The 57,671-nt window shown below is 38.1% G+C and carries 54 protein-coding genes, 1 other RNA gene and 2 riboswitches (1 of these 57 only partly in view); of the genes, 14 read left to right on the top strand and 41 right to left on the bottom strand.

Features of this window, described 5'->3' with window-relative positions; translation table 11 throughout:
* The 5 genes from BKP57_RS18525 to BKP57_RS18505 form a co-directional block, all read right to left on the bottom strand.
* Positions 1 to 1,334: the 5' portion of an acyl-CoA dehydrogenase family protein gene (locus BKP57_RS18525; RefSeq protein ID WP_050352414.1), read on the bottom strand. 451 nt of this gene lie to the left of the window's left edge; only the first 1,334 of its 1,785 coding nucleotides appear in the window; the start codon lies at positions 1,332 to 1,334; its stop codon lies off the left edge, out of view.
* Between the two features lie 124 nt (positions 1,335 to 1,458).
* Positions 1,459 to 2,634, bottom strand: coding sequence for an acetyl-CoA C-acetyltransferase (locus BKP57_RS18520; protein ID WP_072742146.1), 1,176 nt, complete (start codon positions 2,632 to 2,634; stop codon positions 1,459 to 1,461).
* Positions 2,635 to 2,651: 17 nt separating this feature from the next.
* Positions 2,652 to 5,051: a 3-hydroxyacyl-CoA dehydrogenase/enoyl-CoA hydratase family protein gene (locus BKP57_RS18515; RefSeq protein WP_072742145.1), complete on the bottom strand. Its 2,400-nt coding sequence runs from the start codon at positions 5,049 to 5,051 to the stop codon at positions 2,652 to 2,654.
* A 752-nt stretch (positions 5,052 to 5,803) separates the two neighbouring features.
* Positions 5,804 to 6,370 (bottom strand): NADPH-dependent FMN reductase, encoded by a 567-nt coding sequence (locus tag BKP57_RS18510; RefSeq protein WP_072742144.1) that lies wholly within the window; start codon positions 6,368 to 6,370, stop codon positions 5,804 to 5,806.
* Positions 6,371 to 6,381: 11 nt separating this feature from the next.
* Complete coding sequence (locus BKP57_RS18505) at positions 6,382 to 7,440, bottom strand: LLM class flavin-dependent oxidoreductase (protein ID WP_072742143.1); 1,059 nt, start codon at positions 7,438 to 7,440, stop codon at positions 6,382 to 6,384.
* A gap of 368 nt (positions 7,441 to 7,808) precedes the next feature.
* Between BKP57_RS18505 and BKP57_RS18500 the strand changes: the two genes are divergently transcribed.
* The 6 genes from BKP57_RS18500 to crcB (BKP57_RS18475) all read left to right on the top strand — a co-directional run bounded on the left by BKP57_RS18500 (position 7,809) and on the right by crcB (BKP57_RS18475) (position 11,731).
* On the top strand, positions 7,809 to 8,840 hold the full coding sequence (locus tag BKP57_RS18500; protein ID WP_072742142.1) for a metal ABC transporter solute-binding protein, Zn/Mn family: 1,032 nt from the start codon (positions 7,809 to 7,811) through the stop codon (positions 8,838 to 8,840).
* A gap of 38 nt (positions 8,841 to 8,878) precedes the next feature.
* Positions 8,879 to 9,634 (top strand): metal ABC transporter ATP-binding protein, encoded by a 756-nt coding sequence (locus BKP57_RS18495; protein WP_072742141.1) that lies wholly within the window; start codon positions 8,879 to 8,881, stop codon positions 9,632 to 9,634.
* Positions 9,635 to 9,649: 15 nt separating this feature from the next.
* Positions 9,650 to 10,483 carry a metal ABC transporter permease gene (locus BKP57_RS18490; RefSeq protein ID WP_050352407.1) on the top strand — a complete coding sequence of 278 codons (834 nt, stop codon included), beginning with the start codon at positions 9,650 to 9,652 and terminating at the stop codon, positions 10,481 to 10,483.
* Positions 10,484 to 10,596: 113 nt separating this feature from the next.
* A complete protein-coding gene (locus tag BKP57_RS18485; protein WP_050352406.1) occupies positions 10,597 to 11,016 on the top strand; it encodes a Fur family transcriptional regulator in 420 nt (139 codons plus the stop codon).
* The gene (gene crcB / locus BKP57_RS18480; protein ID WP_232231235.1) at positions 10,995 to 11,393 is read left to right on the top strand and encodes a fluoride efflux transporter CrcB; all 399 of its coding nucleotides are present in this window, start codon (positions 10,995 to 10,997) and stop codon (positions 11,391 to 11,393) included. The genes BKP57_RS18485 and crcB (BKP57_RS18480) overlap by 22 nt, the downstream gene beginning before the upstream one ends.
* Positions 11,390 to 11,731 (top strand): fluoride efflux transporter CrcB, encoded by a 342-nt coding sequence (crcB, locus tag BKP57_RS18475; RefSeq protein WP_050352405.1) that lies wholly within the window; start codon positions 11,390 to 11,392, stop codon positions 11,729 to 11,731. Before crcB (BKP57_RS18480) ends, crcB (BKP57_RS18475) begins: the two co-directional genes overlap by 4 nt.
* 65 nt (positions 11,732 to 11,796) lie before the next feature.
* Here the strand turns inward: crcB (BKP57_RS18475) and BKP57_RS18470 are convergent, their stop codons facing one another.
* The 4 genes from BKP57_RS18470 to BKP57_RS18455 form a co-directional block, all read right to left on the bottom strand.
* Complete coding sequence (locus tag BKP57_RS18470) at positions 11,797 to 12,579, bottom strand: VLRF1 family aeRF1-type release factor (protein WP_050352404.1); 783 nt, start codon at positions 12,577 to 12,579, stop codon at positions 11,797 to 11,799.
* A gap of 104 nt (positions 12,580 to 12,683) precedes the next feature.
* Complete coding sequence (locus tag BKP57_RS18465; RefSeq protein WP_050352403.1) at positions 12,684 to 12,998, bottom strand: DMT family transporter; 315 nt, start codon at positions 12,996 to 12,998, stop codon at positions 12,684 to 12,686.
* The gene (locus tag BKP57_RS18460; RefSeq protein WP_050352402.1) at positions 12,998 to 13,336 is read right to left on the bottom strand and encodes a DMT family transporter; all 339 of its coding nucleotides are present in this window, start codon (positions 13,334 to 13,336) and stop codon (positions 12,998 to 13,000) included. The genes BKP57_RS18465 and BKP57_RS18460 overlap by 1 nt, the downstream gene beginning before the upstream one ends.
* Positions 13,337 to 13,833: 497 nt before the next feature.
* Positions 13,834 to 13,943, bottom strand: a riboswitch (guanidine-I (ykkC/yxkD leader).
* 808 nt (positions 13,944 to 14,751) lie between these two features.
* Positions 14,752 to 16,257: a BCCT family transporter gene (locus tag BKP57_RS18455; protein WP_050352401.1), complete on the bottom strand. Its 1,506-nt coding sequence runs from the start codon at positions 16,255 to 16,257 to the stop codon at positions 14,752 to 14,754.
* Between the two features lie 499 nt (positions 16,258 to 16,756).
* On the opposite strand from BKP57_RS18455, the gene BKP57_RS23185 reads away from it, so the two are divergent.
* Together BKP57_RS23185 and BKP57_RS23475 are read left to right on the top strand one after the other, a co-directional pair.
* A complete protein-coding gene (locus BKP57_RS23185; RefSeq protein ID WP_257786691.1) occupies positions 16,757 to 16,885 on the top strand; it encodes a hypothetical protein in 129 nt (42 codons plus the stop codon).
* Between the two features lie 10 nt (positions 16,886 to 16,895).
* Positions 16,896 to 17,261 carry a transposase gene (locus BKP57_RS23475; RefSeq protein WP_072742140.1) on the top strand — a complete coding sequence of 122 codons (366 nt, stop codon included), beginning with the start codon at positions 16,896 to 16,898 and terminating at the stop codon, positions 17,259 to 17,261.
* A gap of 69 nt (positions 17,262 to 17,330) precedes the next feature.
* Here BKP57_RS23475 and BKP57_RS18445 read toward each other — a convergent pair whose 3' ends face one another.
* Positions 17,331 to 18,638: a C40 family peptidase gene (locus tag BKP57_RS18445; protein WP_072742139.1), complete on the bottom strand. Its 1,308-nt coding sequence runs from the start codon at positions 18,636 to 18,638 to the stop codon at positions 17,331 to 17,333.
* A 325-nt stretch (positions 18,639 to 18,963) separates the two neighbouring features.
* Entirely contained in the window at positions 18,964 to 20,241 is a 1,278-nt protein-coding gene (gene aceA / locus BKP57_RS18440) for an isocitrate lyase (protein ID WP_072742138.1), read from the bottom strand.
* Positions 20,242 to 20,627: 386 nt separating this feature from the next.
* On the opposite strand from aceA, the gene BKP57_RS18435 reads away from it, so the two are divergent.
* Complete coding sequence (locus BKP57_RS18435; protein ID WP_050352398.1) at positions 20,628 to 21,674, top strand: aromatic acid exporter family protein; 1,047 nt, start codon at positions 20,628 to 20,630, stop codon at positions 21,672 to 21,674.
* 118 nt (positions 21,675 to 21,792) lie between these two features.
* On the opposite strand, the gene BKP57_RS18430 is transcribed toward BKP57_RS18435, so the two are convergent.
* From BKP57_RS18430 to BKP57_RS18410, 5 genes are all read right to left on the bottom strand, one after another.
* Positions 21,793 to 22,422, bottom strand: a complete 630-nt coding sequence (locus BKP57_RS18430) for a response regulator (RefSeq protein ID WP_050352397.1) — start codon at positions 22,420 to 22,422, stop codon at positions 21,793 to 21,795.
* On the bottom strand, positions 22,419 to 23,456 hold the full coding sequence (locus tag BKP57_RS18425; protein ID WP_050352396.1) for a sensor histidine kinase: 1,038 nt from the start codon (positions 23,454 to 23,456) through the stop codon (positions 22,419 to 22,421). The genes BKP57_RS18430 and BKP57_RS18425 overlap by 4 nt, the downstream gene beginning before the upstream one ends.
* The gene (gene liaF / locus BKP57_RS18420; RefSeq protein ID WP_050352395.1) at positions 23,453 to 24,187 is read right to left on the bottom strand and encodes a cell wall-active antibiotics response protein LiaF; all 735 of its coding nucleotides are present in this window, start codon (positions 24,185 to 24,187) and stop codon (positions 23,453 to 23,455) included. Before liaF ends, BKP57_RS18425 begins: the two co-directional genes overlap by 4 nt.
* A 686-nt stretch (positions 24,188 to 24,873) precedes the next feature.
* Positions 24,874 to 25,506, bottom strand: coding sequence for a PspA/IM30 family protein (locus tag BKP57_RS18415; protein ID WP_050352394.1), 633 nt, complete (start codon positions 25,504 to 25,506; stop codon positions 24,874 to 24,876).
* A gap of 24 nt (positions 25,507 to 25,530) precedes the next feature.
* Entirely contained in the window at positions 25,531 to 25,884 is a 354-nt protein-coding gene (locus tag BKP57_RS18410) for a lmo0954 family membrane protein (RefSeq protein WP_072742137.1), read from the bottom strand.
* A 375-nt stretch (positions 25,885 to 26,259) separates the two neighbouring features.
* Between BKP57_RS18410 and BKP57_RS18405 the strand changes: the two genes are divergently transcribed.
* A complete protein-coding gene (locus BKP57_RS18405; protein WP_072742136.1) occupies positions 26,260 to 26,712 on the top strand; it encodes a hypothetical protein in 453 nt (150 codons plus the stop codon).
* 172 nt (positions 26,713 to 26,884) lie between these two features.
* Here BKP57_RS18405 and BKP57_RS18400 read toward each other — a convergent pair whose 3' ends face one another.
* The 3 genes from BKP57_RS18400 to BKP57_RS18390 are packed head-to-tail and all read right to left on the bottom strand — an operon-like array spanning position 26,885 to position 29,147.
* Positions 26,885 to 27,493 (bottom strand): DedA family protein, encoded by a 609-nt coding sequence (locus BKP57_RS18400; RefSeq protein WP_072742135.1) that lies wholly within the window; start codon positions 27,491 to 27,493, stop codon positions 26,885 to 26,887.
* A 27-nt stretch (positions 27,494 to 27,520) separates the two neighbouring features.
* On the bottom strand, positions 27,521 to 28,486 hold the full coding sequence (locus tag BKP57_RS18395; RefSeq protein WP_072742134.1) for an MsnO8 family LLM class oxidoreductase: 966 nt from the start codon (positions 28,484 to 28,486) through the stop codon (positions 27,521 to 27,523).
* 55 nt (positions 28,487 to 28,541) lie between these two features.
* Positions 28,542 to 29,147, bottom strand: a complete 606-nt coding sequence (locus BKP57_RS18390) for a DUF1836 domain-containing protein (RefSeq protein ID WP_232231234.1) — start codon at positions 29,145 to 29,147, stop codon at positions 28,542 to 28,544.
* 126 nt (positions 29,148 to 29,273) lie between these two features.
* Between BKP57_RS18390 and trhA the strand changes: the two genes are divergently transcribed.
* Positions 29,274 to 29,921, top strand: a complete 648-nt coding sequence (gene trhA, locus BKP57_RS18385) for a PAQR family membrane homeostasis protein TrhA (RefSeq protein WP_050352389.1) — start codon at positions 29,274 to 29,276, stop codon at positions 29,919 to 29,921.
* A 61-nt stretch (positions 29,922 to 29,982) separates the two neighbouring features.
* Here trhA and BKP57_RS18380 read toward each other — a convergent pair whose 3' ends face one another.
* The 8 genes from BKP57_RS18380 to secG form a co-directional block, all read right to left on the bottom strand.
* A complete protein-coding gene (locus BKP57_RS18380; RefSeq protein ID WP_050352388.1) occupies positions 29,983 to 30,420 on the bottom strand; it encodes a CBS domain-containing protein in 438 nt (145 codons plus the stop codon).
* 307 nt (positions 30,421 to 30,727) lie between these two features.
* Positions 30,728 to 30,982 (bottom strand): YppG family protein, encoded by a 255-nt coding sequence (locus BKP57_RS18375; protein WP_050352387.1) that lies wholly within the window; start codon positions 30,980 to 30,982, stop codon positions 30,728 to 30,730.
* Positions 30,983 to 31,138: 156 nt separating this feature from the next.
* Positions 31,139 to 32,494 (bottom strand): Ger(x)C family spore germination protein, encoded by a 1,356-nt coding sequence (locus BKP57_RS18370; RefSeq protein ID WP_128743462.1) that lies wholly within the window; start codon positions 32,492 to 32,494, stop codon positions 31,139 to 31,141.
* 611 nt (positions 32,495 to 33,105) lie between these two features.
* Positions 33,106 to 33,469: a transfer-messenger RNA gene (ssrA, locus tag BKP57_RS18365) on the bottom strand.
* A 111-nt stretch (positions 33,470 to 33,580) separates the two neighbouring features.
* Positions 33,581 to 34,045 carry an SsrA-binding protein SmpB gene (smpB, locus tag BKP57_RS18360; protein ID WP_050352385.1) on the bottom strand — a complete coding sequence of 155 codons (465 nt, stop codon included), beginning with the start codon at positions 34,043 to 34,045 and terminating at the stop codon, positions 33,581 to 33,583.
* A gap of 271 nt (positions 34,046 to 34,316) precedes the next feature.
* Positions 34,317 to 36,485: a ribonuclease R gene (gene rnr, locus BKP57_RS18355; RefSeq protein ID WP_050352384.1), complete on the bottom strand. Its 2,169-nt coding sequence runs from the start codon at positions 36,483 to 36,485 to the stop codon at positions 34,317 to 34,319.
* A 51-nt stretch (positions 36,486 to 36,536) separates the two neighbouring features.
* Complete coding sequence (locus tag BKP57_RS18350; RefSeq protein ID WP_072742133.1) at positions 36,537 to 37,283, bottom strand: alpha/beta hydrolase; 747 nt, start codon at positions 37,281 to 37,283, stop codon at positions 36,537 to 36,539.
* 452 nt (positions 37,284 to 37,735) lie between these two features.
* The gene (gene secG, locus BKP57_RS18345; RefSeq protein ID WP_050352382.1) at positions 37,736 to 37,969 is read right to left on the bottom strand and encodes a preprotein translocase subunit SecG; all 234 of its coding nucleotides are present in this window, start codon (positions 37,967 to 37,969) and stop codon (positions 37,736 to 37,738) included.
* 186 nt (positions 37,970 to 38,155) lie between these two features.
* Here secG and BKP57_RS18340 point away from each other — a divergent pair, with 186 nt between their 5' ends.
* Both BKP57_RS18340 and ptsP read left to right on the top strand, forming a co-directional pair.
* A complete protein-coding gene (locus BKP57_RS18340; protein ID WP_232231233.1) occupies positions 38,156 to 39,070 on the top strand; it encodes an alpha/beta fold hydrolase in 915 nt (304 codons plus the stop codon).
* Positions 39,071 to 39,514: 444 nt separating this feature from the next.
* Positions 39,515 to 41,227, top strand: a complete 1,713-nt coding sequence (gene ptsP / locus BKP57_RS18335; protein ID WP_050353512.1) for a phosphoenolpyruvate--protein phosphotransferase — start codon at positions 39,515 to 39,517, stop codon at positions 41,225 to 41,227.
* Between the two features lie 189 nt (positions 41,228 to 41,416).
* Here ptsP and BKP57_RS18330 read toward each other — a convergent pair whose 3' ends face one another.
* From BKP57_RS18330 to BKP57_RS23470, 7 genes are all read right to left on the bottom strand, one after another.
* Positions 41,417 to 42,397, bottom strand: a complete 981-nt coding sequence (locus tag BKP57_RS18330) for a nucleoside hydrolase (protein WP_072742132.1) — start codon at positions 42,395 to 42,397, stop codon at positions 41,417 to 41,419.
* 576 nt (positions 42,398 to 42,973) lie between these two features.
* The gene (locus BKP57_RS18325; protein ID WP_050352379.1) at positions 42,974 to 43,750 is read right to left on the bottom strand and encodes a TatD family hydrolase; all 777 of its coding nucleotides are present in this window, start codon (positions 43,748 to 43,750) and stop codon (positions 42,974 to 42,976) included.
* A gap of 2 nt (positions 43,751 to 43,752) precedes the next feature.
* Positions 43,753 to 44,487: an ABC transporter ATP-binding protein gene (locus BKP57_RS18320; protein ID WP_072742131.1), complete on the bottom strand. Its 735-nt coding sequence runs from the start codon at positions 44,485 to 44,487 to the stop codon at positions 43,753 to 43,755.
* A gap of 67 nt (positions 44,488 to 44,554) precedes the next feature.
* The gene (locus tag BKP57_RS18315) at positions 44,555 to 45,319 is read right to left on the bottom strand and encodes an ABC transporter permease (protein ID WP_072742130.1); all 765 of its coding nucleotides are present in this window, start codon (positions 45,317 to 45,319) and stop codon (positions 44,555 to 44,557) included.
* Entirely contained in the window at positions 45,319 to 45,609 is a 291-nt protein-coding gene (locus BKP57_RS18310) for a thiamine-binding protein (RefSeq protein WP_072742129.1), read from the bottom strand. Before BKP57_RS18310 ends, BKP57_RS18315 begins: the two co-directional genes overlap by 1 nt.
* A 91-nt stretch (positions 45,610 to 45,700) precedes the next feature.
* Positions 45,701 to 46,702, bottom strand: coding sequence for an ABC transporter substrate-binding protein (locus BKP57_RS18305; protein ID WP_050352375.1), 1,002 nt, complete (start codon positions 46,700 to 46,702; stop codon positions 45,701 to 45,703).
* Between the two features lie 246 nt (positions 46,703 to 46,948).
* Positions 46,949 to 47,058, bottom strand: a riboswitch (TPP riboswitch).
* A gap of 534 nt (positions 47,059 to 47,592) precedes the next feature.
* Complete coding sequence (locus tag BKP57_RS23470) at positions 47,593 to 47,886, bottom strand: helix-turn-helix domain-containing protein (RefSeq protein ID WP_072742128.1); 294 nt, start codon at positions 47,884 to 47,886, stop codon at positions 47,593 to 47,595.
* Between the two features lie 568 nt (positions 47,887 to 48,454).
* Between BKP57_RS23470 and BKP57_RS18295 the strand changes: the two genes are divergently transcribed.
* Positions 48,455 to 49,171, top strand: coding sequence for a hypothetical protein (locus tag BKP57_RS18295; protein WP_072742127.1), 717 nt, complete (start codon positions 48,455 to 48,457; stop codon positions 49,169 to 49,171).
* Positions 49,172 to 49,567: 396 nt separating this feature from the next.
* Here the strand turns inward: BKP57_RS18295 and BKP57_RS18285 are convergent, their stop codons facing one another.
* From BKP57_RS18285 to BKP57_RS18255, 7 genes are all read right to left on the bottom strand, one after another.
* On the bottom strand, positions 49,568 to 49,897 hold the full coding sequence (locus BKP57_RS18285) for an ATP-binding protein (protein WP_269466275.1): 330 nt from the start codon (positions 49,895 to 49,897) through the stop codon (positions 49,568 to 49,570).
* A gap of 307 nt (positions 49,898 to 50,204) precedes the next feature.
* On the bottom strand, positions 50,205 to 51,491 hold the full coding sequence (eno, locus tag BKP57_RS18280) for a phosphopyruvate hydratase (RefSeq protein ID WP_072742126.1): 1,287 nt from the start codon (positions 51,489 to 51,491) through the stop codon (positions 50,205 to 50,207).
* A 31-nt stretch (positions 51,492 to 51,522) separates the two neighbouring features.
* The gene (gpmI, locus tag BKP57_RS18275; protein ID WP_050352370.1) at positions 51,523 to 53,061 is read right to left on the bottom strand and encodes a 2,3-bisphosphoglycerate-independent phosphoglycerate mutase; all 1,539 of its coding nucleotides are present in this window, start codon (positions 53,059 to 53,061) and stop codon (positions 51,523 to 51,525) included.
* Entirely contained in the window at positions 53,058 to 53,816 is a 759-nt protein-coding gene (gene tpiA, locus BKP57_RS18270) for a triose-phosphate isomerase (RefSeq protein ID WP_050352369.1), read from the bottom strand. Before tpiA ends, gpmI begins: the two co-directional genes overlap by 4 nt.
* Positions 53,817 to 53,835: 19 nt before the next feature.
* Positions 53,836 to 55,017 (bottom strand): phosphoglycerate kinase, encoded by a 1,182-nt coding sequence (locus tag BKP57_RS18265; protein ID WP_050352368.1) that lies wholly within the window; start codon positions 55,015 to 55,017, stop codon positions 53,836 to 53,838.
* 349 nt (positions 55,018 to 55,366) lie between these two features.
* Positions 55,367 to 56,374, bottom strand: coding sequence for a type I glyceraldehyde-3-phosphate dehydrogenase (gene gap, locus BKP57_RS18260; RefSeq protein WP_050352367.1), 1,008 nt, complete (start codon positions 56,372 to 56,374; stop codon positions 55,367 to 55,369).
* Between the two features lie 36 nt (positions 56,375 to 56,410).
* Positions 56,411 to 57,442 (bottom strand): sugar-binding transcriptional regulator, encoded by a 1,032-nt coding sequence (locus tag BKP57_RS18255; RefSeq protein WP_050352366.1) that lies wholly within the window; start codon positions 57,440 to 57,442, stop codon positions 56,411 to 56,413.
* Positions 57,443 to 57,671 lie beyond the last annotated feature (229 nt).

The raw sequence follows: 57,671 nt of genomic DNA, 5'->3' as shown, positions 1-57,671 counted from the left end.
ATTAGCATCATTAGTTCTTCTTGAAGGGATTGGGCTTTTTGCAGTAGTGGAAGTTCACCTTTCATTGCTTTTTTCAACAGCGTTCCAGGAACTAACAAACGGTTAATTTCATTCGTTCCTTCAAAAATGCGGTTGATGCGTGAATCACGATACATCCGCTCTACCTCGTATTCTTGCATGAAGCCATAGCCACCATGTAATTGAACAGCTTCATCTGCTACGAAATCCAAAAGTTCTGTGCACATATACTTATTCATAGAACACTCAATCTGATATTCTGCAATCGCTCTAGCAACTTCTCTACCATCATTTAATTGCTCATCCGTAAGTGCTCCCATCCGTTGTTCAAATAATCCAACAGTACGATATACTGCACTTTCATTTGCATATGTTTCTGCTGCCATCGTCGCTAGCTTCTCTTTTGTTAGTGAAAAGCTTGAAATTGGCTTGTTAAACTGTTTTCGTTCATTTACATATTTCACAGCTAATTCAATGCCCCGTTTAGCCCCACCAACACCACCAATTGCCAGCTTATAACGTCCAACATTTAAAATATTAAAAGCAATAATATGACCGCGACCTTTTTCTCCTAATAAGTTTTCCACTGGTACTTCCGCATCCTCCAATATTAATGTACGAGTAGAGGAGCTTTTGATTCCCATTTTCTTTTCTTCAGGTCCAGTTGATACTCCAGGGAATTCACGTTCCACGATAAATGCAGAGAAGTGTTCGCCATCGATCTTGGCATAAACAATAAACACATCAGCAAAAGCTGAATTGGTAATCCATTGCTTTTCCCCATTTAAAATATAATGTGTTCCTGCTTCATTTAACACCGCTGTAGCTTTTGCACCTAAAGCGTCAGACCCTGAGCTTGGTTCTGTTAAAGCATATGCAGCTAACAATTCTCCAGTAGCCAGTTTGGGTAAATACTTCTCCTTTTGTGCGTTATTTCCGAAAAATACAATCGGTAATGAACCTATCCCTACGTGCGCACCGTGGGTGACCGAAAAGCCACCAGCAAGAGCAAATTTTTCCGTAATCAATGACGAACTAATTTTGTCCAATGCTAAACCGCCATATTCTTCTGGAATATCTGCCCCTAACAGACCAAGCTCCCCAGCCTTCTTCAATAATTCTACTGAATGTTCGAATTCATGATTTTCTAGATGGTCGACTTTTGGAATGACTTCACCAACTACAAATTCTTCCGTTGTTTTTGCAATCATTTTATGCTCATCCGTGAAATCCTCTGGAGTAATGACATCATCTGCTGTTAAGTCCTCAACTAAAAAACCGCCGCCTTTAAATACCTTTTCCTTTGTTTCGCTCATATATATAAACCCCTTTTCTATGCTTTTTTAAGTCCTGAAATTTTCCCCTTAAAAAACTTACACCCCGTAACAACATCTACCTCTTGTAATGTCCTATTATTATATAAGTGTCGTCGTTTCTACCCTATAACAGCTCAAAAATACCTGCTGCTCCCATGCCGCCCCCAATACACATGGTTACAACACCATACTGAACTTGCCTACGTTTCATTTCATGCATAAGCGATAACGTTAGCTTCGTGCCTGTCATCCCAAGCGGATGCCCTAGTGCTATCGCACCGCCGTTTACATTTACCTTATTTATATCCAGATCCAAAGCTTGAATGACACGTACAGCTTGCGATGCAAATGCCTCATTTAATTCAAATAAATCGATATCTGATAATTCAAGGCCTGCAATTTCCAATGCCTTTGGAATTGCTGCCACTGGGCCAACGCCCATAATTTCTGGTTCAACACCGGCTACGGCAAACGAACGGAATTTAACGATCGGTGTTAATCCCTCCGCTTCTGCTTTTTCCCTGTTCATTACTAAAACCGATGCTGCCCCATCACTCATTTGCGATGAATTTCCTGCTGTGACCGTTCCTTTAACATGAAAAGCAGGTCTTAATTTAGCTAATATCTCTGTAGACGTTTCAGGACGCACCCCTTCATCCATCGCAAACGTCACTTTCTTTTCTTCTGGTTTATTTTGATCATTGATAAATCGATGCGTTACCTCAACAGGAACAATTTCATCGGTAAATTTCCCTTCTTCTATAGCCTTGGCAGCTCGTTCGTGACTTCGTACTGCAAAGGCGTCCTGATCTTCTCTAGAAATTTGAAACCGATTTGCTACTTCTTCCGCTGTATGCCCCATACTCATATAATATCCTGGTGCATCTTGTACAAGTTTGGAATTTGGCTTAATAACATGACCACCCATTGGAATTAGGCTCATCGACTCTGTGCCACCTGCAATGATCGTATCGCTAGCTCCTACCATAATTCGTTCTGCGGCATAAGCAATACTTTGCAACCCTGATGAGCAATAACGATTAATCGTAATTCCTGGAACATCATGGTTTAGGCCTGCAAGCCCAGCAATATTTCGGGCTATATTCATTCCCTGTTCCGCTTCAGGCATGGCACAACCAATGATGACATCATCCATATTTCCATTATAGTTGCCAGCGCGTTTTAGCGTTTCCTGAATCGTTAGTGCCGCTAGATCATCTGGCCTCGAATGAGCGAGTGACCCTTTTTTTGCCTTACCTACAGGGGTTCTTGCACCCGCAACAATTACTGCTTCCTTCACAATAGTTCCCCCTTTAGTTAATTTCGTAATGGTTTCCCTTTGACCAACATATGTTGCATCCGTTGTTGCGTTTTTGGCTCACCGATCAAGCTTAAAAATGCCTCTCGTTCTAAATCTAGCATTACTTGTTCATCTATCTTTATTCCTTCTTGAATACGTCCACCTGATAAAACATAAGCTAGTTTCTCTGCCATTTTTACATCATGCTCTGATGCATAGCCGCTTAAATGCAAGTTTTTAGCGCCTAATACCATAGCTGCATAACCTGCATCTCCAACTACTGGGATCTTTTCTCTTTTTGGAGCCTGGTAACCAGATTTAGCCAGTGCTAACACATTTTCCTTTGCGTCATGTAAGAGATGATCCGGATTAACACTAATCCGATCACCTTGATCTAAATAGCCATTTTCACGTGCTTCAGCAGCAGAAGTGGACACTTTCGCTGTTGCTACTTTTTCGAATACATCATTTGCAACCTTCGTAACATCAAATGCAATCCCTTTTGGCAAGTGACGGAGCATTTTTAAATATAATTCCTTCGTGCCACCGCCTCCAGGGATCAGCCCAACACCAAATTCAACAAGTCCCATGTACGTTTCCGACGAGGCCTGAATAGAGGCTGCTGGTAATGAAACTTCCGCACCGCCACCAAGTGTCATATTAAATGGAGCAACAACCACAGGTTTATTCGCATATTTGATTGCCATCGTCATATTTTGAAATTGACGAATCACCATATCCAGTTCAAAGAAATTATCATCTTGAGCTTCCATCAGCATCATGGCAAGGTTAGCCCCAACACAGAAATTCTTACCCTGATTACCAATGACAAGCCCCTCGTAGTTTTTCTCCACTTCATCAATAGCAAAGTGAACCATTTGTATAATATCTAAGCCGATGGCGTTACTTCTTGAGTGGAACTCTAAACATGCTACACCATCGCCTAAATCTATCAGACTAGCTCCGGTATTTTTTTTAATGACCCCCTGCGCCTCTTTTAATCTCCGTAAATGAATTTCTTTTTGATTAACTGACTTTTCTTTATACGTTCCTTGATCATAATAATAAACAGTTCCATTTTCTGTTTTATAAAAAGATTCGTTACCTTCCTCTAATAATTGTAAAACCCATTTAGGAATTACTTCCCCTTCCGTTTGCATCCGTTCTACTGACTTACGTAACCCAATTGCATCCCACGTCTCAAATGGTCCTAATTCCCAGCCGAAGCCCCACTTCATCGCATCATCGATAGCCGCAATATCATCGGCAATTTCACCAGTTAATTCGGCAGCATAAAGGAATACTGGCTTTAAGATCGACCAAACAAGCGCGCCTGCACGATCATCTTTTTGTGATAGAAGCGTTTTCAATTTACGCTGTAATCCTTTTTCCTGCTTTGCCATCTCCGTTGCTGCTGTTTTTAGCTTTTTCCGTTCTTCATATTCCAATGTTTCTGGATTCAATTCGTAAATCGTGCTACCGTCTTTGCCCTTTTTCTTTAAAAAGAAACCTTGACCGCTTTTAGCGCCTAACCAGCCTTTTTCTTGCATAGTTTGCATAAAGTCTGGCACAGTAAATACCTCTTTTTCTTCTCCGTCTACTTGGTCGTATACATTTTTAGCTACATGAATAAACGTATCTAAGCCAACGACATCAAGAGTACGGAATGTTGCGCTTTTTGCTCTTCCAATCATCGGTCCAGTTACAGAATCTACTTCTCCCACACTGTAACCACCACGAAGCATTTCTTGAACAGTAATTAGCAAACCGTACGTACCAATCCGATTGGCAATAAAGTTAGGTGTATCCTTTGCTTCAACGACTCCCTTCCCTAAAACGTTTTCACCAAACTGTTTCATAAATGCAAGTACTTCAGGATCAGTATCTTTAGTCGGTATAACTTCAAGCAATTTCAAATATCTCGGTGGGTTAAAAAAATGCGTGCCAAGGAAATGTTTACGAAAATCTTCAGAACATTCACTGGACATTGCTTCTATGGATATGCCCGAAGTGTTTGAGCTGACAATCGTTCCCGCTTTGCGATATGACTCTACATTTGCAAATACTTTTCGTTTAATATCTAAGTTTTCAACAACAACTTCGATAATCCAATCTACATCAGCGAGCTTTTCCATATCATCTTCCATATTCCCTACTTCGATTAAATCAAGGCTTTCTTTGGTTGTAATGGGTGAAGGTTTTTGTTTTAATAATGCCTTTTTGCTGTCTGTTGCAATTCGATTACGAACAGATGGATCAGCTAAGGTTAACCCCTTTTTTTCTTCCTCTTTCGTTAACTGTTTCGGTGCAATATCAAGCATGAGCGTTGGTATACCAACGTTAGCCAAGTGTGCTGCAATCCCCGATCCCATTACCCCAGATCCTAAAACAGCTGCACGCCTGATTGATTGCTTCATAATTTATCCTCCCATCCACATTTTGAATGAATACTCATTCATTTTATGTCGAAAATAAAAAGATAGTCTCCTATCTACTTAATTATAACTATAAAGTATTTACTGATATTTCGCAACAATTATAAACATTTTTTTATGGAGTAAAGTTATACTTCATTCAGTAGTGATTCCTCCTCCTTCTACGAATAGAAATAAACCAACGGCTAATATCTTAAGTTCCCTTGAAATAGAAAACAATTTTACTGCGCGAGCGAATGCGTTGCTAACGTAGCTTTCCCTGGGCTTGTTGCAATCGTTTAGTGATTTTCATCTTACCAAATTGGGTGAAGCGAGTATTTGGCGCCGGTATCTCCCACTTAGATTTTATCGTTAATTTGAAGGGGAATTTCATGGAATCTTACATTCAGAGTAAACAAACTTCATTTAGTGGAGGTTTACTTTCTCTTCCACTAAATGAAGTAAACGATATACTAAAATATTCTTTGTCCGCAGATCAAGTAAATCTTCAATCGTAGGGGGTTTCATTCATCCCCTGCTGGTTGTTAGTACCGTAATGGTATGACCTCAAGGCCGCTTACGAAATAGGGCATTTAGGTAGTGGTGTTATCTCTCACTTAGACTGTTGCAATGCAGATTATCCAACTACAAAAGTGGGATACTTACAGCACCCTATATACGGGATATTTTTCTGTCTAGCGTTGAGCATTACTAAAAGCTTAGCATAACTCGCACCATCCATGTTAAAACACTTGCTAAAATCCATACTTTGCTTCTTTAGTTTGGCGGATGTTGGCATACGTCTCGGTGAGGGTAACAGTATCTTCCACTAAACGTTCAATACGGAAAACTACATCATCGTTAATAATTTGTTGGTTGTAGAAATCCTTTTCTTCCATAAAAACATAGGTTTGGACTATTTGTGCTTTCATATAGCCTAAGATCGGTTTTAATTGCTGTTCCGCTATTAAATAATGCTTGGCAGAACCTGCTGTTATAACCATGCTTACAACTTTATCTTGGAGAGCATTGACAGGGAGAAGGTCAAATATGTTTTTTAATGAAGCTGGGATAGATGCTTGGAAAATTGGCGTACCAATAATCAGTGCGTCTGCTTCCATAATGACCTGCAATATTTCACCTGTATCCCCTTCGTATTCCAGATAATGCCTCCCGTCACTAAACGGTATCTCATAGTCGGCTAAGTCGATTAATTTGGTCTCTACCTCTGAGTAGTTTTCCTTCAATACGTGGAGTGTATAACCCATAGCTGTTTTTGTCTTCGTTCCAATACGTGATCCAGATATTCCGACAATCTTCATCGTATTCCTCCTTATTTTCGTGCGGTATGCTTCTTAATAGCAGGTAAAATTTCTGTACCGATGATTTCAATATTTTTCTTCAATTTATCAAATGGCATCCCACCAAAATCCATTTGTCCAATATAACGCTGGTGCCCAAACAATTCATGCTGATAAAGTATTTTCTCAATGATTTGTTGGGGACTTCCGATATTCATTACATTATGCTCATGTGCACCTTGGGCAAAATGCTGCTTTGGAAATCCTTGCCCATTCGTTAATTTCATTCCTTCGTTAATATGCGGATACATGTCTCTTAGCGCTTGCTGTGTTGTTTCCGCTGCATAGAAAAAGCCAGCAGTTGCAACAGGAAAATCCGTTGGGTTATACCCGCTCTGTTTTAAGGCACCCCTATAAGCATCAATGGATTGTTTAAAGCTGGTTGCTGGCCCTCCTAGATGAGCAAGATATATTGGAACTCCTGCATATCCTGCCTTTATGGCACTGGCAGGTGACCCACCAACCGCTCGCCAAATGGGCATGGACCCATTTAATGGTCGTGGAAGCACGCTAGCATTTTTTAAAGGTGCACGAAATTCCCCTTCCCAATTTACTTGCTCTGAATCATTGATTTGTAGTAATAAATCAAATTTTTCCTCAAATAACGCTTCGTAATCACGTATATCATAACCCAATAAATCAAATAGTCCAATTCGTGAAGCTCTTCCAGCGACAATTTCCACTCTTCCTTTCGAGATTAGATCAATCGTTGCAAAATTCTCATATACACGAACCGGATCAGACGTACTTATAATGGTCGAAGAACTGGAAATTTTAATTTTTTTCGTTGCCTGGGCAATTGCCGATAACACAACAGCGTGTGCTTGCGTAACAAAATAATCCTGATGGCTTTCTCCCACACTAAAAAAGTCAATACCCGCCTGTTCTGCTAATTGAGCTAACTTTATAATTTCATGAATACGTTGTTCAGCAGATATTTTCTTCCCCGTGTGAGGGTCCGGTAAATGGTCTCCAAGGGTATAGAGACCAAATTCCAGTCCTTTCGTCGGGTCCAATCGATATTTTTCCATTATATTCACTCCTCGAATTAGAAAAAATCCTTTTTCCTTTCCTTCTTTTTTATCAGTTTTTTTATTTAAACGCTATTTGTCTGCTTAGATAATAAAAAACAACCGTAAGATTGCGTTCATACAATTTGCTGTTTCGTAAATTGCTTCACTTCTTTCCGTTGATAAAGCAAACTTTATTACGAACTAACTTGTTTTATATAGTACATATAGTTTTGATTAGTATTGTACTTTACAGATTTTATGTGTGATCGCCATATTTTCTAAGGCATATTTATTTTCCGAAAAATAATCGTAATCATTCCTATTTACATTTCGGAATGATTACGATATTATATTACAGAAGATATTTTAAAGAGGAGGAACAACTATTGAAAAGAACATCCATTGCCATACTTATCCTTGGTTTGATTACTTTATTCGTTGCCGGTTGTACTAAATCAGATGGTTCCACTGAAAACAACACGGATTTAAACATATACACGTCGATTTATCCGATTCAATTTGCTGTAGAGCAAATTGCTGGGGAAACCGCTGATGTTCACTCCGTTTATCCACCAGGAGTCGATGCCCATTCGTATGAACCAACTTCAAAAGATATGACAAATATAGCTAGAAGTGATGCATTTATTTACTTGGGTGCAGGGATGGAAGGGTTTGCTGAAAGTGCAGCAGACGCATTGGACTCAGAGGACGTCAAGCTTATCGAGCTAGGAAAAAACGAGCATCTTTTTGACAAAGGAACCAAGAATGATGCGAGTGGTCATTCACATGAAGAAGAAGCGCATTCTGATAAAGAAAAATCCCATGATGACGAAGCCGAAGCTCATAACGACGGTTATTCTGATGAAGAGGGAGCCCATGACGGTCATTCTCATGGAGACCATGACCCACATATTTGGCTTGACCCTATGCGAATGATCGAATTATCTGAAATCGTTAAGGATCAATTAATCGAGCTCAATCCTGACGAAAAGGATCTATATCAAGCTAATTTTAATAAATTAAAAGAACAATTACAGTCACTGGATCATGATTTTCAAACTGTCTTAGAAGCAAAAACAAACAAGCATATTCTCGTATCCCATGCGGCTTACGGATATTGGGAGGAACGATATGGTCTAGAACAAATTGCCATCAACGGGTTGTCTACTAATAATGAACCATCACAGAAAGAATTAACGGAAATCATTGACCAAGCCGAAAAATATAACCTTAATTATATTATTTTCGAGCAAAATACGTCCAATCGTGTCTCGAAGGTTATTCAAGAACACATTCAAGCAAAAACTGCTACCATTCATAATCTGTCTGTCTTAACAGAAAAAGATCTCGAAAATAATGAAGATTACCTTTCGATTATGAAAAAAAACCTAGAAACACTCGATCAAGTAACATCTTAATACTTGATCGAGCAATTTACTTGTAAGGGGGTTAAATGATGAGTGAAGCCGTTATTTCTATGGAGAATGTTAGTTTTTCCTATGAAAATAAGAAAGTGTTAGATCATATCCATTTTTCTGTACCTCAAGGTTCCTTTATAGGGTTAGTTGGACCAAATGGGGGTGGTAAAACCACGCTTATTAAATTAATTCTCGGGTTGCAAAAGGCTGATAGCGGGAACATCCGTCTATTCAGCCAACCGATTGAAAGGTTTAACGACTGGAATAAGCTTGGCTATGTTTCACAAAAAGCAAACGCATTTAATAGAGGGTTTCCGGCAACCGTTTATGAAGTAGTATCCATGGGATTAACAGCTAAAATTGGCTATTTAAGGTTTTTCCAAAAGAAACATAAAGAAAAAATCCTGGAAGCAATCGCCCAAGTTGGAATGGAAGCATATACGCACGAAAATATCGGTAATTTATCGGGCGGGCAGCAACAGCGAATTTTTATTGCCAGGTCTTTAGTCAGTGATCCCGAGCTACTCATTTTAGATGAACCGACGGTAGGTGTAGATAATGAAAATGTGCAACGTTTTTATGAGTTGCTTGACCATTTAAACCGCAATAGAGGAATTACAATGCTTATGGTAACACATGACACTGGAACAATAGCAGAACAAGCTACAGAAATTGCTTGTTTAAATAAAACCTTGCATTTCCATGGTAAGCCAGAGGCATATAAATCATTAACGAACGAAGAATGGTCGCATATTTACGGTCACAACATCCATTTAGTAACACATGACCATTGATTTGGAGGAAGTCATATGCTAGTAGATTTTATGGAATACGATTTTTTAAGAAACACACTGTTTACCGGAATAATAATTGGCTTAATTGCCCCTTTATTAGGGTCATTTATTGTGGTCAGGAGATTGTCACTGCTCGCAGATGCACTGTCACACGTCACATTAGCTGGAATTGCATTTGGTTTATTACTAGAGAAAAAATTTGCGCTTATGATCAGTCCATTATATAGCGGAATGGTCTTTTCCGTTGTTGGTTCCATATTGATCGAAAAGCTGCGTGGCGTTTATAAAGCATACCAAGAGCTAGCTATACCGATTATTCTATCGGGTGGAGTTGGACTTAGTGTCATTTTTATTTCTGTAGCAGATGGATTTAATACCGATTTATTTAATTATTTATTTGGTTCTGTCTCTGCAGTGAGTAAAAGCGACTTTTACGCTATTGCGGGGATCGCAATTTTCATTATCATTATGATCGTATTATTTTTCAAGGAATTATTCAACTTATCTTTCGATGAAGAACATGCAACTATTTCAGGACTACATGCAAAAGCGATTCATCTGCTATTTATTGTTTTAACTGCTTTAGTAATTGCTGTTTCTATGAGAATTGTTGGTGTTTTGCTCGTTTCTGCTCTAATGACACTACCAGTTGCAGCAAGTATGCGATTTGCGAAGGGATTTAAGCAAATGGTGTTTTTATCTGTTGTATTTGGTGAAATAGCTGTTATGATAGGATTGATAACTGGGTATTATTTAAGTATACCACCTGGAGGAACGATTGTGATGGTAGCTATTGCACTGTTATTAATCTCCATTGTTGCGAAACGGTACCGATCGAAAGCTGTATAGCTAGCAAGCCCTAGTTCAAATTTTCAATGTAATGTAGGGAAAGCAACACACATTTTCCTTCTTGCTGACCAATAATAAGTTACTAGAGTAAAAAACAAAGTGAGGGAAGCTATATGAATAGAAATGAAGCTGTCACACTTTTACGTAAAAAAGGCTATAAAATGACGGGAAAACGTAAAGATATCCTATCTTTTTTTGAAAAAGCAGATGGTTATCGCACTGCTAAAGATTTGATCACGCATTTAGAGGAAAGCTATCCTGGTATTAGCTTTGATACCATCTATCGAAATCTTCATCTCTATCATGACCTTGGTATTTTGGAAACTACAGAATTAGATGGAGAAAAACATTTCCGAATGAATTGTGTACACCATCATCACCACCACTTTATTTGTAAAGATTGTGGTAAAACGAAAGAAATTGATATTTGTCCAATGGAAGAAGTGGAGCAACTATTAACAGACTATTCGATTGAAGGACATAAATTTGAAATTTACGGAAGGTGTCCCGGATGCAAATTAGCACTCGCATAAAAACAATGACAGCAATTGGAATTGGCGGAGCGATTGGTGCAATGGGGAGATATTGTATATCTTTTATATTTACAGCAAAGGGCTTCCCCTTTGCTACTTTATGCGCCAATTTGCTCGGTTGTTTTTTGTTAAGTTTGCTATTAAATCATAAGCAAATAAAAGAGCGACTATCTCCTGCATTGTTCACAGCCTTAACTACTGGATTAATTGGCTCGTTTACCACTTTCTCCACGTTTGCAGTTGAAACAATCGAGCTTTGGAGTAACAACGTATTATTAGCCATTATGTATGTTTTACTTAGTATTATTGGAGGTCTATTATTTTGTTATATGGGCTATCAGTTTTCCATACATACTAGAAAGAAGGCAGAAGTATGAGTTTTTTGTTCGTTGCTTTAGGAGGTTTTTTTGGAAGCATTACTCGTTACCAGCTATCTATTACAACTCACAAACGATTGATTGGGACATGGCTGGCGAACATTACTGGGTCCTTACTCTTAGCTTTTTTTGTGCATCTTTACACAAGGGGAATTCTTCCACATACATGGTGGCTGGTATTAGGAGTAGGGTTTTGCGGAGCGTATACAACTTTTTCGACATTTGGAAATGAAACATTACAATTAATTTTCCAACACCAATTCAACAAAGCAATTGGATATATTAGCTTGTCGTTAATCGTTTCGCTTTTGCCAGTAGCACTGGTGTTATCGGTCTAATCATGCTATTCAGTTTAAAACCACTCAGGAAACGAGAGTCTGGTAAGCACCAAACTCTCGTTTCCTTACCCAAATATTTCTCCCAATATTTTTGACGCCTCATGATCCAACATATTTTTATTGATTACTTCATCCACTTGCTTTGTCATTTGGTTTTGGAATGCCTGAGCCTGGCCTGGTTCACCTATGATAATTATATTTTCCCAAGCTCTATCTTTCGCCTGTTTATCTATTTTAGGAGCCAATGATTTATACCAACGGTGCTTATTAGCTTCAAAGCGGGCATTCAAGTCATCCTTTTGGATGGTTGGATTACCAGGCCCCATCGCAGTTTTCTCACGCCAGTCATCTACTTCAATATCTAATTCGTAATTCTTCTCCATTTCCAGTTCATTTAAATAGGATTCGATGACTCTTACTTGGTTTTGTTGAACTAATATAATTCCTGTTTTTGGATACTGCTCTTTTAGTTTCTTTAATTGCTCCACTAAAGGGGTTTCCTGCCAATAAAATTCCGTTTGCAAACGCATTTGCACCCTTGTTGCAAACCACACTTCTTCATCTGCAGTTGCAAATACAATAACGCCTCTACGAAATTGCTGTTCATTACCTCGGATAAACTTTTCTACTTTTTGTTTCACTTGCTGAAAACTTTTAAGCTCTTCTTTGTCATCTGCTTCTTCTAAATACTTTTCAAAATTACGGATCCCATTTTTAAATTGGATTTTCCATTCTCTGCCCTGCTGTTCAGGGTCGGAAGGGTCTGTATTTAAGTACATTGTAAATACTTTATCTGGCCCTTCCCTTTCCACTGATTCTAAATATTCTAGTTCTTTGTTTATATCCATTCCAGACTCCACTCCTTCAATACTATCTACTTCTTAGTAATGTATAACCGCTAGGAATGTATCATAAACATAAGAATTGTTCCCTTTTCATTCTAGCTGATTGACTATGAAATAAGCTTTAAACCAACTGCAGCACTTAAAATCATACCGATGAAAAGCAATCTCCTCCAATCCTTCGACTCATGAAAGAACAACATACCAGCGAGCGCACTTCCCACCGTTCCCATCCCTGTCCAAACAGCATAAGCAGTACTCATTGCAATTGTTTCCATCGCAATGCCTAATAAAATATAACTTAGTCCAAATCCGCCTAGAAACCATATTAATGATATTGCATTCACTCGTTGATTCACTTTATTAATACCTGTTACGCCAATTATTTCCGTAAACCCTGCTACAAAAAGAATAATCCAATCCATTACGACACCTCTTCCTTTTCTTTTTGCGGCGTTACCAACTTCAAACCAATAACTCCCGTTACTAATAGTAGAATTAGCACTATTTTTAACGGTTGTACCAGCTCTCCAAAAAGCACTATTTCTGCTATAACTGTTCCTGCACTTCCTATACCTGCAAATACTGCATAGCTTGAACCTACTGGTAATCGGCGTGAGGCGATAACAAGTAAATGCATGCTTACATAAATCGCGATCAGCGTCAGAATCCAATCCATCCAACTGTTTGCATGTTTTAAACCAATTACCCAGCCAATTTCAAACAATCCAGCAAGAAATACAGTATTCCAGTCTTTATTCATCAACATCACCTTTTTTAATCATTAGTTTTTTTTAGCTAGCTAAGGAATCCTCTACTGCCTGAAGGTTCACTTTATATACTCTAAACTATCTAATCCACTCCTTCATTACCTTTCATGTGAACAAAGGCGCAAGGCGATCGTTTAGCAACGTAGCAACTGGAACGAATCAACTAAAGATTTAGGAACCATGCCCCTGCAACCAGGGCTATGTCGACGCCTGAGCGGCAAGCCCGTATTTAGTCGGCCTTCCTCTTAGCTACAACAGATGGTGACTTGTCGTAGGGCGATTCGTGAAGTTGCCTAGTTGCTGGGTGCTTGCGCCGGACGTGGCTATTCTCTTATCCCAAGCAACAAATTTTATACTTTTGTATGAAAAAACCGTCTTTAAGTGTTTTTCATCATAGATGGTGGCTTGCGCTCTTGGCGAGCCATAGTGATTTCTTATCTCTTAAAAAAAGCAAACAAAAAACCCAGAAAGATATCATATTTGCTAGATATCCTCCCGGGCTTTTATCCCTCCGTGTACACGTAATGAACCGTGCATTTTCTCTTGGTCCAGTCCAGATAGCTACTTACTTGTATCTGCGGAACCCTAGAAAATGATTATTTTAAATACTTAGCTAACCACAGTATACTTACGTTTATATGGACTGTCAAATCATCATTTATTTCGAAGCTGTCAAGGATGTACAGGAGTTCCTTCCGCGGTGAATGTAGTTAAGCTTGCAATTATTAAGGAAAGGTTTATAATAATCGCTTGTGAGCCCGCAGTGGAGGTACACTTTTACGCGGAGGGGCCTTAACTTCTGCGGAAGCAAAAAACAGCTTCCTGTAGGATGCTCGGTTGCCGGCTTCCCCGCAGAACAAGGAAGGCTTTGGCAACAAAACATCCACTTTTTGTTTCAATAGTTCTTATGTATATCCGCTACTTTTTGGTGATTCTAACCCTTATTTACAACCCGTTATTGGATTTTACGAAGCAACGCTAGTAAAATGCTTCAACAATCGTAGTTTCCTTTACCTATGCTTTTGATATCGCTTTTCATTGTCTGAAGCAATCGTTTCCCTTATACCGAACGAATTCATCTTTCATATCATCGACATCCTAATAAAATTATCCTATAACGGTAACTAAGCCTGCTATACTTCCATATCATCATTTACAATAGCACCGAGTTCGGGTCAGCTATAAAAAGTGAAAATCAGCGTGGATTTTCACTCATCCCCACTGAGTGTTAAAATGGATGACCTAAAGGGTCTCTTACAAAATAGAGCATTTAGGTGCTGTATCTCCCACGTAGACTTGTTGCAGAACAGATGAGCCAACTGCTGAAACGGGAGTCTAGTAGCATATTATATGCGAGATAAATAAGAAAGAAAAGCAGTAAAGTGTGATCTCACCTTACTGCTTCCTGCTATTCTTTATCCTGTTCCGCTTTTTTTTCACCTTTTGATAACATTCTTGTAAACGAAGCCATCATCAGCAATAGTATTACTGTAAATGGGAGCGCAGAAATTAATGAAGCAGTTTGTAATGCTTCTAAACCACCAGCTAACAGCAATACCACTGCTATAGCTGTAATTAAAAGTCCCCAGACAATTTTGGTAACTAATGTAGGGTTTAAACTTCCTCTTGAGGTCATTACACCAAGAATATAAGTTGCAGAGTCTGCAGAAGTAACTAGAAATGTAAAGATTAAAAAGATAGAAAGTATGGAAAGGATTGTTGTCATAGGTAAATGCTGATATGTTTCAAAAAGAGCAACTGCTATATCTGCATTCACAGCTTCTGCTATAGAAGTTCCATTCATTAAATCATTGTATACAGCTGTACCACCAAAAGCTGCAATCCAAATACAAGCGATAGCCGGAGAAACAACTAGTACTCCTAATACATATTGACGAATACTTCTTCCTCTGGACACACGTGCTATAAACGCACCAACAAAAGGAGACCAGGCTGTAGACCATGCCCAATAGAAAATCGTCCATTCTCTTACCCACGTATCTCCTGTGTATGGGGTTAAACGAAGACTATATCCAATAAAATTAGAAAAATAATCACCTAGACCTAAAACAAATGTATTTAATATAAAAACAGTCGGACCAGCCATAAAGACGAACACTAATAATAATAAACAAAGACCCAGATTAATATTGCTTAACCATTTAATTCCTCGATCTAATCCCGTGCTTGATGAAATTAAATATGTAATGAGCATGACTCCCGCAATCGCCATTTGTACCCAAATCGAAGTCGGAACATCAAAAACAGATTTTAATCCTCCGTTCATCTGTAGGATTCCCAACCCTAAAGACGTTGCCACTCCCATCACAGTTGCTATAACCGCTAAAGAATCGACCGTATCAGCAATAAATTTATTTTTTCCGATAATTGGTTGAATGGAGGTAGATATTAATCCTCGTCGTTTTTTCCTAAACTGCAAGTAGGCAATAACTAAGCCAACAATAGCAAATACAGACCACTGACTAACTCCCCAATGAAAAAACGCATATCCCATTGCAACTCTTGCTGCTTCTTCACTCATGGCTTCCACTGCAGGAAACGGTGTTTTAAAAAAATGACTCATAGGTTCAGCTACTCCCCAAAAAACAAGACCTGCACCAAAACCAGCAGAAAAAAGCATACCAATCCAAGTAAAAAATGAATATTCGGGTTTAGTTAGTGTTGCTCCTAGCTTTATTTTACCAAACTTACTTAAAGATAGCGTGATGAGGAAAACAACGAAAACAAACACAGCTAATAAATAAAACCAGCCAAAATGAATCGTTGTAAAATGAAACAATTTTTCTGCTACTGCTCCAAAACGATTTGGCAGAGTAGCTCCGATAATGACTAGTAAAAATACAACAAATGCAGAAACGTAAAACACAGGGTTATTCAATGTACTTTTGTTCATAACAATTCCTTTCTGTTCTAGTTTACAAGCTGATTTCAAAATGAAAAGTGAGTAAGGGGAAATCGACTAGCTATGGTTATCAAGTATGAAAACAAGATGGCAGCAATTTCCTATTATCTTGGGGGTTATTTATGTATACCCACATCAGAGAATATTAAACGCAATATTCCCACTATGAGAACAAACGGAATTTCTATATTGTTGCAGCTAATAATCTGTAAATTACAAGTAAATGAATCCAAAACCACACACTATACAATTTTCAATTAGATTGGGCATCTGTGGTTATGATTTCTAAACAAAAAAAGCGCCCCAAATATTGGAGACGTACTGCTAATTTCATTCTATTGTTTAGAAAAATGTCCATAAAATAAAAATTATTCTATATTTTTTGGGATGATAGAAGTTGGTTCTCACCCAAAAGGTCAAAAAAGCGCCCAACTAAATGAAAAAATTCGTTATAATTGTAATAGCACTTTTACGTTGGAGGTTTTGGATAATGTTTAAACACGTAAAGAAAAACGTACAAAAAACACTATTTGATCAGGACCAATCCTTTCCTGGCTATGTGATGGACATGTTGAAGAAAAGCATGGTGGTTCTATCGTCAAAACTGTCCACTATTTGAACGATACTAAGTGAAAGAGCAAAAACGTGCGTATCATATTTCGTTTAGTGAAAACAAAATCCGCACTGATCAGACGAGTTCTAAAATCGGGACAGATCGCCACCGAAACCTATCTAATTATCGCTCAGGTGTGGGAGGTGTACCATCCGTCTTAAAACGGGCATATCGATTAGAGCGTTTGCCTGTCAGGGGACAAGTGCGCCCAAAAATCTGGATTTTCGCCTCCATCATCGCCCAAAACTTCAAAAGATGCAGGAACACTTTTATGCTCCCTATATTTCGAAAAAAATTTGCTAAAGAGAATTTTGATCAAAAAGATGGCTGTCTAACTCTCTTCAGCAACGGAAATTCCCGTTTTTGGGGTCTAGCCTATTAAATGCTTTAGTACTAATGGTAGAATAGTCAAAAAAGCCGTTCTCATAATGAGAACGGCTTTTTTATGTGATTATAGCACACGACGTACGTGACCTTTGAATGCATTGCTCCAATAACTATTAGACATGCTTTCTACTGAAACTCCCGGTGTGCTTTGTGCACCGATGAATTGTCCGCCACCGATATAGATAGCGACATGTCCATTTTTCTTATACGTATCAAAGAAAACAAGATCCCCAGGTTGAATTTCACTGTATGAAATCTTTTGACCTACACCAACCAAAGCACTTGTACTTGATGGGATAGAATATCCTCCTTGAGAAAATGCCCAAGATACAAATCCAGAACAGTCAAATCCGCCCGGACCTTTACCACCCCAAACATAAGGTGTACCTAAATGCTGATAACCTGAGTTGATAATAGTACTTACTCCACCACTTCCTGCTGAAGGTTTTGCTTTTGCTTTTGCTTTAGGAGAAGAACTCTTGCTGCCTAATGTTTGCAAGTCTCCGTCCTTTGAATCGTTATTTACAGAAGCAGAAGCAGAAGGTGAAGATGAAGTTGAAGTTGAAGCAGAAGGAGTATTATTAGCCGATGCTGCTGGTTGACGTTCAGAAGCAACGCTTTGTCTTACTTCTGCTTCAAGATCAGCCAAGTTGCTATCTTCTCCTTTTAAATCTTCTTTTAAAGTCTCCAGATCAGCTTTTTTATCTTTTAACTTTGCTTCTTTTTTCTCATTTTCTTGCTTCTGTTCTTTAATGGTTTCCTGCATGCCTTCTAATTCTACTTGCAGATCTTCCATTTCTTCTAAACTCTTAAGCACTTTATCTTGTTTTTTGGTTACTTCTTGCTTATCATTTTCTTGTTCTTCTAAAAGTTTAGCGTCTGAATTCGTAATTTTATTCACTGCTGATACACGGTTAATGAATTCTCCAAAGTCTTTAGAACCTAAAACAACTTCTAAATAGCTAACGTCACCACCGCTTTTTTGGTAAGAAACTGCACGTTCTTTTAGTTTCTTATAACGTTTCTCAATCGCATCTTCTAGTGCAGCAATTTCTTTTTCCAGCTTGTCCACTTCTTGTTCTTTTTTAGCAATATCCGCTTTGACTTTTTCGATTTGTGCGTTGTTTTCTTTCATCGCATCATTAAACTGTGTTATTTGTTTATTTAATTCCTCTAACTCAATTAACACATCCGCAATTTTAGCTTCTGCCTTTGATAAATCTGCTTTGATTGCTTCACGTTCATTTTGAATCTCCGTTTGCTTATCCTTCAAACTTCCTAGCGTTTCCGCCTGCACCTGCGTGTGAAAAAATGCGCTACTAAAACCAACGACTGTCACAGTCGCAACTGTTACAATTGACTTTTTCAACATACTCCCCCGCTTTTCACATAGAATTCAGCCCTGTTTTATATGTATCTATCTTTTTTGTTTGGCTGTATGAATAAACTATTATTTTATGTATAACTATTTTCTTAGGCACTTCGTATTATAACAGCAAAAAATTGCAATCGTATTATAGTAATATTACAATTATATTTCAAATGCGACATAAAGTTTGATTGTTCATGAAAAGAAGCGTTGATTCGCTAACGAATAACGCTCCTTTTTTAATTCCAAAATAGAGACTAAAATATTTCTTTTTTCCTGTATGAATGAAAGATTTCATTGTTAATCATTAGAGGATTCTGTAACTTTCTTAAGAAGTAAATTGTTCTTCTTCTGTCGAACCTTTTAATGCTGCAGTTGAAAAGGCACCTCCAGAAATAACTTGTGCCACTTCATCAAAGTACCCAGTTCCAACTTCACGTTGATGTCTCGTAGCACTATAGCCGTATTGTTCACTATGAAATTCGTTTTGCTGTAGTTCCGAGTATGCTTTCATACCTTCAACCTTATATTTCCTAGCTAGTTCAAACATACTGTAATTTAAAGCATGAAAACCTGCCAAAGTAACAAATTGGAATTTATATCCTAGAGCTGCCAGTTGCTCTTGGAAACTGGCAATTTCATCGTCATTGAGCTTTTTCTTCCAATTAAACGATGGAGAGCAATTATAAGCTAACATTTTATTCGGGTATTTTTCTCGGATAGCTTCTGCAAATTGCTTTGCTTCTTCGTAATTTGGTTCCGATGTTTCACACCAAATTAAGTCAGCGTAAGGAGCATAAGCAAGTCCCCTTGCAATCGCTTGATCAATCCCTGCCTTTGTTTTATAAAAACCTTCCGTTGTACGTTCTCCGGTAATAAATGCAGCATCATATGGATCTACATCACTCGTAATAAGATCTGCAGCGTTCGCATCGGTTCTAGCAATGATAACAGTAGGTGTTCCCATCACATCCGCAGCTAGGCGGGCAGCAATTAGATTACGCACGGCTGTCTGTGTCGGAAGCAATACTTTACCACCTAAGTGTCCACATTTTTTCTCTGATGATAATTGATCCTCAAAATGAACGCCTGATGCGCCTGCCTCAATCATTGACTTCATTAATTCAAAAACATTTAATTGCCCACCGAATCCAGCCTCTGCATCAGCAACTATCGGTGCAAACCAATCGATATCCTGTTTCCCTTCTGAATAGTGGATTTGGTCGGCTCGTTGCAAAGCCTGATTAATGCGCTTTACCACATTTGGCACACTATTTACAGGGTATAGACTTTGATCTGGATACATTTGCCCTGCTAGATTCGCATCCGCTGCCACTTGCCAACCGCTCAGATAAATCGCCTTTAACCCAGCTTTTACTTGCTGAACAGCTTGATTTCCTGTTAGAGCTCCAAGTGCATGAATATAATTTTCCGTTTGCAGCAACTCCCATAATTTTTCCGATCCTTTTTCAGCTAATGTATAGGTCATATCCATCGAACCTCTTAGACGAATGACGTCCTCTGCACTATAAGGTCTCTCTATCCCCGTCCACCGTTCATCGTTTTCCCAAGCCTTTGTCAAATCATTTATCCGCTCATTTGTCATTGTAAAATTCCCCCTTTGTTATTGTAAAAAATCATTTTATTCCAACTCGCTCTGTTATATTACATTTATATTTGTTATATAACAGAAAACCCAAAAAATTAGTCTTGCTTCTTCGAAAGGCAGTGATCACATTCTTGAATCATACTTATTCCCTCCATCTCCTTTCCACAATCTGGGCACATGACGATGTCTTTGCTTATTTTCACTTTTAAACCTCCCTTTTATACAACAGATTTAATAAAAATTTTATTGTTATAATACAGTTTATGAGATTTGTTTGAAAAATGCAACCCTTTTTTTCATTCAGTTGAAATTTTTATTTACTTAGTAGAAAATAGATGAGGATATCGCATTTTGTAAGTATAACCTCTAGGAGATGAGCTTTTGTGAAACCTTCTCACTTTATTGGAAGCAGGGTCGTAAAAACTGGCGTTGCGGTTTTTCTAACTGCCTGGATTTGTGAGCTGTTCGACGCCCCGGCTGTATTTGCAGTTATAACTGCCATCGTAACCATAGAACCAACTGTTTCTGATTCTATTCGTAAAGGGTTTGTCCGTTTTCCCGCATCAGCAATCGGTGCTGCATACTCCGTATTCTTTATTTACCTGTTTGGAAATTCACCAATAACGTACGCACTTGCTGCCACATTGACGATTGTCACATGCTTTCGTTTAAAACTACATGCAGGATTATTAGTTGCCACACTCACAGCAGTAGCCATGGTGGAAGTAATTCATAGCAATTATTTTATTTCTTTTCTTATTCGCTTAGGAACAACCACGATCGGCTTAGTCGTCTCTACTGCTGTCAATATGTTTGTTTTACCACCTGATTATACGTCTCATATTACTGAAAACATGATGGCAATACGAAAACGTTTGGCAGCCAAGATCGAAAAAGTGTTTTATACAGTAACGGCTGAGCAACCAACAGCAGCTACCAATGCATTGAAATCGACAGATGTTGTCTATAAAAAAATTCGCCAAACAGAAACACTTATCCAGTTTCAAAAAGAAGAAGCGAAATACCACCCATTAACGAATAGTGAAAAAAGATTTTTTAAACAAGTTGAAAAACAGCTCACTTGCCTCAAACTGATTCACTATCATATTGACAATGTTGTCACCACAAGACTCCGGGATGACCTTTGGCATGATCATGAAAAAAAGATTATTCGTCAAGCTGCGGACGAACTTGTGGACACTTTTAATCGTAAAACAGCGTTAAATCAAACCCACATTCGTGAACTGAGGGAACTATACTGGAGAGAAAACGGAGTTGCCAGCCGAAAACCAGACGCTAGTGTAGCAAATTTCCCACCGGAGCTAATCATTACGTATGAATTACTTACCATTTGTCAATTAACAGAGCGATTTTTGGAGTACGGGAAAGATATAAAAAAACAAACGAAAATAATCGAGCAATCACGTTGAAAGGCACTATGTACGATAGTTTCCATATTTATTGCTACCGAACATGGTTAGCTGCTTCATTTGTTTGCATGCTCAACTAAAAAACGAGCTACATGGTCATGCACTCGTTTTTGGTAGCCTATTTAACTAGATGGTTCTTGAAAGCATAAATAACAGCCTGTGTTCGGTCTTGTACTTCCAACTTTGACAACAGATTGCTCACATGAACTTTAACCGTCTTTAAAGAAATAAATAATTGATCAGCAATTTCTTGGTTTGTTTTCCCTTGGGCTAATAACAATAAAATTTCCCGCTCCCTGTCTGTCAAATCTTCATGTAAGGCCCGTTCCGGTGAGCGCATACGATTCATTATTTTCCCTGTTACTTCTGGTTCTAAAACAGTTTGTCCTTCAAAAGTAGCCCGTATCGCTTTTGCAATTTCCTCTGCTTTGGATGTTTTCAACATATAACTTGTCGCACCTGCCTCCAAAGCTGGGTACACCTTTTCATCGTCTAAAAAGCTAGTCACAATAATAATTTTGGCTTCCGGCCATTGTTCCATAATCAACCGAGTTGCTTCAATGCCATCCATTTCTTTCATAACGAGATCCATTAAAATGATATCCGGCTTTAATTCCAAAGCGAGCTCTACAGCTTTTCCTCCATCATCTGCTTCTGCAACTACTTCAATGTCGGATTGTGCTGATAAATAAGAGGTTACTCCAATCCGGACCATTTCATGATCATCTGCGAATAAAACCCTGATCACTCTTCCTCTCCTCCTTTCTCAAAATGAGGAACCTTCACTTCCAAGCGTGTACCTTGATTTGGAAAGCTAATCACTTTATAGCTTCCTCCTACTTCATAAGCTCGTTCTCTCATATTCTGTAAACCGTAAGATCCCGTCTTCAGCTTACCCATATCAAATCCAACTCCATCATCGGTTACACGTAAAATAATATTCCCATCTCTTTCTACTAACATCACATGTAAAGAATTAGCTTTTGCATGGCGAAGTGTATTTGATAAAGCTTCCTGGAGTATCCGGAATAATTGGTCTTCAACACCTTTATCAACAATAAAAGCTTCAATATTCCAATCGACTTGGATTGGTACTTTTTGCGTAAGCTCCATAAGTAATTCTTGCGTTCCTTCTTGTAAGGACTTTCCTTTTAAAGCTACTGGTCGTAAGTGCAAAAGGAGTGCTCGCATCTCCAACTGTGATTGCTGTATCATGTTCTCTACCATACGAAGTTGTTTTTGTATGGTTTCATCCTTAGGTGGATTCGTTTCTGTGATTGTCGACATCATCATAGAGGCTGCAAATAATTGCTGACTTACGGAATCATGTAATTCTCGTGCTAGTCTGTTTCGTTCCTGAACAACAATTTCCTGTAAGCTTTGTTCTCTTTCTACAGCTCTTTCTGTCGCTAAGCGCTGCGCATGCTCTGTTTGCATTCTAATCTTATGCTGTACTTGTTCAAGGTAATGTTGCATTTGACCTAGATCTTTTGGAATTTCCAAGTCAAAATTCAACTTTTGCCCTTTTATAATTTCTTCCATTTTCTTTTCCAGATAGTGAATACGTTGTCGCCAGTACAAGCCTGTCACAGTCCCTGTAACGATCCCAACGGAAACTGGAATTACAAAAAGGATAAATAAAAAGGAAATGTCTTCGATCTTCTTGTCAAAAATAGTGCTCCAATCATCTACAAAAGCAAAAAGCGTGACTCCTGTTACTAATATGGTCAGGACGATACTATAGAAAATAGACGTAGAAATATGACGAAATAGCAGATTCATGTACGTTTCACCTCGATATCCCCAGATATTATGGAGGTAATTATTTTTACTCGAGGAAACGATGTATCATAATCTTTCGTTTGGTATAATAACGCTTGATTCATAATTCTTTCATGATAATTTCCAAATATGAGTGCACGTCCGATAACGGAACTATGATGGATGCTAACCTCTACATCATATGGTACGTAAATTTCAATATTACCGACTAGGTGCCGAATGGATATTACAGCCGTATCATTCGGTAACACCGTATTACTTAGATCAATGACCCTGTCACCAAAGGCACCATGAATATTCACATCTCTCCATTGATAAGCTGTATCATCCGTCCTTTGGTCATCAAAAAAACGGTGATCGAAGAACGGGTGCTTATGAATCAAGTTTTCTTTGACTTCTTGTTTTGGATGTGAATTCAGATGTGGTTCCACCCACTTTGCTACTTTTTTTGATTTCGAATAATTAATAAGAAATATCGCAATGGCAGCAACGACAAAAAATCGGATGGCCAGCATATTTAATATAGAAAAGATAATACCTATAATTCCAGACCAAAAAAACAACTTTCCCCATAGTTTTTCAAAATTTTGACGTCCTATATAAATAAGCAAAGCAAAAAAAAGTGCCGGAATAATCATGCCACCTTGAAAAAAGGTAATCTCTAAAATAAAGAGGATTACTCCAACAATTAATATCCAATTTAGTGTATCTGTCGATAGTCGTTTAAACATGAAGTAACCCTCCTTTATTTATTATATTCCTTCATTAGAAAAACTTGGCTTGTCGCCAAGTCTTATGGCGGAAGCCTTTGTTTTTCTTATACTATAAACCAAAAAAACTTATACTTTCCTATAGTGGAACAAAGGCGCGGGGCGCCCGTTTAGCAACGTAGCGAATGGAACGAATCAACTAAAGATTTAGGAATCATGCCACTAAAAACAGGGGTATGCCGACGCCTGAGCGGTAAGCCCGTTTTTAGTCGGCCTTCCTCTTTGCCATGAACCGATGAGGCCTTATCGTAGGGCGCATTTCTAAAGTCGCATCGTTGCTGGGCGCTGAAGCCGGACGTGGCTATTCAGTTATTCCCTTATCCCAAAGCAACAAATTTTATACTTTCCTGCGTAGAAACCCAAAAAAACACCATTTAATAGCCGAATCCAATATTTTATCCCCGTTTTGGAACCAATGTTACTTTTCTAAGTTTTTTCCGCTACTTTAGTTAGAATCTGACCTGTTGCTTCAAACGTCTTTACACTCTATGGTGATAGGATTAAAAACAGACGCAATCTCTTGCGCCTGTATAGTATACCATGTTTTTCTTTGCCGAAGAAGATATGTTCATTTACCGAGAACAGTTTTCCCCATCGTTCGTTATACTCCGAAGTAAGTTTCTATGGAAACGTAAATTCCTTCTTTCCTACGCCTCTTCTTTTTCTGCCATTTCTTTTTCAAGCTTTGCCATTTTATGATCAAATGTACTGCGATAATAAGCACTATTCACCTTATATTCAAGGCCTTCAATATATCGTTCCATTTCCGCAAACTTAGAGAATGGCTTATCTGACGTTTCATCAATTACGCGATTGATTTGATGATTTGCACGTGCGATATTTTCACGGCCCATTAATTCCATTCTACGCAGATGCATATCTTTTAATTTATGCTTCATATTTTCATACTTTTGCTCTAGTATTTCAAGCTCAGCTGCAGCCTCGTCTCGAGATGCTTTCATGCGCTCGGCTCGTGCTTGATATTCTTGATGCTCACGAATAGCAAATTCATACATTTCCAATTCGCCAGCTTTTTCCGCAATATTCGCTTGCTTTAAACGTTTATCTGCTAAGTCTTGGGCTAATTGATATTCTTTTAAAAATTCATCCTTCAATTTATATTGACGCTCTAATAGTTTTCGAACTTTCTCTTTTTCTTGCTCGCTCTGTCTAAGGTAATGATTCAAAGCTGCAATCGGATTTTTTTGCTCCTTTTGATCCATTAGGTAGTGTAGATCGCTAACGACAGATTCCTTCATTCTCGTAAAAATATTAGTCATGGTTTGTCTCTCCTTTTTCAGTAATTACTTATTTAATTCAGCCCATTGACGTTCAAAATTCGTAAACGGATCGTCTTCCTCTATGTGATGAACAACTGGGTCATCTGTTTCTTTCTTCCAACTTTTATAAATCATGTATAGTGCCACTGCTGCGACAACTCCAATTAGCGCAAACATATTTGAAATAGTGATACTTAACACGATAAGCCCTACGATAACCCAGCCGATTTTTCCTGCTGTTGAATCAGTTTTCATAAACTGTTTAAAGATAACATAAAGTAGCCATATGCCAAGTCCCAAAAATACCATTGGACCTAAATTAGCCAGTAGAACAATAAACGCTGTTAATCCTGCTAGAAATAAAAGAAATTTTTTCACCGGATTTCCTCCTTCCTTTAGCTTACTTCTATCATACAGACCATATCGCTGTTCCGTAATGAACGGAAGGCATATTTTTATCTAGTACTTGAGGCGTATTCTGTTCTGTATGCTTGAACTTAGACAAGTTCTCCTAATCGATGGTATTCCTACTGCTGAAAAGAAAATAAACAGTGAAAGATAAGGTATTAAAGGATTAAATTAGGTTTCTTTTTTGTCGAGATAGTGAAATCAGAAAATGAAAAAGAGGAAAAATGGTTATTTAATGATTAGCAACTAATAGCGATTAGGCAAGTATCAGGTTTCTATATGGGATCCCCATACAGAGTTGTTGATGTTAAACTTAATTATGATATTCAATATAGGAGAGAGTTTATGAGTTGTAAAGAATGTTATAGTGATAATCCCTATGCCACTCCTATGTTAAGACCTAGAGAGTGTTTAGAGAAACATACTCAATATATTTGTGGCACTTGTGGAAGATGCATTTGTATCGAAAGAGATGAAAAAAGAGGGCTTAGGAGATGGAACTTCCCTTTCAAATCTCTCAAAATTGCAAAATTGTATGTTAGAACAGCAGAGTATACAGCTCAAAGGAAATGTTTCATTTACGAAATAATTAGTAAAAGCGGAAGAAAATCATATAAAATATTTTCCGCCCCATCAGAGTTAGAAGAATATCTTAAAAAAAATAAAAATAAAATGTGTTCAGGGAATAAACCAATTTGGAGTAGTGATGAATATATTGATTATCCTAATACTCAATTCAAAAAATTAAAGGAAAATGAACTGGAAGTGTATCTAAAACATGTTTTAGATAATAAATGAGTTTTTAGGGTTGTTAGGGCTTTCCCTGATTTTTAAGACTATGCAAAAAAGAATTCTTGAAAAGGTCTTATGTTTTAACAACAAGCGTATAGCGAGGCGTTAGTCAGAGGTGAGAGCGGTTTGCTCTCACTTCTTTTTTATTGTACAGGAAACGATAAAAGAAGCAGCAAAATTATTGCTGCCTTCTACGTTTCATAAATATATAAATAATTATAACGATCCCTATACCTATAGCGATATAAACAAATGTCGAATATAATTCCATAAATGATAAAATATCGGTCCATGATTCCCCAAGCTGCATGCCAATTAAAATAAGTATTGTGTTCCAAATGAGAGTACCTGTAATAGTCAGTATTACAAACTTGACAAAATTCATATTCGACATCCCAGCTGGAATCGAGATCAAACTTCTTACTAAAGGTATCATTCTACAAATAAATACTGTCCAATAACCATATTTATCAAACCAAGCATCGGCTCTTTTAACATCTGTTTTTTTTATCCGCAATATATGTCCGTACCGATCAATTATTTTTTCTAATTGTTCTACATCAAGTAGCAAACCAATCCCAAACAAAATAATCGCACCCAGTACGGAACCTACTGTTGCTGCAATGATAACACCAAGCACTGTCAAATCAGTAGTTGTCGTCAAAAACCCTCCAAAGGGAAGAACAATTTCTGATGGGATGGGTGGAAAAATATTCTCTAAAGCCATCATTAGAAACACGCCAATATAACCGAACTCTTCCATGATGGATGTTACCCAATTTTCCATGTATGTACTCCTCTCCTCACCTAACAGCTATAAACAAGCTTGCGCAATTAATTGATAAGAGGTCTTTCGGCTCTCATAGTCAGGTGTATTAGTTAAAATCATGATTTCATCTGCTTGATATATTGCTTGTAACGATTGCAACTGCTTATGTACTTGCTCTGGATTGCCTAATACATATTGGGCGTTTAGTTTTTCAGTGAACATATCATCATTCGCCCTATCACGGTCTCGAACCGCTTTACCTTTAGCTTGGGTCAAATGTTTTTCTTCGTGCTTTTTCTTTTCCATATAAGACCTTTCTGCAAGCTTTCTTGCCGCTTCAAATGTCGCCGCACAAATAACAGAAACAGAAACAATCACTTTTCCATTATATCGTTTTCGGTAACGATCGACAATTGCTGGTCCATCCTTATCTGTCATAAAATGCCCAAACACATAGGACATTCCCTTTTCAGCAGCTAGCTTTGCACTTTTTTCACTAGTACCTAACAGCCACAGGTCAGGAGGGAAATCAGGGTTTGGCGTAGCAGTAACATTTGCATAAAGGTGATCTTTAGCAAATGTTTGCTGAAAAAAAGCTACCAATTCATCGATATCAGCAGAAATGTTTTTTACATTTTGTAGAAAATTACCCGATAAAGCTATCGTTGCTTCTGCTGATCCACCTGGTGCTCTGCCAATTCCCACATCCACTCTTTTAGGGTATAGCGTTGCTAATAAATTATATCTTTCGATTACATTAAACGGCCGATAGTGAGGCAATAAAACAGCTCCAGCTCCAATCTTCATTTTTTCTGTTCGACTCCCGATTAAACCAAGAAGAATGTCGGGAGCAGGGCATGCAAATAACTCCATATCATGATGTTCAGCAACCCAGTACCGTGTAAAACCGAGTTGATCAGCCATTTCGGCTAATTCCAATGTGGCCGAAATGGCCTCTTTGGGCGTAGCTCCACTTAGTACAGGCACTTGATCTAAAATACTGAGTTTCAACTGTCTTCCCCCTACTTTCAATTAGTTTATTACCATTAATTGAAAAATCCAATCGTTATTTGTCATTCTTCGTAGCAATTCGATCCACCATCTTTTCCGCAGCTCGTCGATAATAATTGCTCATGTTAACAAAAGATGCCACTAATAGAAGTTCTTGCAAGTAATCAGCATCGTTACTAGCTAATGTTTCACTTTGGTGTTCGACATCATCAATCAATTGTTTCATTTCTGATTCTAGCTGTTTCATACTTTCATCAGCAAGTTGGACATAGCTTTCATATAGTTTCGCTAATTCAAAGTTATCTTCCACTACCATTTTGTTTAGCTTGTATAACGTTGTTTTCACATCATTAATGGAGAGCGCACCCTTTAATTGATAAATCATTGCGATTAACATTAAATGATCTTTTGAATATTTCTTATTTTCGATCGGATAAAATAGCTTTCCTTTTGCATAATTGTTAATCATTGTTTTGGTCAAAACCTTCTCTTGCTCATCTCGCTTTAATCCTTCGAACGTACTTTCGAATAGTTGAATAACTTGATCCATATATAAATCCAAATTTGGAATATCATCTAATGACAACTGACTATTCAACTGCATTTGCTTCATAAAATCTTTCAAATTTTCCATTCCATACCCTCTTTTATACATATCCATTACTTGCTTACCTTCATCATTATACGAAAGAAAAAAAGGGAAGTAAACCTTGACTACATCACAAAATACATATATTATGATTATATAGTTTTCAAAACTACTTAATACAGTAAAGGGGTTGATTTAATGGGTGTATACATTCGTGAACCGATTAATGGACTTACACATTTATTCGGTGCGGTATTGTCGTTTATTGGGCTTTTAGCATTGATTTTCAAAGCAACTGAAACAGGCGGATCACCGCTTGTAATTACTGCAGTAGTTATTTTTGGATTAAGTATGACATTGTTATATTCCGCCTCCGCAACCTACCATATGGTTATTGCTAAAGACCGTGTAATTGGTTTTTTACGACGGATTGACCATTCCATGATTTACATATTAATTGCCGGAACGTATACGCCGTTTTGCCTGATTAGTTTAAAAGGTACTTTAGGCTGGACATTATTTACTACTGTTACAACTTTGGCTGTTTTAGGTGTCGTATTTAAATTAGTATGGTTTCATTGTCCACGATGGTTATCTACTTTATTATATATTGGGATGGGTTGGATCGTTGTATTCTTTAGTTCAGCTCTTGCCCCAATCATTACTACTGGAGGGATGATTTTTCTAGTCTTAGGAGGCATCATCTATACCATTGGTGGCATCATTTATGCTTTAAAACCTAAAGCATTGAATTTTAAACATATGGGATTTCATGAAATTTTTCATTTGTTTATTTTGGCGGGAAGTTTGTGCCACTTTATTTCTGTTTATGCATATGTGTTATAATGTTTCTATGCAAAAAAGTACTCTGAGAACATGTTTTCACATGGTCAGAGTACTTTTTTTGTTATTGCTGTGGACTGGAAGGGTTAGAAATACTAGATAAAGCTTGTCCTGCCTCATTTTGCAATTGCTGATCAACAGCCAAGTCTCCCAATGCAACCATTCCAATTAGTTTGCCATTTTCAACAATAGGCAAACGTCTAATTTGTTGCTGTGCCATTAACTCAGCTGCTTCATGGATATCCATCTCAGGCGTCCCATGTACAATTTGTTGTGCTGTCATTACTTGAGAAACGGGAGTTTGGGCAGCTTCACCTTGCGCAGTAGATCGGAGCGTAATATCGCGATCGGTCACCATACCTACCATATTTCCTTGATCATTTACAACGGGGATAGCACCTATATTATACTCACTCATAACAGCCGCTGCCTCTTGAATGGTTTGCGATTCATTTACTGTATAAACGTTTTTGGTCATATAATTACGTATTTGTTGATTCATAATCTAGCCTCCTTTGTATTAGCTTGTCTTAATCTGTGCAAATTTATGATAAATAGGATTAGAAACATTTGGTTTTAACTTAACAGAGGTGCCCAAAAAGCAAATAAATTACTCGGGAAACGTTTTTCGTTATGCCTGTACCTTTACACGTACAGGCATAGCATAATATTAATTAAAGCTTGTTCCCATTCTTTTTGAACACCTTTCAACCATTTAAACAAACTAAATAATATTCCCTATTAAGCATAATTTGAAAAACTCTATCTATTTGTACGGATCGCAAAGATGCATTTTTTAATTTTTAAACTTATTTCTTCCTTACAAACGATGTTAGCAGAGGACTAACTTGCCCATACAGCTTATGGACTTGTGAAGCTACCTCTGTTATCTTATTCAAATCTATTTCCCCTTCTGCATTTCGGAAAGAAGATAATACACTTTCCATTCGGGAAGATGTTTGTTGAGCATTCCTTGTCTGCATCGGTCGCCCTATCCACATAGGTTTCCTTCGTTCATGCTGGTTCATAGGTTGCTTGATTGGTCGGTTTGGAAACATAATCATCACCTCTCACTCCATATTCTATTCTAGTTTATGAGAGGTTTATCATTGGTGCATAGACAGTTTGCTTATTTTTTTTATTTTGTGAATTGGTTCTAACAAACCTTTCTAAGCTTTGTATATTTCTTACGCGTTTCACCAATCAGGTGGTTTAAACAATTATTTAAAGTTGTCTGAAGCCCCTGTTTTCTTAATTGTCGTATCAACCTTTACATCTATCTCAGCTTTTGAAAAATAATTCTTGCCTACATCCCAGTCATCCTTTACTTGTTGCCAAATATCATAATGGCGATGAAATAACTCATCACCCAAGCCAATAAAATCAACTTGTAAATCGTTTTGTGCTACTTTTATCGTTCCTTCTGTTAACTCATCTATTTTATTTTCCGTTGCATGCTCCAACTTTTTTATAAAGGATTCTGAAGTTAATTTAGAGTATCCGTGCATTTCGGCAACAGTCGCTTTTAAATTTAACTTAATTTCAACCTTTAAATTATCTTTATTTTTATTTAATAAGTGATAGGAATTCCCACCACTTGTTAACTCAATAACAGCTGCTTCCCCATCAACATTTACATTAATGGGGGCATTTTGATCATCCTCTGTTAACAAAGTTAATCCCATAGTCTCCTTGTCTGATAAAGAGCCAACCATCAGATTCTTCTGTGCACGAATAACTGCGGCATTTTTATATTTTAATGCTTTATCATCCATAATTTCTATTTCCGGGAGGGTGTAGCTTCTATTATCAAGCATTAACTCTCGCAATTGCCCTACTGGTACAGGCGCTAGAGATTTGGCATTTTTATAATTACTTTCCATTAGAGATTCAATATAGAGGGCTGGCACCTTTTGATCCTTAGGTGAAACATCCAGAATATCTTTTGCTTGCAACCCTTCTTTAGCGATCGCTACCTTTATTCCCCTACGCATTTCATGATCACGTATAAAAACATCCATCACTTTTGATAAAAGTTCCGGCTCTTTAGCTACTTCTTCTGAGACGATAACGACTTTCATATGGGAAAAAAATGGCGTTTCACTAGATAACGTCGCCATTTCCCGAAAAATTTCAAACACGCTTCCCCCGGTTACCGTAATATTTTTATACGCTTCTTGTTGTGCACCTCCCCCTTGGAGTGGAGTGCCCAAACCTGCCGGAATAACAAACTGGTTGGTAAATAGTATTTCGTATTTATTGTTATCTTTTTTCTCCCCCAAATCAATTGCCGAACCAACTACAAATCCACGATCTTCAATTTCTATCCGATCCCAGCATGCTGATAGAAATAGTAAAGAAATACTACATATGATAACTGCGATAAGCTGTTTAACCAACCTCTTCCGTCCTTTCAATATGGTTTCCATTTTTATTCTTTTTCCCTGAACGCCCGTTTTTATACGTGCGAATGTATATAAGACAGCAAACCCATCTTGTTCTTGTTGCTTTTTTTGATTATTAAAGTAAAAACAAGGGAACCATTGTCTTGGATCAGTTTTTTTAATTATTGGCACTATTTCTTTAAGCAATAGTGAAACTATTTCAAAAAGATGTTTTGCCAACTTCTGTTATTGGTGGATTTGGGGTTTTTATTAATAGGAATTTTTTGGGGCTTAGCACCGCTCCCAATCCAGAAGAAAGGCTAACAGCGGCATCACTATCACTAGGTTGACTAGTTGTCCTAGTAGTTGCTTCTGTACCTTTGGGGATAAAAAGAAAGTCTGCAGATAGCGGAAAAAAGAAAACCATTCAGCCTGTATTTTTAGATGTCATAGAGGTTTTTGTTGGTATAAAAGAGTAGCAAATGGTACTTCGCGAATGACTCAACAGAAGAGGACATTCAATTTTTAAAAGCTTGCTACTAAATTTTAAACAATACACTGGGTAAGGTTATGTATGACGAGCATGCTTGAACTAGGTCCACCATCATTTTCAGCAGCTCCATAACGATATAGCAGCAATGTAAAACATTTATGTTCATCTTTACTCTTCAAATGTAAAAGAAGCCGTACTCCAAATGGAAGACGACTTCAAACCTGCAAAAATATATCAATTTAAATAAAAGTGTTACCAGAAATGTTACCAGTGTTTTTAAAACCTTGTCACACCAATACTTATATGTATTTGGTGGAGACGGTGGGAATCGAACCCACGTCCAGAGATATTGCCACTCAGGCTTCTACACGCATAGTCGGTATATTATTATTCGCTTACTCTGCAGCCTACCGACAGGCTTTCGAGCAGCTAGTCTGATTGGTTTCAACTACCATCCTCAGACGGCGAATGATAGTATAGCCCGCTTCATTTGAGACCCTTCAAATCTGCCACACGGGCGATAGCAGGAAGGATCGCTCAGCAGTGCTTAGGCAGCTGCTAAAGCAGTGTTATTGTTTGTTTTGCCAGTTATATTTAGGCATAACGTTTTACGAGACGTAACCTCGACGTGCAACCTGAGCTCAATCTATCCCTGTCGAATCCGTAACGTCCCCATAAAAAGGATGCGCTCCGGAAGATTGAGCAATATTCTTTTTTTGTCCATTTATTATTGTAACACGTATAGAGAAAAAGTCAAGTTTTATAACGTCTACTACTAATTACAGTTAACGCATATGATCTTTAATTGCTCTGTCTACATCTCGTTTCATTTGCTTACGCTTCAAATCTTCTCGCTTATCGTATTTCTTTTTACCCTTACCTAAACCTATAAGTACCTTCGCATAACCATTTTTAATATAGATTTTCAACGGTATGAGTGCATAGCCTTGCTGTTGCGTTAAGCCGATTAACTTATCAATTTCTTTTCGATGCAAAAGCAGCTTTCTTGTACGAGTTGGATCGTGATTAAAACGGTTCCCCTGTGCATATTCTGCTATGTGCAAATTTATTAATTTGACTTCGCCACGATCAATTCGCGCATGCGCATCCTTAATATTTACCCTTCCGGCACGAATCGATTTGATTTCTGTACCTTGTAAAACGATTCCTGCTTCATACGTGTCTTCGATAAAATAGTCATGGGATGCTTTTTTGTTTGTTGCAATTACCTTTCCTTGTCCTTTTGGCATCGGTACTTCCTCCTACTTCTTACATGCACCTTATTCTACCAAATAACGAGCTATATTCCAATACATACATATGCACTTTCTTACATTTGTAAATTTGGTTCTGTTTATTACAATTGGTCTAATAACATGATTTTTTAGCTTTTCTTCATGTTTCCGTTTGACAGAAGAGTCATTTCTACAATATCGAGCAAACAAACCAAGACTTTTACTTATTCCCATCCGATTTCACTCCCCCAAAAACCGCTGCCCGTAAACGGGACAGCGGCATGTGCTAGTTTTTCATTCTTTTTGCTTTAATCACTTTTTTAGGTTTTGTTTCTTCATCATACACGATCGAAAAATCGATGGTGCGTTCATCAATGTTAACACTTACTACCTTAACCTGTACTTCTTCTCCAATACGATACATTTTAGCCGTTCGCTCACCAATCATCGCTTGACTACGCTGATCATAATGATAATAGTCATCCGTTAGATAACTAACATGAACTAGCCCTTCAATCGTATTTTCCAGTTCCACGAACAAACCGAAATTCGTAATTGAGCTAATAACACCAGTATATTCTTCACCAATTTTATCCTGCATAAATTCTGCTTTTTTGAGGTCATCGGTTTCTCGTTCTGCATCCACCGCACGCCGTTCGGCAGCGGAAGTTTGTTTGGCTATTTCCGGCAGCTCCGCTTTCCATTTTTGCAACGTATGCTGATCCATTTTTTTATCAATTAAATAGGTACGAATTAAGCGGTGTACCGTTAAATCAGGATATCTGCGTATTGGCGACGTGAAATGCGTATAAAACGGTGTCGCTAAGCCGAAGTGACCAATGCTTTGCGGATCATATTTCGCCTGCTGCATCGAACGAAGCATTAGCTTCGAAACGATCATTTCTTCTGGCTTTCCTTTTACATCTTCCAATACCTTTTGTAGTGCCTGCGGATGCACTTCATTCGTCGTCCCTTTCACCACGTAGCCAAGCCCTGCTAAAAATTCAAAGAATGTTTGTAATTTATCTGGATCTGGGTCCTGGTGGATACGATGAATAAACGGCACGTCCATCCAATGGAAGTGTTCGGCTACCGTTTCATTCGCAGCCAGCATAAATTCTTCAATTAGCCGTTCGGCAACTGAGCGTTCACGTAATATAACATCTTCTGGTTTGCCATTTTCATCAACGACCACTTTTGCTTCTTTAAAATCAAAATCAATGGCGCCGCGATTCATTCGCTTTCGGCGTAAAATGGCTGCCAATTTCTCCATCTCTTCAAACATAGGAACCAATTCTTTATAACGATCTCGCAATGCTTCATCATTCTCCACTAAGATTTGGTTCACATCATGATACGTCATTCGCTCATTTGTTCGAATAACGCTTTGAAAAATTTCGTGGCTCACGACATTGCCAGAAGCGTCTATTTCCATTTCACAGCCTAATGTCAACCTGTCAACCTTGGGGTTAAGTGAACAAATTCCATTTGATAAACGGTGCGGAATCATCGGGATCACACGGTCAACTAAGTAAACACTCGTCCCTCTTTCAAAGGCTTCCTCATCCATCGGACTTCCTTTATCGATATAATAGCTTACATCAGCAATATATACGCCTAAAAGGTAGTTTCCATTATCCAATCGCTTCACAGATACAGCATCATCTAAGTCTTTTGCATCCGCACCATCAATGGTAACGATTGTTTCCTCACGCAGATCTCTACGTCCTTGAATCTCTTCTTCAAAAATTGATTCAGGCGTGTTGGCTGCTTGTTCTAGCACCTCTTCTGGAAAGTCTACCTTAATGCCATGTTTATAGATGATGGACATAATATCAATACCAGGGTCATTTTTATGTCCTAATATATGAATGATTTCGCCTTCTGCACTTTTTCTTCCTTCTGGATATTTCGTAATATGTGCAATTACCTTATGTCCGCTAACAGCACCGTTTGTACAATCCTTAGGAATAAAAATGTCATTTGGAATCCGTTTATCATCTGCGATCACAAAACCAAATGAGCGACTATTCTCAAATGTGCCAACTACTTGTAGTGTGGCTCTTTCTAAAATTCGAATCACAGTTCCTTCCGAGCGGTTACCCGAATCACTTCTTTTTTCAATTCTTACAAGCACCTTGTCCCCATTCATGGCAGAACCTAGATCGGAATAATGAATATAAACATCATCAAGTGTTTCGTCATCCGGAATTAAAAAGGCAAATCCTTTCGCATGCATTTGAATTCTGCCACGAACAAGATTCATTTTTTCTGGTAAGCCGAATCTGTTTTTTCGCGTCCGAACAAGCTCTCCAGATTCTTCCAAAGCATTTAGTGCTTTTACCAGTTCTTTAAATTCCGTCGCATCTTTAATTTCCAACGCTTCCTCTATTTCATGAACCGTTAGTGGTTTTGTACCATTTTCCTTAAAATATTGTTGTATTTTTTCTTTCATTATTGCTTCACCTTCTTTCTCTTTATTGTTTTCATTTTGCATCCGTTATAATCATTGTTCCCAATTTAATGTTTCAAGAAACTGATAAACATCTTCAAATACTTGTTCTTTTTCCTTACCCATTGTAATGACATGACCTGATTCTTCATACCAATGAATCGTTTTATGATCTGTTTCTATATTTTCATAAATATAATTTGCACTGTCTGTATTAATCATTTCATCTTTTCTAGCTTGTACGACCATGGTTGGCGTATAAATCGTATCTACTTCATTTTTCACTTCATTAATCAATTCACCCAATTGCTTAAACAATGGCTCCGAATTTGTTAATAATGTATTTAATTCCTGTTCAATGACGTCTGCTTCTTTGCGTTCTAACTGCTTATATTCTTTGGCAAACGCACGGAAGCCTTTTGTCAGCTGCGCTTCATTATCAAAAAACATTGGCGAACACATTGGAATAACTGCCTTCGTTTGCTCCGTATACGCAAGCTTTAAACCTAATACCCCGCCTAAAGAAAGTCCAGAAACAGCGATTTCTTTATAGCCTAAACGCTTTAGATGGCGGTATGCTTCCACTACATCTTCCCACCATTGATCAGGGGTGGATTGAATTAACTCTTCAGGTGGTAAACCATGTCCTCTGTAAATGGGAGCGTGGCTAGTATAGCCCCGTTTTTCCAGATATCTTCCTAACATACGGACATCCGCGGAATGCCCTGTAAACCCATGTAATAATAATACCGCACGCGGTCCTGCTTCAAACGTAAATGGTTGAGGTTGTTTTATTTTCATGATTTGCAACTCCTTTTACTACTCTGTTTCATTTACCTTATTACGCATAGACGTAAACTACCTTTTTATAAGGAAGTCAAACTTTCTAGTTAGCAATCCATCTACTTTTTAACAATAATTCCCCATATAAAGTAAATCTCCAATCAGTGGCGGTTTTCATTCATCATTCATCCCCCACTGATTGTGTAAAGTACCGTAATGGTATGACCTAAAGACCAAATTTAGGTGCTGTTATCTCCCACTTAGACTTGTTTGCAGTACAGATAGTCTTACAGCACCATAATATACAGGATAAAAAAAATCATACTGCATTATCCATTTTAATCGAAGCGAGTAGTTTTTAACAAACCTTCTGTCTTATTTCGTTATTCACAAGCACCTCATTTTATAGTTTCCTATACAATAATAAAAACCCTTACCAGCTAACTGCAAAGCGGTAAGGGTCGAAATATCTATTGTAAAACATATGCACTTAAAAATGCTAATACAAAAAATATGACCGCTGTCACAATTGTTCCCCGATGTAAAACAAGGTCAATTCCTCTTGCCTTTTGCTTGCCAAACAACTGCTCAGCACCTCCTGAAATAGCACCTGACAAGCCTTCGCTTTTTCCAGATTGTAATAGAACCAATATAATCATAATAATTCCATCAATTACTAACAATACATTGACAATTCCTAGCATAACTTCATTATACCTCCCGTAACAGATAAGCGACCAACTCATCCTCTTAACGCGTATGCAATCAATAACATACGTAGACTTACGTATAACTTTAGCATAGTTATAGGAAGGATAGCAAGCCTTTTTGAGTGGACGAAGTAGAAATTTACAATTATGATAGAAACTAAGAAATGGAGGCCGATTATAGTGAAACAGCAAACTTTTTGGTACCATACGGATGACAACATGGATATCTTTATTAAAAAATGGGAACCTTCTTCTCCTGCCAAAGCTGTGATGCAAATTTCTCATGGCATGATGGAACATATTGAAAGATATCATGATTTTGCCACTTATTTAACATCACGAGGATTTATCGTTTATGGTAACGACCATCGTGGTCATGGTAAAACCGGTGAAAAACAAGGCAAGCTCGGATACTTAGCTGACAATGATGGCTTTTTTAAAGCAGTACGTGACCTTCGCCAAATTTCTGAGCTTATACAATCCACGCATCCATCATTACCATTGTTTTTGTTCGGACATAGCATGGGATCTTTTTTTGTTCGCTCTTATATACAGACATACAGTGATACCATTTCTGGTGCTATTCTTTCAGGAACTGGTCACTTCCCAGCCGTTCAATTAGCAGCTGGGCAACTTGCAGCTTCTCTGCTCCCGCCTAAGGAAAAATCCGTGTTAATGAATAAACTCGTGTTTGGATCGTTTAATAAAAAAGTAGACCATTCTCCTACTGGTTTTGAATGGTTAAGCCGATCGAAAACTGCTGTTGCGGCTTATATTAAAGATCCGTACACTGGCTTTATTCCAACAGGGCGATTTTTTTATGATTTATTTACAGGATTACAAAGTATTCATAATAAAAACAAGAATCAGCAAATACGCCATGACTTACCGCTATTATTCATTAGTGGCGATCATGATCCAGTGGGGAATTATGCGAAAGGCGTTTGGAAAACAGCTACATGTTATAAAAATGACGGGTTAACCAATATTACTGCTATGCTGTTTGCAAGCGGCAGGCATGAACTCCTTCATGAATTGAATAAGCAGGAGGTATATGAAGCAATTACTCATTGGACACATGGTGCGTTGAATTAGGTTGCTTCTTCTACATAGGATATTTACTAACAATTACCAATGCTCCCTTCCTCATGCTAATTACGTTTTGGTTGGTTTTATATCTGCACTACTTCGTAGAACATCGTCCGCTCTTCTGTATGCACATGGACTTTCGGTATAGTATAATGGATAAAGTGGATCTTCAATCCCCACTGCTTGTTAGTACCGTAATGGTATGACCTAAAGGCCGAATTTAGGTGCTGTTACCTCCCACTTAGATTTGTTGCAGTACAGATTATCCTACTCCTGAAGTGGGAGTATTACAAGGATAAAAATACATGAGTTGGAAATGTTAAACATATTCCCCTTCCATTTCATGCGTTTTTCGACAAAGTTTTTAAAATTCCTTTTAATTGCTTGTACCTTCCTACACAAGCAGTTAAAATAGATATGATTGATATGAAGAAAGGTTGGAAAATGATTATGGCTAACATTCAAGGAATTGCAGCATCATCAGGTATTGCTATTGCTAAGGCATATCTGTTAGAAACTCCAGACTTATCATTTGAAAAAGTTACTACAGCTACCCCTCAGGTAGAAATAGAACGACTTGATCAAGCACTTGATATTTCCAAGCAAGAATTAGAAAAAATTAAAGCTCATACTAAAGAAAACATTGGCGATGAACACGCTGAAATTTTTTCTGCTCATTTATTAGTTCTTAGCGACCCTGAACTAATTAATCCAATGAAGGATAAAATTAATAGTGAAAATGTGAACGCAGAAGCTGCACTAGATGAAGTGGCAACTATGTTTATCGACATGTTTAAAAATATGGACAACGCCTATATGCGTGAAAGAGCTGCTGACATTTATGATGTGACGAAACGTGTAAAAGCTCATTTATTAGGTGTTACTTTCCCAGACCCTGCATTAATTGATGAAGAAGTAATCGTGATTGCGAACGATTTAACACCTTCTGACACTGCGCAATTAAACCGTGATTATGTGAAAGGTTTTGCCACAGATATCGGCGGTCGTACTTCTCACTCTGCTATTATGGCAAGATCGCTTGAAATTCCAGCAGTAGTTGGTACGAAAGAAGTTACCAGCACCATCCAAAATGATGACTTGGTTATCGTGGACGGTAATGAAGGGATTGTTCTTATTAATCCAACAGAAGAGGTAATAGAGAAGTATCGTAAAAAACAAGAAGAATTTGCTAAGCAAAAGCAAGAATGGGCAAAGCTTAAAAACGAACCAACATTATCAGCTGATGGGGAACAAGTAGAACTGGCAGCAAATATCGGTACACCAGATGACGTCATTGGCGTCTTAGATAATGGTGGTGAAGGTGTCGGCTTATATCGGACGGAATTTTTATACATGGGTAAGAGCCAGTTACCTACAGAAGAGGAACAATTCACAGCATACAAATCCGTGCTTGAGCAAATGGACGGCAAACCGGTTGTCGTACGTACCTTGGATATAGGCGGTGACAAAGAATTAAACTATTTGGATCTTCCAAACGAGCTTAATCCATTTCTTGGCTTCCGAGCCATTCGTTTCTGCTTAGAAAATGAGCAAGTATTCCGTCCACAATTACGTGCTTTGCTTCGTGCTAGTGTATATGGAAATCTAAAAATCATGTTCCCAATGATTGCAACGTTAGAAGAATTCCGCCAAGCCAAAGCTATTCTTATGGATGAAAAAGAAGCATTATTGCAAGAAGGAAAAGAAGTATCGGATCATATTGAAATAGGAATCATGGTAGAAATTCCTTCTACTGCCGTAATAGCAAAACAATTTGCTAAAGAAGTTGATTTCTTCAGTATAGGCACCAATGATCTCATTCAATATACGATGGCAGCTGACCGGATGAATGAACAAGTATCTTACTTATACCAGCCATACCATCCTGCAATTCTAAACCTGATAAATAATGTCATTGAAGCTGCACATAGTGAAGATAAATGGGTAGGCATGTGTGGAGAAATGGCGGGAGATGCTATTGCGATTCCAATTTTGCTTGGTTTAGGTTTGGATGAATTCAGCATGAGTGCTACGTCTATTTTACCTGCACGTACACAAATACGTGAACTTGATAAAGGTAAATTAGCTTCCTATAAAGATCAACTCCTTTCTATGAGCACTGCAGAAGAAGTTGTACAATTTATTAAGGAAAAAACAGAATAAATAAAGCTAAAACCGCAGAACTACATTGATATGCTCCCCTTAAGGAAAACAGATTTTTTTAAAATCTGTCTACCTTAAAGGGGCAGCTCACTGTTTTGCGGTTTTATATTTTTGATACTTTAATCCTTTGTTTCAACAGTCTCATAACAGGATATCACTTGTTCTTCCCTTGATAATTCATGTGGCTAATCATTCAAATATTTCCTTCGTCATCACAGTCATAAAATCACGGTAAAAATTAGGGTAATCTAATTTACATGCAATTTCATGAATCTTTCCCCCTACGATGTTTTCCCCCTCTAATTGGGTTAAGTCGGCGTCCGGGCGAATATCGGCAATACTTTGCCCTCTAGCTATACCGCTAGCGTCTTGTACAATATATACAGGATGCCTCTGGTATGAAAATAAATTTGATTTTTTCACTGCCATTAAAGTAACTACATCATGAAGTGGTGCTCCCTGAATTGCCGGATCTCGTTTCTTATAAAACTGATAATAATAATCCAGCAGTTCTTTAACAAGAGGTAGCTGACCCACTTGATCGAGATAATTTATCATTTGTGGGGTCACAATTGCCTGATTTGTCGCATTTAACGGGATGATCTTTACATTTTTGGCGTTGGCTAAGACAACTTGAGCTGCAACAGGGTCTCCGTAAATATTCGCCTCTGATACAGCTGTAATATTTCCGGGCACCCAAAAGGCTCCACCCATAATATAATAGCCTTTAATTGATCGCATTAACGATTTGTACAAAAGAAATAAAGTTGCCAATGATGTCAACCGGCCAATATTAACTATAAAAAGTTCATCTTTATACGCCTTAATCAGGTCTACAACTTCAAAAAAATTGTCACTAATTCCATTATCCATGCATTTAGGTGGAATAATCGGTCCAAGACCATACTCCCCATGAATTTCCGGAACATATGTAGGAACTTCACCCGTCATTGGTATATGCGCTCCGGCAATCAATTTAACTTTTCCCACTTTTTTCTGCGGAAAAAGACTTTTCACATATTCCGTACTCGAAAGGGCATTCTCCCTAGATACATTTCCGTAATCTGCCACAACACCGACGATTTCAATAACATCGTCACAATAAGCATACATAAGTGCAATCGTATCATCAATCCCTATATCTCCAAATAACAATACTTTTTTCCCCATCCCTCTCCCCCTATGCAGAAAAACGATAAGGACCTTTGCTATAGCGCAATATAGTTCACCCAACAATAATGTTTTTCCTATGATGGTATTATTTCCCTTTTATGAATTGTATTCCTATCATATATTCGAATATTCTTGTTTAGGGCAATTGGATATTGGGAAAATGTATTCCTTGATACTATTGTTTCCATTTAAAAATAAAGAAAGAGACGCTGAGATAATCTATAGTCCATCTTTTTTGCGTTGTAAAAGATGTCTGCTAACAGCCATTTTCTTATGATAAGAAAACAGCGTAAACCATCTTCCGCCTAGCCCCTAATAGGTTGGTTGAGCGGGGCTTTCTTAAGTAATCGCCATGGTTATTACTGGTAAACTAAAAACGTTTTTCCCGTATATAAGTTGCTGTAAGACTCCCACTTCAGAAGTTGGATAATCTGTACGGTAACAAGTCTAAGTGAGAGAACAGCACCTGAATGCCCAGCTCGTGTAGAGGCCTTTAAGTCATACTCTTGGGCTACTAACAATCAGTAGGAGAGAATGAAAACCCTCACTGATTGAAGATTCACTCTATCCTATTTAGAGGGAGAAAAATTGAGATGTTGTTGTGTATATTTGTTTGTAAATGTCTTTTAGCGACTGCTCCTTTAAGTGGGCGATTTTATGCGCTGTTTGATGAATCATTTTCGGGTGTGTCATTTTACCTGCAAACGGACCTTCGAAAGGCCATGGTCCATCCGTTTCCATCATCAAATGCGTTAATGGATACATATAAACAAGATCTTGTATCTCTTGTTCATAATAGATATCTGGTGTAATCGATATCAGATAACCATTTGCTACCATCCGTTCGATTGTTCGCTTACCACCTTTGAACCAATGGAAATGTGCCTTCTGAATAGAATGCTTTTCTAATAAATCACATACGATATCCGCATCCTCGTAGACTGCGTGTAAGCTAATTGGTAATCCAAATCGTTTGGCTAGCTTTATAAATACTTCCAACAACTCGATGTACGGATTTAAATCTAAATTCGGCTTATTTTGTCGCTTATAGTATGGTAAGCCAACTTCGCCAATGGCAACAGCTTCCTTATGATGCATTTCGATAAACTGGATAAGCTCTGCAAGTTCTGTTTCTATTGGAAGGTCTTGCTCAGGATGAAAGCCAAAGGCAGGCTTAACCACTTTGGATTGCTTTGCTAAAGCATAATTGACTTGGCAGGAAGCGAAATGATACGATACAGCAATCATGGCATCTAATTTCGTTGATTCCACTTGTTGAAGGATTTGTTGAAGCTCTCGTTCTTTATACATATCTAAATGAATATGCGCATCGATGATTTGCTCATTCATACTTATTCCCTCAATTCATAATAAAGCTGTGTTTTATAATCTAAAAATGTATTACTTAAAACCAGCTCCTCTTCTCTCGGTCTTGCAAATGGAATGACAAGCTCCTTTTTTATCGCCGCCGGCTTTTGGGATAAAACGATAATTCGGTCAGACAAAAATAATGCTTCTTCAATATTATGGGTGACAAATAATACCGACCTCCGATGCTGGTCCCAGATGGATAACAACCACTTTTGCATTTCCGCTCTCGTAAATTCATCCAAAGCAGAAAAAGGTTCGTCCAAACATATGAGCGATTGTGGGCTTTTCATACTGCGAAGAAAGGAAACACGCTGCTTCATGCCTCCTGACAATTCATGAGGGTAAGCATGCTCGTATCCTTGTAAACCCGCCTTCATAATCATTGCTCGTGCTTCTTCTTCATCTGCCTTTCCATTAGCAATTTCTTCTCCAAGTAAAACATTTTGCAAAACCGTCCGCCACGGAAAAAGGGAAGGAGCTTGTGGCATATAGCTAATATTCCCACGCAAGCCCGTGATATCTCGATCATTTAAGCGAATAGACCCTGCATCTGGCTTCATAATCCCACCGATCAGATTAAATAACGTACTTTTCCCACTTCCAGATGGTCCTAAAATGGAAACAAATTCTCCATCTTGAATGGAAAAAGAAAGCTGGTTTAACACTTGATTACTACCAAATGATTTTGTTAGTTTTTGTACCTGTAATTTCCCCATTGGCTTCTCCTTCTTCCATTAACATTACATTAACATGCTGACTCATAATAAGATTTATCATATTATACTAGTCTTCCTGTTGAGCAGGAGTCTTAACCACTTTTCGTTCTGCATAGGAAAGAAGTGCAAAAAATAGTAAACTTAATGTGACAATAAACAAAATCGCTACAAACACTCGGTCCGTACGAAATGAAGAGGAAGCAAGTGTCATATAATAACCCATTCCTTCACTAGCTCCAAGCCATTCAGAAATAACAGCTCCCATTACACTATAGGTAGCTGCGATTTTCAATCCGCTAAATAGTGATGGTAGCGCATGGGGCCATTCTAATTTGTAAAAGATTTGCCGTTTATTCGCACCAGCCATTTCCATATAATGCTTCAATTCCCCACTCGTCTGACGAAACCCATCCAAAGCAGCAATCGTTATCGGAAAAAAGCAGACGAGCGTGATGACAATAATTTTAGGTAATATACCAAAGCCAAACCAAACAACGAGTAACGGAGCTAATATAATGATCGGGATATTTTGCGATATAATTAATAATGGATATAACGCCTCACGTAATACCGGCACTAAATGCAGACATACAGCGACAACGATACCAACACTGCTACCAATAACAAATCCCATCATAGATAATTGAATCGTTGCACCAAGATGATGCTTATAATCTCCCCAGCCTGCGATTGCCTCTTGTCCAATAGATGACGGCGCAGGTAATAGCCATTCTTGAATGGCAAACAACTTACTCGCTAACTCCCACACCATAATCAAAAGGATGAGGACCAAAACCGGTCGCCATCCTCTTTTTAGTATTTTCTTAAGCATTAGCGATACTTCTCCGTTAACTTATCCATAGATGCACCTGATGGCTGATAAAATATTTTCACTTGCGAAATAACACTCGGACAACCCAATTCTTCCATCCGTTGGTTCATTTTCTCTACAATCGCAAGCAAGTCGGGTAATTCACCTTCCATCGTTGTTTCCAAAGGACTTACATGGTAAGGAACCCCAGACGCATCAATAATTGCAATTGCTTCATCCACATAAGGAATCACATCTTCCCCGTTTTTTGTTTTTGGAATGATTTGTATACTTACAAGCGCATTAGCCATTACTTCTCCTCCGTTTCTACAATCATATCGAAGCCACTCGTAATCAAAATGATGTGACGTAGGTCGATCTATTGTTTAACGAGTACCTTGGTTATTTTTCTGGTAAAAATTCATTTGTAAATGCTTTCTCACTATCCAAAGGCTTGTCCAACAATTCATTGTCAAACATCCAGGTCGAATAGTTTTCCCATACTTCTTGCTTTTGTTCGCCCCATCTGTCTGCATCATCCTGATATTTATCCGCTAGCCATTTTTGACTTGCCTTTACTAAATCTTCATCCAAGTCAGGCACTGCTTTAATTAAGATGTCAGCAGCTTCCTCAGGATTATCAATAGCGAGCTCATACCCTTTCGATACAGCAGCTAAAAACTTTTTAATCGTCTCCGGTTCTTCTTCAATCATCGTTTCATTTGTTGTCAGCACTGGAGTATAGTAATCCAGCTTTTCCGAGTAATCTGTGAGATAAACCATATTGACCTCTTCATTACGAAGTTCAGCTTCTACACCTGTCCAGCCATAATAAATCCATGCAAAATCAATATCACGCTCTACGGCAGTAAAGAAGTCGGTTTCCCCCATATTTACAATGTCCACTTTTTCAACATCGGCTCCGTCCTGCTTCATCAACGAATTAATTACCGCTTTTTCAACCGGAGCTCCCCAACCACCATACGTTTTACCTTCAAAATCTTTAGGCTCTGTTATATCTTTTTCTTTTGGTGAGGCAAAGCCAGATGTGTTGTGCTGAATAATCGCGGCAATGGAAACGATCGGAATATCTTGTACCCTCGCTTCCGTAATTCCTTCCTGAGCACCAATACCGAAGTCAGCCTTCCCAGACGCCACTAACTGATCCGCACCTGCTTCTCCCGGCATTTTAATATCAACATTCAATCCCTGTTCTTTAAAATATCCTTTTTCTTTCGCTACATATAGCCCTGTATGATTGGTATTCGGTGTCCAATCAAGAACAATAGATACTTCCTTTAGGTTCTTATCTGCCGCTTTTTCTTTTTTACCTGACTCATCGCCATTTGTACTACATGCTGCTAACAAAATAATGAACAAACTTAGCATGATGAATTTTCTCAATGTGTCTCCTCCTCCAGAATAACTACAGCTATGTAAGGTACTGAGAATAAGGGAAACTCCAATCACGAAAGACCGAGCTCTCCTCCGTTGATTGTTCAATGAACCGATTTGGACATTCACCAGCAGTTGCATTCTCCTATGTTGGTTTTATGTTTAGAAGATATGTTCATCTGCCAAGTATATACGAAATAAAAAAAGCCTTAGGGGCTTACGTACACCTAGGGCTTTTTGCACATGCAAATCATTTTTGTATATCGACATGTTCCCTACGCTGGTTTTACCCAGATCAGGTTCTAAGAGTCAGTATCTTACGGATACAATCTCAACCAGCAACACTGGTCCCCCTACAACGCTTGTATGCTATTATATAGTTGTCTTTCCATAAGTAACTATGCCATATTTGTAGAGATTTAGCAAGTTTTAATAGTTAGCTTTGCTCCAGATAGCAGTCACCTATGACAATTTTCCACAGGTTCCCTTAATTAAGCAATTTTGAATAGCTAATGAAGGCACAAATATAAGTTTTAGAAATACTTGACCCAATTATGAATATAATCCTTAACATAATGCATATCACTATTGAACAGTTAACTGCATTGTTGAAAACCTTCTAATTTAAGACGTAAACTATTGTAATCTTGTCGTCTATACACATGGTCTCTACATACTTTTATGTACTTTTCAATCTGATAAAAATTTGTGCTTTCTATAATTACTCACAATATAGTGCAATAGAACTTCAAGTTTTTCGCTGCTTGCCTTGAGTAAATCCGATCCTAGAATTTAAGTGCCCACTTCATTTCTATATAAAGTTGATGTATCACATATTTCCTCACATAATCTTTATGATCCTATTTCTTTTCTGTAATCTATATAGGAATTAAATGAGTCTACTTTTGGTCTATCGCTTGTAATGCGTTTCTTGTCATTTTTATGGAGAATTTTTTTAATTTGTGTAGAATTTTATATTTGAAAATCATCCTACACACATGAATTTCGATTTCTTCAATAGGTAAGTTTGGCATGCAGAGAATTTCCATTCTATTTGCTTGCATAAGCTTGGATTGTAAACGATCACGTTTATCTTCGTCGATGCTCCAATAAGTATTTCCATACTCATCCAAAAACTTACGCATGGATAACCTTGCCATATAGTTTCCATAATGCAGAATAATTACTTTCATCGATTATTGCCCCCCTTACTTGCAGCTAAAATAATTGGATGCGGCAATAAGCCACGCTCATTGTTTTCAGTGTCAGAATTATCATCCCAATCATCCGCATGTCCCCCCCAAAAGTCGTTTTAAAGGGTGGGGATGATTTCCCCGTTCATAACCTTCAACAAGTAAATTTTAAAAATGTCAAAATAGGAGCAAATATTTAGCGATATAAAATACAAAAAAAGCCTAGAAGAATATAGATCAGCAGAGCATAAACTTTTTGCACGTTATTATTATAGAACTTTAAAGTAATTTGTATATAATAATTATCACTATGTCGAATATTGTCTTAAAAATAGTGTAGCTAATAGTTGTCAGTTAATATATAATTATTTTGAAATTCAGGAAAACTTAATTAGGAGTGGTAATATGAAAAGATGTATTCCTAAGATATTACTTTTTTCCGCTATTATTTTTTTAGTTTCAACTATTACAGAACCGCTATACGTTAACTTCTTTTGATGATTTTGAAGCGGAATTTTTTAATGATGAATTACCTTTAGAAGATCTTACTTTTGATGACTTAGAAAAAATGAGTGAAGATGAACTTAAAGAATTCGGAATAAATATGGATGAGGATGCTGATACATTTAATCCTGAGATTTTGGATGAGGATTTTGATTGTGAGGCTGCTGTTAATGATTTAGACATAGCAAAAATGGACGGGGAGGAAAAGAATGAATTTCTACAAGTTATTGAAGAAGTAGCAGCAACTTCTGATACGGAAGAAGTTGAATTGTTAGAGGAAGCACTTATTGATATTTTTAATAGCGATTCTGAAACATTTAATGATTTAGAGGCTACTCAGGAAAGCCTAGAAGAAGCTTATGTAGAAAAACTCGAATCTGAAGAAATAGCTCTTCTTTCCAGGACGAAAAAGTTGATTTTTGGTTCAAATAAAGTATACGCGGCTAAAAAGAAAAAGGGTAAAATAAGAGTTGGTGTTAATCTTGCTGGAGCCGTATTTAATGTAGCGATTAGTGGGGTTGTTGGTGGCGGTGTTAGTGCACTTAAAAGTTATATTAAAAAGAAAGGCAAGAAAGTAGTCGCAAAAAATTTATCTAGGGTAGCCACTGCTCAAGCGAAAAAATTAAAAATAAAATCAGTTAGAGGAGTAGCTATAGTAACAGTAATTTCTAGCGCTATTTATGTGGCCTTAGATTATTTAAATGTTGGTGTAGCCCTAGCTAGGGGTATAGATTCCAAAGATTGGTATAGAAATAATGGGTGGATTGATATAACAAAGTGAGGTTAATTTAAAATGAAGTATTTAAGATACATTATTTATCTAATTATTTTAATTTCAATTGCGTATTATACGAGTATGTACATTACTGATAAGGAGAAATTATACACCTATGTTATTACTTTTCTTATCATTACCCCTATTGTTTTTTTAATTCTTTATTTGGAATTTATAAAAATCCCCCCAAAAAAAACAAAGAATGAATGATTATCTTAAACGGGTTCAGGATAGCTGACTTTAAGCGAATTTGAATCCGTTTTTTCTTTCTCTTAGATTTAAGGAACGCAAAAACGCTCACAACTTTCCGTCTTTTTAGATTATCTTGAAGGTAAAGCATAAGATGTTTATAAAGTGAAATCCAGTAAGCTGTTGGGCGGTTTTTACAAGAGCAAGTAACAACTAAAATAGCTGGAAGAATAGTTCGTCAACCTCCGTAGTAAAAGAAACATATTCAATCTCATCTAAGATAACGAGGTCAACATTTTTGAACTTGCTTTGGAAGGATGCCAGTCTATCCTCTTTCCAAGCTTTCTCCAGGCTTTCCACCAAATTAGATACCCGATAAAACCTGACCTCTAATCCCGTCTTGCATGCCTCAAAACCTACGGATGTCGCTAAATGTGTTTTTCCCGTTCCAGGTGACCCCGTTAGAATCAAGTTTTCTTTTGCCTGAATGAAACGTAACCTTTTATTACAAGAATGCTTTCCTATAGTAGAACAAAGGCGCAAGCGCCCGTTTAGCAACGTAGCGAATGGAACGAATCAACTAAAGATTTAGGAATCATGCCCCTGCAACCAGGGGTATGCCGACGTCGGGCGGCAAGCCCGTTTTTAGTCGGCCTTCCTCTTAGCGACAAACCGATGATGACTTATCGTAGGGCGCATTTCTAAAGTCGCCTAGTTGCTGGGCTCATGCGCCGGACGTGGCTATTCAGTTATTTCGTTATCCCCAAGCACCCCATTTTATAGGTTCCTTTACAATATAAAAAACCTCCCGATTCGCTATCATACGAACGGGGAGGTCGTTATCTATTCCTTATTTATTCAAGTTGTAAAATGCTATTTTTCCAGCGTATTCACCCATGCCAGCTAATTCATCTTCAATACGTAGTAATTGATTATATTTAGCTACACGGTCGGTACGAGATGGTGCACCTGTTTTAATTTGGCCAGCATTTGTTGCTACAGCAATGTCAGCAATAGTAGCATCTTCTGTTTCACCAGAGCGGTGAGAAATAACAGCTGTGTAACCAGCGCGTTTTGCCATTTCGATAGCTTCAAATGTTTCTGTTAAAGTACCAATTTGGTTTACTTTAATAAGGATAGAGTTACCGATTCCTTGCTCAATACCTCTGGATAATTTTTCAGTATTTGTTACGAACAAGTCATCTCCAACTAATTGAACTTTTTTACCGAGACGATCTGTTAGAAGCTTGAAGCCGTCCCAGTCGTTTTCGTCTAATCCATCCTCGATAGAGACGATAGGGTATTTACTGATCATATCTTCGTACCAGTCAACCATTTCTTCAGATGTACGAACAACACCTTCACCTTTCAGGTTGTACTTACCATCTTCATAAATTTCAGAAGCGGCTACGTCCATTGCTAGTTTTACTTCTTCACCAGGCTTATAGCCGGCTGCTTCGATCGCTTCAACAATCGTTTGCAATGCTTCTTCGTTAGAAGCGAGGTTTGGAGCAAAACCACCTTCGTCACCTACAGCTGTGTTATAACCTTTTGATTTTAATACGTTTTTCAAGGAATGGAAGATTTCAGCACCTGTACGAAGTGCTTCTTGGAACGTTTCAGCTCCAACTGGCATAATCATAAATTCTTGAATGTCAACGTTGTTGTCTGCGTGCTCGCCACCATTTAAAATGTTCATCATTGGTGTTGGTAACGTTTTTGCGTTGAAACCGCCAAGGTAGTTATAAAGCGGAACTTCTAAATAACTTGCAGCAGCGTGAGCAACAGCCATCGATACACCTAGGATAGCATTAGCGCCTAATTTTCCTTTATTGTCTGTTCCATCTAGTTCAATCATTAACGCATCGATGATGTTTTGACGTGTTACATCAATTCCTAATAGTTCAGGTGCAATCACTTCGTTCACATTTTGAACTGCTTTCAAAACACCTTTACCTAGGTAGCGGCTTTTGTCGCCGTCACGTAATTCTACTGCTTCATATTCTCCAGTGGAAGCACCACTTGGAACTAATGCAGAACCAAAAGCACCTGATTCTGTGAATACTTCTACTTCAACGGTTGGGTTACCGCGAGAGTCTAATACTTCACGAGCGTAAACATCTGTAATATATGGCATTCAAATCGTCTCCTTTTTTCAAAACGTTGAGTTATTTTTTTATTAATGACTGGCCTGTCATTTCTTTTGGTTGTTCAATATCTAAGAGATCAAGCAACGTTGGGGCTAAATCTGCTAAAATGCCGCCATCACGTAAACTAATATCATCTTTTGTTACAATAACAGGAACTGGATTCGTTGTGTGAGCTGTCATTGGGTTTCCTTCTAAAGTTATGACCTCATCTGAATTACCATGGTCTGCAGTAATAATCGCATGACCACCAAGTTCGATAATTTTATCGACGATTTTTCCTAAGCATTCATCCACTGCTTCGATTGCCTTTATCGTTGGCTCCAATTTACCAGAATGTCCAACCATATCTGGGTTGGCGAAATTCAGGATAATCGCGTTACGATCCCCAGTTTCGAGTTCATTTAGCAACGCGTCCGTCACTTCATAAGCACTCATCTCTGGTTTTAAGTCGTACGTCGCTACCTTTGGTGAATCAATTAGGATTCGTTTTTCACCTGGAAATTCTGCTTCACGCCCACCACTCATAAAATACGTTACGTGAGGGTATTTCTCTGTTTCAGCAATTCTTAGCTGTTTCATATCATGCTGTGCTAAAACTTCTCCAACCGTATTATCTAAATTAACCGGCTCATAAGCAACATAGCCGTTTACCGTTTCGCTAAAGTTAGTTAGCATAACAAAATCTAAGTTTTTTGGAACTTTGTCTCCACGGTCAAAATCATGAAAATCTTCATTGGCAAAAGTACGTGAGATTTGAATGGCACGATCTGGGCGGAAGTTGTAAAAAATAATCGAATCTCCATCTTCTACAGTTCCAACTGGGTCGCCAGCTTCATTCGTAATAACGGATGGGATAACGAACTCATCATAGATTTCGCTAGCATAGGATTCGTCAATAACGGCAAACGGATCGGTATATTTTGGTCCTTTTCCGTATACCATGGCGTCATATGCTTTTTTCACGCGATCCCAACGCTTGTCTCGATCCATGGAATAGTAACGTCCGGATATGGTTGCAATTTGACCAACTCCGTACTCCGCTATCTTATCCTGTGTTTGTTGGATATAGGTTTTAGCTGTTTGTGGACCAACATCTCGTCCGTCTAGAAACGCATGAATGTACACTTTTTCTAAGCCTTGTTCTTTCGCAAGCTTCAATAGCGCAAATAAGTGATTGATGTGACTGTGTACACCACCATCTGAAAGCAAGCCAAAAATGTGTAGAGCTTTATCATTATTTTTTGCATGTTGCATCGATTTTATAAACGCTTCTTTTTCAAAGAATTCGCCTTTTTTAATCGATAAGTTAACACGTGTTAGGCTTTGATACACAATTCTACCAGCGCCAATATTCAAGTGGCCGACTTCAGAATTACCCATTTGTCCTTCTGGCAAGCCAACAGCTTCACCACAGGCTGTTAGCTGGCTATGAGCATACTGATTCCAATAGCGGTCAAAATTCGGTTTGTTGGCCTGTTTCACTGCATTACCTTTGACTTCATCACGAATCGCAAAGCCATCTAAGATGATTAATGCCGCTAATTTATTTTGTTTCATTTTGCACCTGCCTCCACTAATTGCAAGAATGAATCTGGTTCAAGGCTAGCTCCACCAACTAATGCACCATCAATATCGGATTGAGCCAATAGTTCTTCTACGTTTGCAGGCTTGACACTGCCACCGTACTGAATAATAACCTTGTCTGCTGTTTCTTTAGATGTAAGTTTTGCAATAACCTCACGGATATGCGTACAAACTTCATTTGCTTGTTCACTAGTCGCTGTTTTTCCAGTACCAATTGCCCAAATAGGCTCATAGGCGACAATGGTATTGGCAACTTGCTCTTCGCTTAACCCTTCTAGTGCTTTTGTAACTTGCATTTCCACATGATCCATTGTTTCATTTGCTTCACGCTGTTCTAGCGTTTCGCCAACACAGACAATAGGTGTTAGTTGGTGCTTAAATGCAGCATGCACTTTCTTATTCACTGTTTCATCTGTTTCATTATAATATTCTCTACGCTCAGAATGCCCTAATACCACATAGGTAACACCTAAATCTGCAAGCATTTCCGGGCTTACTTCGCCTGTATATGCACCACTTTCTTCATAATGCATTGTTTGGGCAGCGACTTTCAATTTCGTATCTTTTGTCTTTTCCACAAGCTGAGCTAAGAAAGGAAATGGGGCACAAACGATCGCCTCTACCTTTTCTGACTGAGGTAGCTTTGATTTCACCTCATCGACAAACTGATTCGCATCGTTTGCTAGCTTGTTCATTTTCCAGTTTCCAGCAATTACTTTTTTGCGCATCGTCTCACCTCATACCATTTTATTTATCTGTTAATGCAGCAACACCTGGAAGAACTTTACCTTCCATAAATTCTAAAGATGCTCCTCCACCAGTAGATACATGATCCATTTTATCACTTAGACCAAATTTTTCCACAGCAGCTGCAGAATCTCCACCGCCAATTACGGTATATCCTTCTGTTTTTGCTAATGCATCAGCAACTGCTTTTGTTCCATTAGCAAAAGCATCCATTTCAAAAACTCCCATTGGACCATTCCAAATAATTAATTTAGAGTTAGCAACAATTTCTGCATATTTCTCAGCTGTTTTAGGACCGATATCCAACGCTTCCCAGTCAGCTGGAATTTGATCGATATCTACTTCTTTTTTATCGGCATCTTCAGCAAATTTGTCCGCTACAACAGCGTCAATTGGAAGCACAAATTCGACACCTTTATCTTTTGCTTTTTGCATAAACTGTTTGGCAAGGTCAATTTTGTCTTCTTCTAATAATGAATTACCAACTTCATAGCCTTGTGCTTTAATAAAAGTATAGGCTAAGCCACCACCAATAATAAGGTGGTCTACTTTTTCAAGTAAATTATCGATAACATCAATTTTATCTTTTACTTTCGCCCCACCAATAATAGCTGTAAATGGACGTTTAGGATTTTCTAATGCTTGACCTAAAACAGATAGTTCCTTTTCCATTAAAAATCCAGCAGCGGCAGGAAGCTTTTCTGCTACACCAGTTGTTGAAGCATGAGCTCGGTGAGCTGCACCGAATGCATCATTCACATAAACATCCGCCAGATCAGCAAATGCTTGTGACAATGCTTCATCATTCTTTTCTTCACCAGCTTCAAAGCGGACGTTTTCGATTAAAACGATATCGCCTTCGCCTACCTTGGCAATTGCTTCATGGACTTCTTGACCATATACTGCATCTGTTTTTACGACTTCTTTACCGATTAAATCACTTAATCGTTTTGCTACAGGATCTAGGCGTAACTCTTCTACAACTTTTCCTTTAGGACGACCAAGATGACTTGCTAAAATGATGATCGCACCTTGATTAGATAAATATTCAATGGTAGGTAAGGCAGCTCTGATTCTTGTATCATCTGTTACCTCACCATCTTTCATCGGTACGTTAAAATCGACGCGGCAAAAAACTTTTTTTCCTTTAACATCAAGATCTTTTACTGACAGTTTATTCATGTTCTTCTGCCTCCTATATTCAGGATATGTAATTATCCCAACATAACGAATGATAGCTACCAAGAAATGAAACATTCTAAAGAGGTCGTTCTTGCTTGTTGCTTCACTCTTAGATTAGCAAAGAAATTTCTTTCATGCCAATTCATAAGATAAAGGGACATTGCTTGTTCTTTTGACTATAAAGCAGAACTGGTTAGAAAATCTCTAGATAAGTTCTAACTCTCCTAGCCCTAGCATACATTATACTAGATCCCCTTTCTCCGATCAGCAGCTTATGAAATGCATTAAACTCCTTAAAAACAAGGAAAAAGGAGGAGGATTATTCATGCTCCTCCCCCGCTATTTTTTCTTATAGTCCTTTGTTGTTCATTAGTACTGCTAAATCAACACAGCGAGCAGAATAACCCATTTCATTATCGTACCAAGAAATAACTTTTACTAGGTTATCTTCTAAAACAATTGTAGATAAGCCATCTACAATAGAAGAGTGCTGGTTACCTAAAATATCTGAAGATACAAGTGGTGCTTCACTGTATTCAAGAATTCCTTTTAATTCACCTTCAGCAGCTTCTTTTAATGCAGCATTGATTTCTTCTGCTGTTACATTTTTCTCTAATTCAGCAACAAGGTCTACTAAAGAACCGTCTGGAGTAGGAACACGTACTGCGCCACCATTTAACTTACCATTTAATTCTGGTAAAACTTTTCCAACTGCTTTAGCAGCACCAGTTGTTGTCGGGATAATGTTTTGTGCTGCTGCACGAGCACGACGATAATCTTTATGTGGCAAATCAAGGATTTGCTGATCATTTGTATAAGAGTGAATTGTAGTCATTAGACCGCGTTTAATACCAAAGTTATCATGTAAAACCTTAGCATATGGCGCTAAACAGTTTGTTGTACAAGAAGCATTAGATACAACATGATGTTTTGCTGGATCATATTCTTTATCGTTAACACCCATTACTACTGTTAAGTCTTCATTTTTACCAGGTGCAGAAATAATTACCTTTTTCGCACCAGCGTCAATATGCTTTTGTGCATCTTCTCTATTTGTAAAACGTCCCGTAGATTCCATTACAATTTCTACACCAAGTTTGTCCCAGCCTAATTGAGCAGGGTCTCTTTCAGACATTACTTTGATTTCTTTTCCACCAACAACAATATTTGAACCATTTACAGAAACCTCTTCTTCCAAAATACCATGGATAGAGTCATACTTTAGTAAATGAGCTAGCATATTAGCATCGGTTAAGTCATTGATTGCAACTACTTCTACATCATCATTTTGTAGAGCAAGGCGAAATACAAGACGTCCTATTCTACCAAAACCATTAATTCCTACTTTTACTGCCATTATAATTCCTCCTAAAAATGAATTAATAATTTATATTTAAAGGGAGGATGCTCCCCTTAAAATCTCTTCTGCGGCTGCTTCATCGGTGATTAGCAGCTCTGTTTTTGCTCGCTTAAAATACGAAGCAATTGCTTGCGCTTTAGAGCGCCCACCTGCAATGGTAATAACATAAGGGATTTGCTTTAAATCTTCCAGCTGTATTCCAACTGTACGCACCTTATGTACAACATTACCCTTTTTGTCGAAATAATAACCAAAAGCTTCACTTACCGCCTGATGCTCGCGCAATTTTTCCACAATATCCTCTGGTGTTTTTCTCCGATACGCCATTGTGAGCGCATCGCCAATTCCATGCATCACAACCGTTGCCGTTTTTATCTGCGATAATGTTTCATTCACGCTTGGCTCCTGGATGATCATTTGATAAGCTGATTCGCTTAATGGATCAGGAACATACAGCAAGCGATAATCGCCATGTGCTTTGCGAGCCATTTCAGCCGCAATCGTATTAGCCTGGTTTTCTACCTTTTCACCAATACCGCCTCGTGCCGGGACAAAAAGCGTATTATTGCTCTGTTCAAATGGCGTCATCATAGCTGCTATTGCAGCCATTGTGGTTCCACCAGTTACAGCAATCGTTGGTTGTTCACCAATCATGGTTTTTAAGCTTGCCACACAAGCCTTCCCCATTTCCTGTTTAACCCATTCATGCTCATCGCTATTTCCAGGGACAACGATAACGTTACGGATAGATAACGCATCCTTTAGTTTGTTTTCCAACGCACGCAAGTCCATTATCTCACTCATAAATGCACCTAACTGTTCTAGGATTAATTTACCCTCTTTTGTAATAAACATACCTTTCGCAGTTATTTGAATTAAATCTTGTGACTGCAAAAGTTCGATTTCTCCTCGTACAGTTCGTTCGGTCACATTTGTGTTTTCAGCTAGTCCCCTTCGACCTATTGGCTCTAACAGATCAATGGTGCGCAGCATCGCATAGCGCCGTTGCATTACTTCCAGCATATCAGGTAGTAATCTTTTTTGTAGTTGAATTAAATTTCTCATTCTAAGGACTCCTTCACCTGGACCTTTGAAGTCCCGGGTGGATATATTACGTCCCGGAAGCTGCAAAAAAAATTTTTCCTTGCTTTATGTTATCTCGCTTACATGTATATTATACCAAATATATATAATTACACAACCAATATAATGTTAACATTATGTGAAGCGGATTGAAAGCAGATTAGATTTAGCTATGCCGCGTTAATATGTATAAAATAAAACTGCTGCCAAT

It is taken from the genome of Virgibacillus sp. 6R (assembly GCF_001895305.1).
Lineage (GTDB): Bacteria > Bacillota > Bacilli > Bacillales > Amphibacillaceae > Virgibacillus > Virgibacillus pantothenticus.
Note: the sequence above shows the minus strand (reverse complement) of the source record. Positions and strands in the feature narration are given on the sequence as shown.

Coding starts and splice junctions, on each gene's coding strand:
- BKP57_RS18515 (WP_072742145.1), bottom strand. CDS start 5,051: ATGAAGCAATCAATCAGGCGTGCAGCTGTTTTAGGATCTGGGGTAATG.
- BKP57_RS18510 (WP_072742144.1), bottom strand. CDS start 6,370: ATGAAGATTGTCGGAATATCTGGATCACGTATTGGAACGAAGACAAAA.
- BKP57_RS18505 (WP_072742143.1), bottom strand. CDS start 7,440: ATGGAAAAATATCGATTGGACCCGACGAAAGGACTGGAATTTGGTCTC.
- BKP57_RS18495 (WP_072742141.1), top strand. CDS start 8,879: ATGAGTGAAGCCGTTATTTCTATGGAGAATGTTAGTTTTTCCTATGAA.
- BKP57_RS18490 (WP_050352407.1), top strand. CDS start 9,650: ATGCTAGTAGATTTTATGGAATACGATTTTTTAAGAAACACACTGTTT.
- BKP57_RS18485 (WP_050352406.1), top strand. CDS start 10,597: ATGAATAGAAATGAAGCTGTCACACTTTTACGTAAAAAAGGCTATAAA.
- crcB (WP_232231235.1), top strand. CDS start 10,995: ATGCAAATTAGCACTCGCATAAAAACAATGACAGCAATTGGAATTGGC.
- crcB (WP_050352405.1), top strand. CDS start 11,390: ATGAGTTTTTTGTTCGTTGCTTTAGGAGGTTTTTTTGGAAGCATTACT.
- BKP57_RS18470 (WP_050352404.1), bottom strand. CDS start 12,579: ATGGATATAAACAAAGAACTAGAATATTTAGAATCAGTGGAAAGGGAA.
- BKP57_RS18465 (WP_050352403.1), bottom strand. CDS start 12,998: ATGGATTGGATTATTCTTTTTGTAGCAGGGTTTACGGAAATAATTGGC.
- BKP57_RS18460 (WP_050352402.1), bottom strand. CDS start 13,336: ATGAATAAAGACTGGAATACTGTATTTCTTGCTGGATTGTTTGAAATT.
- BKP57_RS18455 (WP_050352401.1), bottom strand. CDS start 16,257: ATGAACAAAAGTACATTGAATAACCCTGTGTTTTACGTTTCTGCATTT.
- BKP57_RS23185 (WP_257786691.1), top strand. CDS start 16,757: ATGTTTAAACACGTAAAGAAAAACGTACAAAAAACACTATTTGATCAG.
- BKP57_RS18445 (WP_072742139.1), bottom strand. CDS start 18,638: ATGTTGAAAAAGTCAATTGTAACAGTTGCGACTGTGACAGTCGTTGGT.
- aceA (WP_072742138.1), bottom strand. CDS start 20,241: ATGACAAATGAGCGGATAAATGATTTGACAAAGGCTTGGGAAAACGAT.
- BKP57_RS18425 (WP_050352396.1), bottom strand. CDS start 23,456: ATGAATCTGCTATTTCGTCATATTTCTACGTCTATTTTCTATAGTATC.
- liaF (WP_050352395.1), bottom strand. CDS start 24,187: ATGTTTAAACGACTATCGACAGATACACTAAATTGGATATTAATTGTT.
- BKP57_RS18415 (WP_050352394.1), bottom strand. CDS start 25,506: ATGACTAATATTTTTACGAGAATGAAGGAATCTGTCGTTAGCGATCTA.
- BKP57_RS18405 (WP_072742136.1), top strand. CDS start 26,260: ATGAGTTGTAAAGAATGTTATAGTGATAATCCCTATGCCACTCCTATG.
- BKP57_RS18400 (WP_072742135.1), bottom strand. CDS start 27,493: ATGGAAAATTGGGTAACATCCATCATGGAAGAGTTCGGTTATATTGGC.
- BKP57_RS18390 (WP_232231234.1), bottom strand. CDS start 29,147: ATGGATATGTATAAAAGAGGGTATGGAATGGAAAATTTGAAAGATTTT.
- trhA (WP_050352389.1), top strand. CDS start 29,274: ATGGGTGTATACATTCGTGAACCGATTAATGGACTTACACATTTATTC.
- BKP57_RS18380 (WP_050352388.1), bottom strand. CDS start 30,420: ATGAATCAACAAATACGTAATTATATGACCAAAAACGTTTATACAGTA.
- BKP57_RS18375 (WP_050352387.1), bottom strand. CDS start 30,982: ATGATTATGTTTCCAAACCGACCAATCAAGCAACCTATGAACCAGCAT.
- smpB (WP_050352385.1), bottom strand. CDS start 34,045: ATGCCAAAAGGACAAGGAAAGGTAATTGCAACAAACAAAAAAGCATCC.
- rnr (WP_050352384.1), bottom strand. CDS start 36,485: ATGAAAGAAAAAATACAACAATATTTTAAGGAAAATGGTACAAAACCA.
- BKP57_RS18350 (WP_072742133.1), bottom strand. CDS start 37,283: ATGAAAATAAAACAACCTCAACCATTTACGTTTGAAGCAGGACCGCGT.
- secG (WP_050352382.1), bottom strand. CDS start 37,969: ATGCTAGGAATTGTCAATGTATTGTTAGTAATTGATGGAATTATTATG.
- ptsP (WP_050353512.1), top strand. CDS start 39,515: ATGGCTAACATTCAAGGAATTGCAGCATCATCAGGTATTGCTATTGCT.
- BKP57_RS18330 (WP_072742132.1), bottom strand. CDS start 42,397: ATGGGGAAAAAAGTATTGTTATTTGGAGATATAGGGATTGATGATACG.
- BKP57_RS18325 (WP_050352379.1), bottom strand. CDS start 43,750: ATGAATGAGCAAATCATCGATGCGCATATTCATTTAGATATGTATAAA.
- BKP57_RS18320 (WP_072742131.1), bottom strand. CDS start 44,487: ATGGGGAAATTACAGGTACAAAAACTAACAAAATCATTTGGTAGTAAT.
- BKP57_RS18315 (WP_072742130.1), bottom strand. CDS start 45,319: ATGCTTAAGAAAATACTAAAAAGAGGATGGCGACCGGTTTTGGTCCTC.
- BKP57_RS18310 (WP_072742129.1), bottom strand. CDS start 45,609: ATGGCTAATGCGCTTGTAAGTATACAAATCATTCCAAAAACAAAAAAC.
- BKP57_RS23470 (WP_072742128.1), bottom strand. CDS start 47,886: ATGAAAGTAATTATTCTGCATTATGGAAACTATATGGCAAGGTTATCC.
- BKP57_RS18295 (WP_072742127.1), top strand. CDS start 48,455: ATGAGTGAAGATGAACTTAAAGAATTCGGAATAAATATGGATGAGGAT.
- eno (WP_072742126.1), bottom strand. CDS start 51,491: ATGCCATATATTACAGATGTTTACGCTCGTGAAGTATTAGACTCTCGC.
- gpmI (WP_050352370.1), bottom strand. CDS start 53,061: ATGAAACAAAATAAATTAGCGGCATTAATCATCTTAGATGGCTTTGCG.
- tpiA (WP_050352369.1), bottom strand. CDS start 53,816: ATGCGCAAAAAAGTAATTGCTGGAAACTGGAAAATGAACAAGCTAGCA.
- BKP57_RS18265 (WP_050352368.1), bottom strand. CDS start 55,017: ATGAATAAACTGTCAGTAAAAGATCTTGATGTTAAAGGAAAAAAAGTT.
- gap (WP_050352367.1), bottom strand. CDS start 56,374: ATGGCAGTAAAAGTAGGAATTAATGGTTTTGGTAGAATAGGACGTCTT.
- BKP57_RS18255 (WP_050352366.1), bottom strand. CDS start 57,442: ATGAGAAATTTAATTCAACTACAAAAAAGATTACTACCTGATATGCTG.